At 39.4% G+C, this 57,671-nt stretch carries 52 protein-coding genes, 1 tRNA gene, 1 pseudogene and 1 riboswitch (1 of these 55 running past the window's edge); of the genes and pseudogenes, 20 read left to right on the forward strand and 34 right to left on the reverse strand.

What is annotated here, in order from left to right:
- Nucleotides 1-82 precede the first annotated feature (82 nt).
- Nucleotides 83-1,786: a DUF3685 domain-containing protein gene (locus tag PN450_RS20930; RefSeq protein ID WP_271837441.1), complete on the reverse strand. Its 1,704-nt coding sequence runs from the start codon at nt 1,784-1,786 to the stop codon at nt 83-85.
- A gap of 53 nt (nt 1,787-1,839) precedes the next feature.
- The gene (locus PN450_RS20935; RefSeq protein WP_271837442.1) at nt 1,840-2,286 is read right to left on the reverse strand and encodes a Fur family transcriptional regulator; all 447 of its coding nucleotides are present in this window, start codon (nt 2,284-2,286) and stop codon (nt 1,840-1,842) included.
- A 236-nt stretch (nt 2,287-2,522) separates the two neighbouring features.
- Here PN450_RS20935 and PN450_RS20940 point away from each other — a divergent pair, with 236 nt between their 5' ends.
- A complete protein-coding gene (locus tag PN450_RS20940; RefSeq protein WP_271837443.1) occupies nt 2,523-3,011 on the forward strand; it encodes a CRR6 family NdhI maturation factor in 489 nt (162 codons plus the stop codon).
- 69 nt (nt 3,012-3,080) lie between these two features.
- Here the strand turns inward: PN450_RS20940 and PN450_RS20945 are convergent, their stop codons facing one another.
- Nucleotides 3,081-4,022: a glycosyltransferase family 9 protein gene (locus PN450_RS20945; RefSeq protein WP_271837444.1), complete on the reverse strand. Its 942-nt coding sequence runs from the start codon at nt 4,020-4,022 to the stop codon at nt 3,081-3,083.
- A 123-nt stretch (nt 4,023-4,145) separates the two neighbouring features.
- Between PN450_RS20945 and ispD the strand changes: the two genes are divergently transcribed.
- Complete coding sequence (ispD, locus tag PN450_RS20950) at nt 4,146-4,826, forward strand: 2-C-methyl-D-erythritol 4-phosphate cytidylyltransferase (RefSeq protein ID WP_271837445.1); 681 nt, start codon at nt 4,146-4,148, stop codon at nt 4,824-4,826.
- On the opposite strand, the gene PN450_RS20955 is transcribed toward ispD, so the two are convergent.
- Nucleotides 4,788-4,931: a hypothetical protein gene (locus PN450_RS20955; RefSeq protein ID WP_168204459.1), complete on the reverse strand. Its 144-nt coding sequence runs from the start codon at nt 4,929-4,931 to the stop codon at nt 4,788-4,790. The genes ispD and PN450_RS20955 overlap by 39 nt on opposite strands.
- Nucleotides 4,932-4,945: 14 nt before the next feature.
- Between PN450_RS20955 and scpB the strand changes: the two genes are divergently transcribed.
- Nucleotides 4,946-5,488: an SMC-Scp complex subunit ScpB gene (scpB, locus tag PN450_RS20960; protein WP_148764761.1), complete on the forward strand. Its 543-nt coding sequence runs from the start codon at nt 4,946-4,948 to the stop codon at nt 5,486-5,488.
- Between the two features lie 188 nt (nt 5,489-5,676).
- On the opposite strand, the gene PN450_RS20965 is transcribed toward scpB, so the two are convergent.
- Nucleotides 5,677-5,753, reverse strand: a tRNA-Met gene (locus PN450_RS20965).
- Between the two features lie 60 nt (nt 5,754-5,813).
- Nucleotides 5,814-6,767, reverse strand: a complete 954-nt coding sequence (locus tag PN450_RS20970) for an asparaginase (protein ID WP_015080638.1) — start codon at nt 6,765-6,767, stop codon at nt 5,814-5,816.
- Between the two features lie 100 nt (nt 6,768-6,867).
- Here PN450_RS20970 and PN450_RS20975 point away from each other — a divergent pair, with 100 nt between their 5' ends.
- A complete protein-coding gene (locus PN450_RS20975; protein WP_271837446.1) occupies nt 6,868-7,005 on the forward strand; it encodes a hypothetical protein in 138 nt (45 codons plus the stop codon).
- Between the two features lie 21 nt (nt 7,006-7,026).
- On the opposite strand, the gene PN450_RS20980 is transcribed toward PN450_RS20975, so the two are convergent.
- The 5 genes from PN450_RS20980 to PN450_RS21000 all read right to left on the reverse strand — a co-directional run bounded on the left by PN450_RS20980 (nt 7,027) and on the right by PN450_RS21000 (nt 11,733).
- A complete protein-coding gene (locus PN450_RS20980; RefSeq protein ID WP_148764759.1) occupies nt 7,027-7,527 on the reverse strand; it encodes a CGLD27 family protein in 501 nt (166 codons plus the stop codon).
- 5 nt (nt 7,528-7,532) lie between these two features.
- The gene (gene rsfS / locus PN450_RS20985; RefSeq protein ID WP_148764757.1) at nt 7,533-7,970 is read right to left on the reverse strand and encodes a ribosome silencing factor; all 438 of its coding nucleotides are present in this window, start codon (nt 7,968-7,970) and stop codon (nt 7,533-7,535) included.
- Nucleotides 7,971-8,328: 358 nt separating this feature from the next.
- Nucleotides 8,329-9,378: a sugar transferase gene (locus tag PN450_RS20990; RefSeq protein ID WP_148764755.1), complete on the reverse strand. Its 1,050-nt coding sequence runs from the start codon at nt 9,376-9,378 to the stop codon at nt 8,329-8,331.
- Between the two features lie 1,077 nt (nt 9,379-10,455).
- Nucleotides 10,456-11,097 carry a DUF3318 domain-containing protein gene (locus tag PN450_RS20995; protein ID WP_015080643.1) on the reverse strand — a complete coding sequence of 214 codons (642 nt, stop codon included), beginning with the start codon at nt 11,095-11,097 and terminating at the stop codon, nt 10,456-10,458.
- Between the two features lie 78 nt (nt 11,098-11,175).
- Nucleotides 11,176-11,733, reverse strand: a complete 558-nt coding sequence (locus tag PN450_RS21000; RefSeq protein ID WP_015080644.1) for a type III secretion system chaperone family protein — start codon at nt 11,731-11,733, stop codon at nt 11,176-11,178.
- A 265-nt stretch (nt 11,734-11,998) separates the two neighbouring features.
- Here PN450_RS21000 and glpX point away from each other — a divergent pair, with 265 nt between their 5' ends.
- The gene (gene glpX, locus PN450_RS21005) at nt 11,999-13,036 is read left to right on the forward strand and encodes a class II fructose-bisphosphatase (protein WP_271837447.1); all 1,038 of its coding nucleotides are present in this window, start codon (nt 11,999-12,001) and stop codon (nt 13,034-13,036) included.
- A gap of 227 nt (nt 13,037-13,263) precedes the next feature.
- On the opposite strand, the gene PN450_RS21010 is transcribed toward glpX, so the two are convergent.
- Nucleotides 13,264-13,407 carry a hypothetical protein gene (locus PN450_RS21010; protein ID WP_271837448.1) on the reverse strand — a complete coding sequence of 48 codons (144 nt, stop codon included), beginning with the start codon at nt 13,405-13,407 and terminating at the stop codon, nt 13,264-13,266.
- A 101-nt stretch (nt 13,408-13,508) separates the two neighbouring features.
- Here PN450_RS21010 and PN450_RS21015 point away from each other — a divergent pair, with 101 nt between their 5' ends.
- The 4 genes from PN450_RS21015 (at nt 13,509) to PN450_RS21030 (ending at nt 19,664) form a co-directional block, all read left to right on the forward strand.
- Nucleotides 13,509-14,795: a glutamyl-tRNA reductase gene (locus tag PN450_RS21015; protein ID WP_271837449.1), complete on the forward strand. Its 1,287-nt coding sequence runs from the start codon at nt 13,509-13,511 to the stop codon at nt 14,793-14,795.
- 523 nt (nt 14,796-15,318) lie between these two features.
- Nucleotides 15,319-17,340 carry a magnesium chelatase ATPase subunit D gene (bchD, locus tag PN450_RS21020; protein ID WP_271837450.1) on the forward strand — a complete coding sequence of 674 codons (2,022 nt, stop codon included), beginning with the start codon at nt 15,319-15,321 and terminating at the stop codon, nt 17,338-17,340.
- Between the two features lie 111 nt (nt 17,341-17,451).
- Nucleotides 17,452-18,624 carry a DUF262 domain-containing protein gene (locus tag PN450_RS21025; RefSeq protein ID WP_271821446.1) on the forward strand — a complete coding sequence of 391 codons (1,173 nt, stop codon included), beginning with the start codon at nt 17,452-17,454 and terminating at the stop codon, nt 18,622-18,624.
- 5 nt (nt 18,625-18,629) lie between these two features.
- Nucleotides 18,630-19,664: an MAE_28990/MAE_18760 family HEPN-like nuclease gene (locus PN450_RS21030; protein ID WP_271821445.1), complete on the forward strand. Its 1,035-nt coding sequence runs from the start codon at nt 18,630-18,632 to the stop codon at nt 19,662-19,664.
- A 387-nt stretch (nt 19,665-20,051) separates the two neighbouring features.
- Here the strand turns inward: PN450_RS21030 and PN450_RS21035 are convergent, their stop codons facing one another.
- The 10 genes from PN450_RS21035 to hetZ form a co-directional block, all read right to left on the reverse strand.
- Nucleotides 20,052-21,053 carry a transaldolase gene (locus PN450_RS21035; RefSeq protein ID WP_271837452.1) on the reverse strand — a complete coding sequence of 334 codons (1,002 nt, stop codon included), beginning with the start codon at nt 21,051-21,053 and terminating at the stop codon, nt 20,052-20,054.
- Between the two features lie 156 nt (nt 21,054-21,209).
- Nucleotides 21,210-22,640 (reverse strand): pyruvate kinase, encoded by a 1,431-nt coding sequence (pyk, locus tag PN450_RS21040; protein ID WP_168650818.1) that lies wholly within the window; start codon nt 22,638-22,640, stop codon nt 21,210-21,212.
- Nucleotides 22,641-22,770: 130 nt separating this feature from the next.
- Nucleotides 22,771-23,796, reverse strand: coding sequence for a type I glyceraldehyde-3-phosphate dehydrogenase (gene gap, locus PN450_RS21045; protein WP_015080659.1), 1,026 nt, complete (start codon nt 23,794-23,796; stop codon nt 22,771-22,773).
- A 189-nt stretch (nt 23,797-23,985) separates the two neighbouring features.
- Nucleotides 23,986-25,161 carry an RNA-guided endonuclease InsQ/TnpB family protein gene (locus PN450_RS21050; RefSeq protein ID WP_271837453.1) on the reverse strand — a complete coding sequence of 392 codons (1,176 nt, stop codon included), beginning with the start codon at nt 25,159-25,161 and terminating at the stop codon, nt 23,986-23,988.
- Between the two features lie 19 nt (nt 25,162-25,180).
- Nucleotides 25,181-25,792 (reverse strand): IS607 family transposase, encoded by a 612-nt coding sequence (locus PN450_RS21055; RefSeq protein WP_271837454.1) that lies wholly within the window; start codon nt 25,790-25,792, stop codon nt 25,181-25,183.
- A 63-nt stretch (nt 25,793-25,855) separates the two neighbouring features.
- A complete protein-coding gene (gene gmk / locus PN450_RS21060; RefSeq protein ID WP_271837479.1) occupies nt 25,856-26,464 on the reverse strand; it encodes a guanylate kinase in 609 nt (202 codons plus the stop codon).
- Between the two features lie 263 nt (nt 26,465-26,727).
- Nucleotides 26,728-26,994 (reverse strand): extracellular matrix/biofilm regulator RemA, encoded by a 267-nt coding sequence (gene remA / locus PN450_RS21065; RefSeq protein ID WP_015080662.1) that lies wholly within the window; start codon nt 26,992-26,994, stop codon nt 26,728-26,730.
- 439 nt (nt 26,995-27,433) lie between these two features.
- On the reverse strand, nt 27,434-29,770 hold the full coding sequence (locus tag PN450_RS21070; protein WP_271837455.1) for a transglutaminase TgpA family protein: 2,337 nt from the start codon (nt 29,768-29,770) through the stop codon (nt 27,434-27,436).
- A 261-nt stretch (nt 29,771-30,031) separates the two neighbouring features.
- Complete coding sequence (locus PN450_RS21075) at nt 30,032-30,808, reverse strand: PatU (protein ID WP_271837456.1); 777 nt, start codon at nt 30,806-30,808, stop codon at nt 30,032-30,034.
- Nucleotides 30,809-31,002: 194 nt separating this feature from the next.
- Entirely contained in the window at nt 31,003-32,190 is a 1,188-nt protein-coding gene (gene hetZ, locus PN450_RS21080) for a heterocyst differentiation protein HetZ (RefSeq protein WP_271837457.1), read from the reverse strand.
- A gap of 211 nt (nt 32,191-32,401) precedes the next feature.
- Here hetZ and PN450_RS21085 point away from each other — a divergent pair, with 211 nt between their 5' ends.
- Complete coding sequence (locus PN450_RS21085; RefSeq protein WP_041458069.1) at nt 32,402-32,875, forward strand: hypothetical protein; 474 nt, start codon at nt 32,402-32,404, stop codon at nt 32,873-32,875.
- 129 nt (nt 32,876-33,004) lie between these two features.
- Here PN450_RS21085 and sds read toward each other — a convergent pair whose 3' ends face one another.
- On the reverse strand, nt 33,005-33,976 hold the full coding sequence (gene sds, locus PN450_RS21090; protein ID WP_015080667.1) for a solanesyl diphosphate synthase: 972 nt from the start codon (nt 33,974-33,976) through the stop codon (nt 33,005-33,007).
- A gap of 827 nt (nt 33,977-34,803) precedes the next feature.
- On the opposite strand from sds, the gene PN450_RS21095 reads away from it, so the two are divergent.
- The gene (locus PN450_RS21095; RefSeq protein ID WP_015080668.1) at nt 34,804-35,001 is read left to right on the forward strand and encodes a hypothetical protein; all 198 of its coding nucleotides are present in this window, start codon (nt 34,804-34,806) and stop codon (nt 34,999-35,001) included.
- A 37-nt stretch (nt 35,002-35,038) separates the two neighbouring features.
- Here the strand turns inward: PN450_RS21095 and murI are convergent, their stop codons facing one another.
- A complete protein-coding gene (murI, locus tag PN450_RS21100) occupies nt 35,039-35,893 on the reverse strand; it encodes a glutamate racemase (protein ID WP_271837458.1) in 855 nt (284 codons plus the stop codon).
- 49 nt (nt 35,894-35,942) lie between these two features.
- Here murI and PN450_RS21105 point away from each other — a divergent pair, with 49 nt between their 5' ends.
- Nucleotides 35,943-36,092 carry a hypothetical protein gene (locus PN450_RS21105; RefSeq protein WP_271837459.1) on the forward strand — a complete coding sequence of 50 codons (150 nt, stop codon included), beginning with the start codon at nt 35,943-35,945 and terminating at the stop codon, nt 36,090-36,092.
- On the opposite strand, the gene PN450_RS21110 is transcribed toward PN450_RS21105, so the two are convergent.
- The 5 genes from PN450_RS21110 to PN450_RS21130 all read right to left on the reverse strand — a co-directional run bounded on the left by PN450_RS21110 (nt 36,058) and on the right by PN450_RS21130 (nt 44,880).
- A complete protein-coding gene (locus PN450_RS21110) occupies nt 36,058-37,926 on the reverse strand; it encodes an N-acetylmuramoyl-L-alanine amidase (RefSeq protein WP_271837460.1) in 1,869 nt (622 codons plus the stop codon). The genes PN450_RS21105 and PN450_RS21110 overlap by 35 nt on opposite strands.
- Nucleotides 37,927-38,167: 241 nt before the next feature.
- Nucleotides 38,168-40,021 (reverse strand): N-acetylmuramoyl-L-alanine amidase, encoded by a 1,854-nt coding sequence (locus PN450_RS21115; RefSeq protein WP_271837461.1) that lies wholly within the window; start codon nt 40,019-40,021, stop codon nt 38,168-38,170.
- A gap of 422 nt (nt 40,022-40,443) precedes the next feature.
- Nucleotides 40,444-41,856 (reverse strand): cation:proton antiporter, encoded by a 1,413-nt coding sequence (locus PN450_RS21120; protein ID WP_168652357.1) that lies wholly within the window; start codon nt 41,854-41,856, stop codon nt 40,444-40,446.
- A gap of 509 nt (nt 41,857-42,365) precedes the next feature.
- Nucleotides 42,366-42,923, reverse strand: a complete 558-nt coding sequence (locus PN450_RS21125; protein ID WP_271837462.1) for a hypothetical protein — start codon at nt 42,921-42,923, stop codon at nt 42,366-42,368.
- A complete protein-coding gene (locus tag PN450_RS21130) occupies nt 42,904-44,880 on the reverse strand; it encodes a DEAD/DEAH box helicase (protein WP_271837463.1) in 1,977 nt (658 codons plus the stop codon). The genes PN450_RS21125 and PN450_RS21130 overlap by 20 nt, the downstream gene beginning before the upstream one ends.
- Nucleotides 44,881-45,062: 182 nt before the next feature.
- Between PN450_RS21130 and PN450_RS21135 the strand changes: the two genes are divergently transcribed.
- On the forward strand, nt 45,063-45,383 hold the full coding sequence (locus tag PN450_RS21135; protein ID WP_148764726.1) for a hypothetical protein: 321 nt from the start codon (nt 45,063-45,065) through the stop codon (nt 45,381-45,383).
- Nucleotides 45,376-45,843 carry a type II toxin-antitoxin system YhaV family toxin gene (locus tag PN450_RS21140; RefSeq protein ID WP_168653518.1) on the forward strand — a complete coding sequence of 156 codons (468 nt, stop codon included), beginning with the start codon at nt 45,376-45,378 and terminating at the stop codon, nt 45,841-45,843. The genes PN450_RS21135 and PN450_RS21140 overlap by 8 nt, the downstream gene beginning before the upstream one ends.
- An 85-nt stretch (nt 45,844-45,928) precedes the next feature.
- Here PN450_RS21140 and pruA read toward each other — a convergent pair whose 3' ends face one another.
- From pruA to PN450_RS21155, 4 genes and pseudogenes are all read right to left on the reverse strand, one after another.
- The gene (gene pruA, locus PN450_RS21145; protein WP_271837464.1) at nt 45,929-48,913 is read right to left on the reverse strand and encodes an L-glutamate gamma-semialdehyde dehydrogenase; all 2,985 of its coding nucleotides are present in this window, start codon (nt 48,911-48,913) and stop codon (nt 45,929-45,931) included.
- Between the two features lie 288 nt (nt 48,914-49,201).
- Nucleotides 49,202-49,624: pseudogene (locus PN450_RS24160) on the reverse strand (chromate transporter); the annotation flags it as partial.
- 90 nt (nt 49,625-49,714) lie between these two features.
- Entirely contained in the window at nt 49,715-50,518 is an 804-nt protein-coding gene (gene chrA / locus PN450_RS24165) for a chromate efflux transporter (protein WP_417033764.1), read from the reverse strand.
- Entirely contained in the window at nt 50,511-51,488 is a 978-nt protein-coding gene (locus tag PN450_RS21155; RefSeq protein ID WP_271837465.1) for a glycerophosphodiester phosphodiesterase, read from the reverse strand. The genes chrA and PN450_RS21155 overlap by 8 nt, the downstream gene beginning before the upstream one ends.
- 62 nt (nt 51,489-51,550) lie before the next feature.
- On the opposite strand from PN450_RS21155, the gene ligA reads away from it, so the two are divergent.
- A complete protein-coding gene (gene ligA / locus PN450_RS21160; RefSeq protein ID WP_271837466.1) occupies nt 51,551-53,596 on the forward strand; it encodes an NAD-dependent DNA ligase LigA in 2,046 nt (681 codons plus the stop codon).
- A gap of 101 nt (nt 53,597-53,697) precedes the next feature.
- Nucleotides 53,698-54,246, forward strand: a complete 549-nt coding sequence (locus tag PN450_RS21165) for a fasciclin domain-containing protein (RefSeq protein ID WP_271837467.1) — start codon at nt 53,698-53,700, stop codon at nt 54,244-54,246.
- A gap of 275 nt (nt 54,247-54,521) precedes the next feature.
- Here the strand turns inward: PN450_RS21165 and PN450_RS21170 are convergent, their stop codons facing one another.
- Nucleotides 54,522-54,899 carry a hypothetical protein gene (locus PN450_RS21170; protein ID WP_271837468.1) on the reverse strand — a complete coding sequence of 126 codons (378 nt, stop codon included), beginning with the start codon at nt 54,897-54,899 and terminating at the stop codon, nt 54,522-54,524.
- Nucleotides 54,900-55,086: 187 nt separating this feature from the next.
- Nucleotides 55,087-55,226: riboswitch (cobalamin riboswitch) on the forward strand.
- A 67-nt stretch (nt 55,227-55,293) separates the two neighbouring features.
- On the opposite strand from PN450_RS21170, the gene PN450_RS21175 reads away from it, so the two are divergent.
- The 4 genes in view from PN450_RS21175 to PN450_RS21190 are tightly spaced (each overlapping or abutting the next) and all read left to right on the forward strand, a layout consistent with a single transcriptional unit that may run on beyond the window.
- A complete protein-coding gene (locus tag PN450_RS21175; protein ID WP_271837469.1) occupies nt 55,294-56,034 on the forward strand; it encodes an energy-coupling factor ABC transporter permease in 741 nt (246 codons plus the stop codon).
- Nucleotides 56,021-56,323 (forward strand): energy-coupling factor ABC transporter substrate-binding protein, encoded by a 303-nt coding sequence (locus PN450_RS21180; protein WP_148764710.1) that lies wholly within the window; start codon nt 56,021-56,023, stop codon nt 56,321-56,323. Before PN450_RS21175 ends, PN450_RS21180 begins: the two co-directional genes overlap by 14 nt.
- Entirely contained in the window at nt 56,320-57,132 is an 813-nt protein-coding gene (gene cbiQ / locus PN450_RS21185; protein WP_271837470.1) for a cobalt ECF transporter T component CbiQ, read from the forward strand. The genes PN450_RS21180 and cbiQ overlap by 4 nt, the downstream gene beginning before the upstream one ends.
- Nucleotides 57,107-57,671, forward strand: partial view of an energy-coupling factor ABC transporter ATP-binding protein gene (locus PN450_RS21190; protein WP_271837471.1) — the 5' portion only. 266 nt of this gene lie beyond the right edge of the window; the window shows 565 of its 831 coding nt (coding positions 1-565); the start codon lies at nt 57,107-57,109; the stop codon falls past the right edge of the window. Before cbiQ ends, PN450_RS21190 begins: the two co-directional genes overlap by 26 nt.

Below are 57,671 nucleotides of genomic sequence, written 5' to 3' on the forward strand. Positions count from 1 at the left end.
ACCAATTACCAATTACCAATTACCAATTACCAATTACCAATTACCAATTACCAATTACCAATTACCAATTACCAATTACCAATTACTTATTCTTCCGTTGTCCCTTTTCCGTTAAAGAAACACTACCAATTCCCTGTAAAATTCCCCTCCCAACTAAACCTAAACCTCGGCCAATTACTTGAGTGAGAACAAAAACAATTCCAGTTCCTAAAAAGCCTACTAATGATTGTATGCGGGGAGAAATAGCATCCCGAAATTCTAGTATTAATGTTACCCCTAAAGGAATTCCAGAAAGTTGAGCTAATTCTTGATTTCGAGGAGCATAAATTGATATTTTAGAAATTCCCCGAGGGGCAAAAATAAATAATTCATAGCGACTTTCAAAAATTGTTTGCGCTTCAGTTATATATTGATGTAATTGATATTTCCAAGATAAGTTATTTCTAAATTTCTCAATTTCTCTGGTGGAAATCATGTGCCAATGATAAAAATTTTGTTTAATACTTTCTTCGTCTGCTAAATTATTTAGTAATGGTTGAATTACAGCATTAGCTATGTGAATCAATAAATTTTCTAAAATTGATAATGCTTGAGATTGAGATTCTTGCGTTCCTGCTGGATAAGAAACGTTATCAATACATAAATCTGTTAATAATAGTAGATAAGTCAATAATTCAAATAGAAATGGAACTTTATTGATAATTTCTGTTTGCGAATCTGTGGTTTTATCTAATAAAAATTTAACCAAACTTATTTCTTGTTTATCTAAAATAATTCGGGAATAATTTCCAAAAAACTCCGTAATAGTAAATTGCCATAAGTCTAGTAAAATCTGGCTTTGTAAATTAAATAGCTGATTCTTATCAAAATTAAAAGCCCGGACTTCTTCCAACTGCTTAAAAAATTGCTGAAGAATAATATAAAGTAACTCTCGCTTTTTATTTTCTCGAAGAATATCAATTTCTAAAGGTGTATTAGTAAGATTATCTAAAGAAAATTTGAGTTTATTTAAACCTAAAGTCAATAATTCAGATTGCAGTTGTTGAGAACTAACTATCGGTGGTACGTTCATAAATGGTCGTGGATCTGATTTAATAATAGTCTGATTGGGAAAAATATCTAAGGACGGTAATTGGTTTTCTTGTGATAGTCTTTGTCTTTCCTTCTCTGCTGTCAATAAGTGATTAACAACCCACCGAGCCGCTAAAAGTTCGCGTCGTTGTCCTGCTAAAATTGCTTTATTTAATAGAGTTATTCCCGGCAATTTTAATTGTTCTGTAACTTTATCAAGGGCTTGATCAATATTATTAATTCCCGAATTTTGTAAGTTATTTCGCAACTTAGCAAATGGGAAAGGAGAATTAACAATTACTGAATCTGCAAACCAGTAATCACCACCATTAGCTACTTCTTGAATAATGGGGACTAATTGAGAAATTGATATCCCTTTAGGACAATAGCCATTTATCCCGATTTCTTTGGCAGCAATGAGCATTTCTGGTTGAGATTTTGAACTTAAAAGTAATATAGGTATATGGGGATATAAAGCTTTGAGTTGTTTACAGAATTTTAACCCTATTTGCTCATTATCTAATTCTAAAATAATTAATTTAATTTGCCGAGAATTTCCAGTTAGTATTTCCGCTAAAACCTGCAAAGCGGCAGTATCTGTGGCAACATCTGCTACTACTTGTAAATTAGGAATAGCTTCCAGTGTTATCTTGAGTCCTAAACGGAAAATTGGATCTGGGTCAATTAATAAAAATTGTACAAGGCGATCGCTCATTTTTACAAGAAAGTTGATTCCTGATTTTTTAGGCTAGTTTAAATTTTTAATTCCTAATCACTTACTTTGTCACGATAACCATAAAAGTTAATAGTATATTCAGAAATCTTCATCCCTGTTTGTGCTTCCACTTGACGTAACAAATCTTCAGGTAATTCTATATGCACATCTAAAATTTGATTTGTATCTATACAGTTAACATGACTATGGGAATTACTATTATTGCCATATAATCGTCCTTCCCCATGTTCAATACACTCTATAATATTTTGGCTAGATAAAGCTTCTAGATTTTGATATACCGAAGTATGTCCAATTTCCTTACCTTCTTGATTCAGTCGATCATAAATCTCCCTAGCAGAAAGGTGTTCCTTCGCTTGCCAAAGCAATTCCAAAACAAAGCGCCGTTGACGACTGATACGCATCCCTAACATTTTACACCTATCCAAAGCATCTTGTAAAGAACAAATAGGTTTAGGATAAATCCCTTGCTTGTACATATTTCAGGTTGTGAATTCTAGGAATTGGGGATAAATCAATTCAAAATATCCTCACGATAGAACTTGCTTGGGCAAAATTCGAGGAAAATTTTGGCTGTTTGCTAACTTATCATTTTCTTAATCTAAAACAAACTCATAACAACTTTATCTTAAAATTCGGCTAAATGTCTACCTAAAGAGGTAAAAAAGCTGCTACTGTAGATTCTCAACACTGTTGAGTAAGTAGCTATCAGTTCATGACAATCACAATCACCCTCAACAACAACTCTATTTATAGTTTAGATGTGTCACCTGCCTTAACGGTGATTGAACCATTGCTGCAACAGGGAAGCATTTCTGCCCATGAACAGCAACTGCGTCTGGAAATTCAGTTTGAGCGGGAAGCAAATGATCCACGGGAACTATCGGAAATTCCCGAAGTCAGACTGTGGTTTGTGCGTTTTGATGCCAAGTATCCTTGGTTGCCATTTTTACTAGACTGGAAAGCAGGAGAATTAGCTCGGTATGCAGCTATGTTAGTACCTCATCAGTTTAGTTCTAAGGAAGGTATCCAGTATAACCCCGAAGCTTTAGAAATATTTCTGATGCACAAAATCTTTATTTTAAGTGATTGGTTGCACAAACAAGATATTGCTAGTCCATCTCGACTCAAATCTTTAGCGCAAATTCTGGGTTATGAATTAGATGATGCTTTCTTTGAAATGATTGAAAAAACTAATTCCTAAACAATGGAATTTATGATTTTAGATTGGATATTTTTTTTCAATCTAAAATCCAAAATCTAAAATTAATACTCAGCCTCCCCAAATTTTTTCTAACACTATTTGGGGTGAGATATCTGCTATTTTCCCAGTTGATGAAGTAATAGCTAATACTTTCTCGCTTATAGGTAATAATTTTTCTGAATCTATAGAATCTAACAAAGTAATTGTATATGTTTCTACTGCTATACTTAATTGCAAGAAGCTATTTTCTACAGATACCATTAAACTAGCACCGGCAATTATGGCAGTTAACTTACCAATATCATCGGGAGAAGTAACTTTAATATTCTGACAATGTTCTAAAAGCGATCTGACTAAAGGCTCATTATTTGCTTCTCTAATGACAACAACAGGTAAATCTGGCTGTTTTTGTTGACAATCTGCAATAATTTGTTGCCAATTTTCTACGGGATAAGTTGTATCTAGGCTACCTTCACCAGCATTGATGAGAATAAAACCTGTTTCATTCACTCCTAAGCGTTTTTGTTCTGCTTGCGCCCATTCAATATCTACTTTAGGCACATTTACTGATAATGCTGGACAAGGAGTATTAATTTTCAAAGGTTTGAGTAAATTATGGTACATTTTTGCCACATACTCGGATAAATTGGGCGGAATAGGGTTAGTGAGAAAAACCGCACCTTCTCCTTGGTAGCCAATGCGTGTGGGAATTCCCGTCAACCACATTAACAAACCTACCCACCAACTTTGTCCGACAATAATAGCGACATCATACTCACGATCACGGATCATACCAACTAAGTTACCCCAATCAGCTAAACTATTACGATCTTTGTAATCAAAGGTTAATACATCATGAACTGACTTGCTGACTCGATAAGCAGCCTTTGACTGGGGTTCTACAATCACATCTATCTGCGCGTCGGGATAATAACGCTTCAGATCATCAAGAGTGGCAAAAAAAAGAATTTGGTTATCAATTGAACCAGGGACTAGGGCTACTACACGCATAATATTTATTAACGGTTATTGTTTTATATTTTAGGAGAATATAGGTATTGAGAATTTTGCTGGTGAAGTTATTTTCAACAATGGGTATTTTGAATTTATTTAATTAAAGATTAAGGAAAAGTTGTGCATTTACTAATTCCCGCAGCCGGAAGTGGCAAAAGAATGGGTGCTGATCGTAATAAACTTTTATTACAGGTACGTTCAAAACCCTTGATTGCTTGGACGTTGTTAGCCGCAGAAGCTGCAAGTTCTATTAGTTGGATCGGAATTGTTTCTCAACCTCCAGATTGGGATGACTTCAAGTCTATTATCGCTGACTTAAAGCTGAAAAAAACAATAGTATTCATTCCTGGTGGTTCTACCCGTCAAGAGTCAGTTTATAATGGTTTACAGGCATTGCCAACTAATGCAGGACAAGTTTTAATTCATGATGGCGCTCGTTGTTTGGCAACACCAGAGTTATTTAATGCTTGTTCTGAGGCAATTTTGCATTGTTCTGGTTTAATTGCGGCTGTACCTGTTAAAGATACGATTAAAGTCGTTGACGACAATGATATAATTAAAAACACACCAGAGCGTAAACAGCTTTGGGCTGCCCAAACTCCCCAAGGGTTCGATGTCAAATTGTTAAAACAGTGCCATGCTGAAGGTGTCCGTCAAGGTTGGGAAGTGACTGATGATGCGGCTTTGTTTGAAAAATGCGGTATTGAAGTGAGAATAGTTCCTGGGGAAGAGACTAATTTGAAAATTACGACTCCTCAAGATTTAGCGATCGCTGAATTTATACTTAGTTATATAAAATAGGTGAAAATTTTCAGCCACTGACCACTGTACGGGCGAAGCATTTGGAGAACTATTTTTGGCAATGATCGATAATTTATCTTCCAAATGCTTCGCCCCTACTGACAACTAACAACTGATTAATGCCCAAGAATATACCTGTAGCCGGCAAAATAGAAGCAATTCTTTATTTAAAGGGTAAACCCTTATCTCTAAGTGAAATTGCTGAATATGCGAAGTGTGATCGCTTCACAGCAGAAGAAGGAATTATCGAACTAATTGAGAATTATTCCCGTCGAGATACAGCTTTAGAAGTCGTAGAAACTGAACATGGTTATAGTTTACAACTGCGTTCGGAATTCCATGATTTAGTGCAAGCTATAATACCAGTAGAATTTGGTGTGGGGGCTTTACGGACATTAGCAGCGATCGCCCTCCATAATCCCATATTACAAAGCGAATTGATTAATTTACGGGGTTCAGGAGCTTATCAGCACGTTCAAGAATTAGTAGAATCTGGTTTTGTTCGCAAACGCCGAGAGAGTGATTCTCGCTCCTTTGCTCTGCAAATAACCCCAAAATTTCATCAGTATTTTCAAATCGAACAACTGCCCCAAATTTTGGCAATTCCAGAGAAAGAACAACAACTAGAACTGGAGTTGGCAGGATTGGAGGCAGAGGAGTAAACAAGATGAACTACCCCATCTTACTTCGTTGAAGATGGGGTTTCTACGTCCCCTTAAACAAATACAGGTTTGATTGAGCAACTCCTAGCCCAACATGATCAAGGATTTTTTTGGCTTTCCCTGGGTCAACCCAACACATAAAACAAGTCCCCGTAATCTTTAAAAATTACAGGGACTTATTTTTTATTTGGTGGCGGGAAGTGGATTTGAACCACTGACCTTCGGGTTATGAGCCCGACGAGCTACCAGGCTGCTCTATCCCGCGTCGCTTTCGTCGCTTTTCTCTCGACTCCTTTAATATAGCGCGAAGTCAAAAGTTTGTCAACTACAAAAGCGATAATTCTCCAATTACTTCCAAACGCTTGTATTTCCCCAGGTTCATAAACTTTTCAGAGAGGCTTTGGGCAATACTGGGACTAATCCAACCCATTTGTTGGAGGATGTGAATAGCTACGGCATATTTAGCGCGTGTTGAGCCATCCATGACTTTGATAGCTAATCCCATGCCTTCACCAAGTCGGCCAATGCACTGTACCCCTTCTGCTCCAGATTTACTCACCAGTTCACCAGGAGTTAAGCGCATCAATTCTGTATCGAATTCTCCAACACCCGCCACCATTGTGGGATGATGATTCATGGCTCGGACAATTCGCTCCATATCCACGCTATTGCTGGAAGCTAATACAGCATATAAAGAGGCCATTTGACTGAGTTGCATCAGATATGTGGGTGCGCCACAGTCATCATGGGCGGTCAGAAATTCTGCTGCTGGCATTCGCAGCAATTCTGCTACTTTGGTGATAATTAACTGTTGGACTGGGTGTTTACGATCCAAATAGTTAGTTAACGGCCAATGGCGTTGCTGACAAACAGCTAACATTCCGGCGTGTTTACCAGAACAGTTGTATTCTAAAGCACTACTCTTACCTTGAGGAATTGGGCAGTGCAGGGCATTGATGTCAATATCTGCTCGCCACAGGATGTTAAATACCTGTCTCACCTGTTCCATACTGCCTTTGTGGGAACTGGTGATAATTGCTAAGTCTTTATCGCTCAAACCATAACGTTCTAATGTGCCTGTGCTGGTGATAGCCAGTGCTTGAAATGGTTTGAGGGCAGAACGGACAAATGCGGCGGTTTCAGCGTTACCAGCAACGGAAAGTACCCGTCCCCGGTCATCACTAACTACAGCCTGAACTATATGCCGAGATTCGATAATGCCTTCACGCAGCAACCGGACTTCTAGTGCTGCGGCTTGAGTTCGTTTTCCCATTGTCATGGGTTTATATCTATTTTGTGAATTGTCAGTGGTCAGTGGTCAGTAGGGGCGAAGCATTTGGAAGATAAATTATCGGTCATTGCCAAAAATAGTTCTCCAAATGCTTCGCCCGTACAGTGGTCAGTGGTCAGTAGGGGCGAAGCATTTGGAAGATAAATTATCGATCATTGCCAAAAATAGTTCTCCAAATGCTTCGCCCGTACAGTTGTCAGTTGTCAGTTGTCAGTTGTTTTACTAATGACTAATGACCACTGACTATTTACAAGAAATGCCAAACTATAGTACCAATAAGATACGTAAGAGCCAAGGCGGCAAAGGTAATTTGCAAGCGTTGGAAGATGGGTTTGATTTCGTAGGTAACAATTAAGCGATCACGGCTGATGACTTCTTGGGGTTTTGTCCAAGTGTGTCCGTCGTACCAACCAGATTCTTCGTAGAATACGGTGGGACTATAAAGGCGATCGCGCACATAGAACCAACCTAAATATAACCGGACTAATACTAGCACTATACTTATACTAGCAGCACCAGATCCACAAAGGAGAAAATTAAAAATCTGCTTTTGGGGAGAAAAACTGGCTGCTGCCACAGGTCCGGCTACTAACCAAGACCAAGCCCAGATCCAAAAAATTTTCTTGGTGAAGTTAGCCCAGCTTAAGATACTATCTCGAAATAGCCAGGCATTTTTTAATTCTTCGTACTCATTCAGTGGTTGTTGTTCTGTAGGAACTGGGCAATTCTCAAGGGAGGATCGCATCATATCGGTTAACTCCCAACATTCTCGGCGTTTGGTAGGGAAATACGTTCCGCGTGTCCCCAGAACGCTTCTAAATTATAAAACTCCCGTTCTCTTGGCATCATGATATGGACGATGACATCACCATAATCTTGTAGTACCCAAGTTCCTTCGGCTTTGCCTTCTGTTCTGATGGGTCGTCGTTGCCAGTCAATTTCAACTTGTCCTTGAATTGCGTCAGCGATCGCCCTAACTTGCACCTTAGAATAACCAGTCATCATCACAAAGTAATCCGCGAGGGAAGAAATCTCTGCCACATTGAGCAAGATAATTTCTACTGCTTTGCGGTCTAAAGCTGCCTCAGCAATAGTTAAAGCTAAATTTTTACTCGTAGCTTCTGTGTCAGTTTTAGGTCTGCTCACAGGGTTTATTGTCAATGGTAAATTTCGGGGGAAAGATTCAGTCATTCAACCTCATGTGCGTTTTTTCTGTTGCCACTACTTATTCAACTTGCTTACAAATATCTCAAAATAGCTGAACTGCAATTGTGTGAATAGGTTTTTTTGAATAGTAACATATTCTACAGTTGATCACTTTATCAACCAAGGGAATAGGGAATGGGGAATGGGGAACAGACGCGAAAAATTAGCCCCCAAGCCAGGTTTTCAGCCTCACCCCTGGTAGATAGCTTAGTTTCCCTGTTCCTTTCATAAAAATAAACCCAAGCCGATTTGTAACTTGGGTAAATTGAATGTTTTAACCTGGTGAATTTAGTTTAGTAGCTCAGTCGTCAGGTATTAGCTGAATGCTGACGTTTAGCAGTGGCTAAACAGCCCCACTGTTTTTATTAAACAAAATAGTGATGGTTTTGAAAATTAACTTTAAATCGTAAACTAAAGTCCAATTTTGCTGATACTGTAAATCTAACCGAATCACATCTTCAAAACTCCGAACTTTAGAGCGGCCGTTAACTTGCCATTCACCAGTCATACCAGGTTTAACGTCTAAACGTTGCCATTCGGGGACTTCGTAGCGTTCTACTTCATCAGGTGTGGGTGGTCGAGTCCCGACTAAACTCATTTCCCCTTTGAGAACGTTCCAAAATTGAGGTAGTTCATCCAAACTGGTACGGCGTAAAAAGTTACCTACTTTAGTAATTCTGGGATCATTATCATTTTTAAAGAAAGCGCCTTCGACTTGATTTTTGATTTGGGATTTTCTAGCTTCTGCATCTACACACATAGACCGAAATTTCCAAATTGCAAACCGCTTACCCATCCAACCACAACGAGTTTGCCTAAAGAAAATTGGACCAGGATCGTCAATTTGAATGGCGATTACTATGGGAATAAACAAAATAAATGTAATTACTAAACCAACTAATGATCCCACAATATCAATCAGCCGTTTCATCCAAGATGCCACGGAATTATGAGTTTGAGGAAGTGGATCTACTTTGCGAGAAGTATTTTTTCCTGAGTTTGTAAAGTTATCTGTGGCTATTAGTGTGAGGTTGTGAAGAGACTCAATGGGAAACACCTGATCTAGCCCTGTCAGATTTAAAACTGCCATGACTTGGGGTGTAACATGACGCAGTGTTACTTTGATTCCCTTTTCTTGAGAATTTTTAAAGTTGCTGACTAGAGAACCTAAACCACTACTATCCATAAAAGTAGTATTTTGGAAATCAATAAAAATTTGCCCTGGTGGTAAATCCGCTGCAATTAAGTTTTGGCAAGTTTGCTTAAAACTGACGGCCTCAAGCACAGTTAACCTCACTGGAACTTGCAAGATTACTGCGCTTTCTAAGTAAGTAACTGGAAAGTCTACTGGTGTGGTTTGACTACTCATAAAACTCTGGACTTTAATTGCCATATATAATCTAATTTGTTAACCGTAATTTTCTTCTGGAAAAACAATTAACCTGATTTTTAATCTGGATGATGAAGCACAAGCTGGGAGATTTTTAAAGATTAGAGAAAATATTCCCAATCCAGCTTCACAATAGCAGCAATTGTCAAAATTTTTGCTGTTGTAAATAGGTGAATCAACTTGTTATTTCTCATGATCATCTGATTACTAAAAATAAAGTTAATGTTACTGATACCTGATTTAAGTCTTTTTATGCAATTCAAGGGGAATATCTCAACGTCGGGATACGTCAGATTTTTATTTGTTTTGCTTTTTGTGATTTGCATTGTTACTTTTGTGACAGTTTTAACAATTACAATGCCCTTTTTAACTGCCAAATTGACTGTTTTCCTGAATTACGGGACTTTGCAGCTCATGCAAATTCTGGGCGATTATCTATATGACTAGAATGGGTTGCCAGAAAAAACTTACCTTTGTCAACAATAGCATTAGCTTAACTCAAGGATATCCTCTGCTTCATGCACAATTTTTAGCAAAATTTCAGCCAGCAATAATATCACTAATTAACCTGCTAATTTATTGATAACCTGACGGATATTGGCCAAAACAGTTGGAAATAACTATCTCCTACTTAGACTCAGTAGGTCTAAATTTAAAATTTCTCAATGTGAGCAATAAAACTCATTATGAAGAAGATAAAAAATTCCTTTAACCAGCCTCTAACACTAAGTTAGAGCTATTTAAAAAAATAATTGTCTTCCAAAGTACAGTTGTTAAAAAGTTAAAATCGGCGGTTGATTAGTTGCAGATGTAAGTAAGGAGATTTCGCTATTTTTGCGACCTGTGACTTCCTAAACTTATAAAATATTCAACAAAGACGCGAATTTAAAAAGTTTTTATGAGCAAAATAAGAAGGTTTGATAAAGTTTTAATATTTTGTTAAATAGATGAATTTCTCGGAAATTTTTCTGAATATAAAAGTCTAATAGATAGATATTACTGATGTTCAAGGCTTTTAGTCTTGACTCTGACTGTATCTTTGTGGGTTGGGTATCTCCCACCCCACTAATTGTCAAAATTTCACAATCCAGAGTCCTCATTCCGGGATTTAGCTTTGGCTTTGTTGGCGCTGCGTTTAAGAGCAGAAAGTCTCGCTTCATATCGAGAACGCTGATTTTTGCTAGGAGTGTTTTCCACTAAGGTTTTTAAGGCACTACCAAGACTTTTATAGGCGTTGGGTAAACTATAACCAAAGCGGGTTGCCAGAGCGATCGCTTTTTCGTCAGCATCTAGCAATTCTTTAACTTGTTTACCACCATTATTTTTTTGATATAATCGCCAACCAGAAACGCCACAGAGCGCCATAGCTAATACTAGCAATAATCCATCTTGTACCCATAATTCACCAACAGCACCACCTAAACCAATGGCCAGTGCGGCCATTTCCCAACCATCTTTGGGAATAGTGTCGTTTTGCACGCGAGCAACTTCGTGCCAAAACAGCAAATTCCGCTGGTCCATTGCCAGAGCATCCCATTTTACCAAGTCAATTTGAATTTCCACTTGGTCTTTGCCAATTTCTTCGCAACGAATCAGGGATGGATTAACCTCTGTTGTGCCTTCAACTGTTACCCAACTTTGTAATTCTGGGGGTAATAAGCTTTTTAACCGCCGGAGTTCACTCATTTCTGCTTTAGCAGAGGAGGTTGCATAGGATGTCATAAAAATCCAGCCTTACAAGATTTCAGTATATAATCAGGTTATCACTTTGCAGTTTAGTGATTTCAGTAGTGATCCGCTTTATTCATCAGACAAACTACCCCGCTTTTTCCGCGCTTCCATGGCTTTTTCCAGGAGTTCTAATAATCCAGGAGCTTGTTCTTGAATACTCAATAATAATCTTTCTCCTAAGTCCAGATTTCCCGGATCTTCTCCTGTTTCCATCACCTCTTGCAACCGCGGCAGGGCAACGGTATCCACGATTTGGATTAATCCGCTCAGGCAACGGTTAAATTGTCTTTCCGTGAGCAGGGAGTCTTCCAGGGGAAATTCGATGATAGCGCGGATTTCACCATCGGATGGATCATATTCCCATTGCAGCATTTTAGTTTCCCAGGAAATAGCCAGCATCGTCTGGAGGATAGCGTCTTTGTAGGGATGGTCTTTTACTTCTGCCAAAACTTGGGGTGCAAATAGCCGGAAAAATTTCCCTTCCTCGTCCAGTTGGACAACTATCAGAAAATCTTCGATGTTTTCCGCTTCCACACCCGTAATAATCCGGTCTTCTTCTTCATCAAAACGGTAGTCCCAACCAAGATTATCTAGATACTTGGCTATTTGTTTGAGATTTGCTGCCATAAAAGCCTCGTAAGGAACAGTGGAGAGGCTGTCACCACGACTATTCTAACTTGCTAGGCGCATTTACTCAATTACTGTCAGCAATTTCTACTTTAACTTAACTAATATGAATGTACTGTAAAAACTCGCAATACTGCCTTAGTTGCAAAACTTAACATAGTTGCTAGTCAAGACTTTTTTCCATAAGTATCCTTGTTTTGGTAAACTTGAAAACTGAAATAGCTAATTAAACGACGCTAAGACAAGTAATTTAGAGGGGATACTCGTGGAAAATACTCTTGGGTTAGAGATTATAGAAGTAGTTGAGCAAGCAGCGATCGCTTCTTCTAAGTGGATGGGTAAGGGCGAAAAGAACATTGCTGACCAAGTAGCAGTGGAAGCGATGCGCGAACGGATGAACAAAATCCATATGCGTGGTCGCATCGTCATCGGTGAAGGCGAACGGGACGAAGCTCCCATGCTTTACATTGGAGAAGAAGTTGGTATCTGTACTCAGCCAAATGCTGCAAGTCTCTGTAATGTTAATGAACTTGTAGAAATTGACATTGCTGTTGACCCTTGCGAAGGGACAAACCTGGTTGCTTACGGTCAAAATGGCTCCATGGCAGTTTTGGCAATTTCTGAAAAGGGCGGTTTATTTGCTGCTCCTGACTTCTACATGAAGAAACTCGCAGCACCAGCAGCCGCTAGAGGTCATGTTGATATCAATAAGTCTGCTACAGAAAACCTAAAAATCCTTTCTGAGTGCTTAAACCGTTCCGTTGAGGAATTAGTAGTAGTAGTGATGGATCGTCCCCGTCACAAAGACCTCATTCAAGAAATTCGCACCGCTGGAGCTAGAGTAAGACTAATCAGCGATGGTGACGTTTCTGCTGCTATCTGTTGCGCTTTCTCTGGTACTAATATCCATGCTTTAATGGGTATCGGTGCTGCTCCCGAAGGTGTAATTTCTGCTGCTGCTTTACGCTGCTTGGGTGGACACTTCCAAGGACAACTAATATACGATCCAGAAGTAGTACAAACTGGTTTAATTGGTGAAAGCAGAGAAGGTAATCTAGCTCGTTTAAACGAAATGGGTATTACTGACGGAGACCGAGTTTATAACGCTAATGAATTAGCTTCTGGTGAAACAGTGCTATTTGCTGGTTGCGGTATTACTCCTGGAACTTTGATGGATGGTGTGCGCTTCTTCCACGGTGGTGCTAGAACCCAAAGCTTGGTTATTTCTAGTCAATCCAAAACCGCTCGGTTTGTGGATACAGTTCACTTGTGGGACGAACCTAAGAATATCCAACTGCGGTAGTAATTAGTCGGTAGTAATTAGTCGGTAGTCAGTGGTCAGTGGTCAGTAGTCCATTGTTATTAGTAGTCTGTCAAAGTAAATTCGACAGGTTGTGAACATCTAAAAACTTTGTATTTTATAGTTTTTGGTCAATTTATATCCGTCAATCAGTTTTTGATAGTCTACTAACAACTGACAACTGTACGGGCGAAGCATTTGGAGAACTATTTTTGGCAATGACCGATAATTTATCTTCCAAATGCTTCGCCCCTACTGACAACTAACAACTGTACGGGCGAAGCATTTGGAGAACTATTTTTGGCAATGATCGATAATTTATCTTCCAAATGCTTCGCCCCTACTGACAACTGACAACTGTACGGGCGAAGCATTTGGAGAACTATTTTTGGCAATGACCGATAATTTATCTTCCAAATGCTTCGCCCCTACTAACAACTAACAACTGACACCAAACCAATTACCTATTTAAAAAATGAATATTGCCGTGGTGGGGTTAAGCCATAAAACAGCCCCTGTAGAAGTTAGAGAAAAATTAAGTATTCCTGAACCTCAAATTGAAAGTGCGATCGCTCAACTTCTGAGTTATCCTCATGTTGATGAAGTTGCTATTCTCAGCACTTGTAACCGCTTAGAAATTTATATCGTTAGTAACGAAACTACCCAAGGAATTCACGAAGTTACCCAGTTCCTTTCTGAACATAGCAAATTGCCGATTATATCTTTAAGACATCATTTGTTTATGTTGCTGCATACTGATGCTATCACCCATATTTTACGGGTTGCGGGTGGGTTGGATAGTCTGGTTTTGGGTGAAGGTCAAATTCTCGCTCAAGTTAAGAATACCCACAAACTCGGACAACAATTTAATGGCATCAAAACCATTTTAAATCGCTTATTTAAACAAGCTTTAACGGCGGGTAAACGGGTTCGCACCGAAACCAGTATTGGGACTGGTGCGGTTTCTATCAGTTCGGCCGCTGTGGAATTGGCACAGATGAAAGTAGAAAATTTATCTCCTTATCGGGTGTCTATTCTCGGTGCTGGGAAAATGTCCCGGTTACTTGTACAACACCTGATTTCTAAAGGTGCAACTCAAATTAGTATTGTTAATCGTTCCCGCACAAGGGCTGAAGAATTGGCGAAGTTGTTCCCAGAACAACCGATCCAAATTCATTTGCTGCCAGAAATGATGTCAGTTATTGCCGCTAGTGATATAGTTTTTACTAGCACTTCTTCCACTGAACCGATTTTAGATCGGGCGAAGTTGGAAACGGTGTTAGAACCCAATCAACAATTGATGATATTTGATATTTCTGTCCCCCGAAATGTGGATGCAGATGTCAATGATTTGGCCAATGTCAAGGCTTTTAATGTTGATGATTTGAAGGCGGTTGTCGCCCAAAATTATGAAAGTCGCCGGCAAATGGCGCAAGAAGCTGAGAAGATTTTAGATGAGGAAGTTGAAGCTTTTGATATTTGGTGGCGGAGTTTAGAAACTGTATCTACAATTAGTTCTCTGCGGAATAAAATCGAAACTATCCGCGAACAAGAATTAGAAAAGGCTTTATCTCGTTTGGGTTCGGAATTTGGCGAAAAGCATCAAGAGGTAATTGAGGCTTTGACAAGGGGAATAGTGAATAAGATTCTCCATGATCCGATGGTGCAATTACGCGCCCAGCAAGATGTGGAAGCTAGAAGACGATGTATGCAAACTCTGCAAATGTTATTTAATTTGGACGCTGAGGAACAGTTTAGCTGAAACAGTAGAAGCCTCTCACCTAACCGATAGGGAGGTGATGGGATGAATACAATACGCGCGAGTGACTTTCTTGACCAACGAGCAAAATTGAGCGTAAGCGAAATTAGCAATATTGGTCGGTGTTAGCGAAGCGGCACGAAGTGCGGAATGAACACTTTCTTTATTTTTTTCCAAATAGTTTGATATAATTTTCAATAGTAGGTGTAACTCAATTAAATGCACCAAAAGCAGCCTATCAAAAAGGTTAAAAATTATCTCAAAAAGTCCCTAGGGCATAGGGCTTTAAAGCTCGGTTAATGTCTTCATAAAAGAGTCGCCGAGAAGCCCACACTCACCTGAAATGGAGTGTGTGGAGTATGTCACCTGAAATCATCAAGAGACAGGGGTTTTTCCTGGTTTAGATCCCCGACTTCTTTGAAAAGTCGGGGATCTGGTGATTTTCAATCGCCTGACGTTTTAAGAACATATTCTAAAATGTGCCAGGAATTGCTATGCTAAAACTATAATAACTATTAAGGAAAAAATGCCTGCGCCTACTCTTACCCCGACAATGACTGCTTTTCCCTTGGCTGCTGTAGTTGGTCAAGAAGCAATTAAGATAGCCTTGCTATTAATAGCAGTAGATCCCGCTTTGGGGGGTGTGGTAATTGCAGGTCGTCGCGGTACGGCTAAATCTGTGATGGCGCGGGCTATTCACGCTTTATTACCACCTATTGAAGTTGTCAAAGGTTCTGTTAGCAACTGTGACCCCAACCACCCCGAAGAATGGGATGATAAACTTTTAGCGGAACAAAGACAGGAGATAGAAACGGAAATTATCCCTGCACCTTTTTTGCAGATTCCCCTCGGTGTCACAGAAGACCGACTTTTAGGTTCTGTGGACGTGGAACAGTCGGTTAAACAAGGTGATACGATTTTTCAACCGGGATTACTCGCTACAGCCAATCGTGGTGTGCTGTATGTGGATGAAATCAATTTATTAGATGACCAAATTAGTAATCAACTTTTATCCGTATTATCGGACGGACGTAACCAAATTGAACGGGAAGGAATCAGTTTTCAACATCCTTGCAAAACTTTGTTTATTGCCACTTATAATCCAGAAGAAGGAGCGCTCAGAGAGCATTTACTTGATAGAATAGCGATCGCCCTATCAGCAGACGGAGTTCTAGGGATAGATCAAAGAGTACAGGCAGTTGAACAAGCGATCGCCTATTCCCAGTCTCCCACAGAATTTCTGCAACAATACAGCGAAGATATAGACTCACTCAAAACCCAAATCATCCTGGCACGGGAATGGTTAAAAGAAGTCACCATTACCCAAGAACAAATTACCTACCTCGTCAATGAAGCCATTCGCGGGGGTGTAGAAGGACATCGGGCAGAATTATTTGCAGTGCGCGTAGCCAAAGCCGCAGCAGCCTTAGAAGGACGCAGTACCGTCACCGCTGAAGATTTACGTCGCGCAGTGGAATTGGTGATAGTTCCCCGAACCACAATTATTCAAACTCCACCAGACGAACAGCAACCACCACCACCTCCCCCACCACAAGAAAATCAAGACGAGTCGGAATCAGAAGAAGAACAAGAGGAAGAACAGGAAGAAGAGAAAGAAGAAGACCAAGAACAGCAAGAACCCCCAGACATTCCCGAAGAATTTATCTTTGATCCAGAAGGGGTAATTCTCGACCCAGAGGTGCTTTATTTTACCCAAATGGCACAAAAGCAAGGTAAATCTGGAAGTCGCAGTATTATCTTCTCAGACGATAGGGGACGGTACATTAAGCCGATGATTCCCAAAGGTAAAGCTAGAAGAATAGCCGTAGATGCCACACTGCGAGCCGCAGCCCCATATCAAAAAGCACGCCGGGCTAGACAACCTGATAAAAAGGTGATTGTCGAACAGGGAGATATCCGTTCTAAGCGGTTAGTGAGAAAAGCAGGTGCGTTGGTGGTGTTTGTTGTAGATGCTTCTGGTTCAATGGCTTTAAATCGGATGCAATCCGCTAAAGGTGCGGTGATGCAGCTTTTGACAGAAGCGTATCAAAATCGTGATCAAGTATCTTTGATCCCCTTCCGAGGAGAACAAGCGGAAGTTTTATTACCTCCTACCCGTTCCATTGCTTTAGCTAAGAATAGGTTAGAAAGATTACCCTGCGGTGGTGGTTCACCTCTCGCACATGGTTTAACTCAAGCGGTACGGGTGGGGATAAATGCCCAAATGGGTGGGGATATCGGGCAGGTTGTGATAGTGGCAATTACTGATGGACGTGGTAATATTCCTTTAGCTCGTTCTTTAGGTGAACCCATGGAACCAGGAGAAAAGCCGGATATCAAAGCCGAATTATTAGATATTGCCGGCAGAATTCGAGCTTCAGGGATGCAGTTGTTGGTAATTGATACGGAAAGTAAGTTTGTATCCACTGGCTTTGCGAAGGAATTATCAAAAACAGCCGGAGGTAAATATTATCACTTACCAAAAGCCACTGATAAAGCTATTGCGGCTATGACGAGAGGTGCTATAGCAGACATGAAATCAAAATAGTAATTAGACCTATCTATAAATTCTGTTTTAATCCTTAACTGAGTCAGGTTTATAAGCTAATTTGTAGATAGGTCAATTTATTTTCATCACCATTGAAGGAGAACGTACTCAATGCAACTTCTAACTCCAACGGAAGAAAAGATGTGGGAAAAAACACCCTCTCTCAACCACATCACTATGTCTGATCAAGAAATAAATGATAAATATGAAAAAGGTGAACAAAGAATATTAACCGAAATGAACCGGGAAAAGCTACCAGCTTTCGTAGATGCGTTAAAAAAACCCGGTTATATGGACATTCAACCTTTTTATCAACGAAGAAAAAGGTGGGATCAAGGAAAAAAATCTCGACTTATAGAATCTTTTTTGAGTAATATTCCTGTACCACCAATTATTCTTTACGAAAGAGATTTTAATGTTTATGAAGTCATGGATGGTCAACAGAGAATTACGGCTCTTGAGGAATTCTATGACAACAATCTTAAATTGAAGGGATTAGAACTTTGGCCAGAACTAAATGGACGTACTTACAAAGAACTACCAGCAAAAATTAAAGCAGGAATTGATCGTCGTTCCATATCTACTATAGTTTTAATTACAGAATCAACATCTAGTCCAGAAGATGCACTGTTTTTAAAACAGCTTGCTTTTGCACGTATCAATACTGGAGGAGTAGAACTGAGTCGTCAGGAAATACGAAATTGTTCATTTTATAGTCAGTTTAATCAGTTATTGCTAGAATTAGCAGTTAATCCAATTTTTGCGGCTGCTTGGAATATTCCTATTCATGATGATGAAGAACTTCAGAATAATAACCTCTACAAAAAAATGGAAGATGCAGAATTAGTTCTGCGGTTTTTTGCATTACGTAACACTGATAAATTTAGTAGGGGTATGCAAGGATTTCTCGACTTATATATGATGAAAAGTTTATCATTTTCTGATGAAGATATAGAATTCCTGAAAAACATTTTTCTCCAAACTATAAATCTAGCTCACCAAATTTATGGAGAGAAATTATTCAAGCCTTTTGATTCTCAGTCTGATACTTGGACAAATGAAGCACGTAAAGCTTATTATGATGCGGTAATGGTTGGGTTTAGCAGACACTTAGCAAATGTAGATATTTTACGCGAACGGAAGCCAAGAGTTATTGAGAAAACTAAAATTTTGTTTAGGGAAGATAACTTGAAGCTATTTACTGGCGGTGGAAAAACTAAGGCTGACATCCAAAATGGAATCAGTTTGTTCGATAATATGTTGTCTCAGGTCATAGCAGAGTAAAAGCCATGTTTCAGAATCTGCTTATGGCTGTAAAGGGTAATATCTCTACTATTCGTTCCATTATTAGAACTAATGAGAAAATTCGGGAGATTGCTTTTGGAAATTTTTCTGTATATACAGAAGAAACAAAAATAGTCCTAATGAATGTGTTTCAAGATATCCCTGAATTAACTGATGGGCGTGTTTATGATCACTGTGCTGTCGTAACTCGTTTATATGCTATTTATGAAACCTTTGTAGAAGACTTAATTCGAGATTGGTTAATATTATTACCAGAATTATATCCAAATTATTTAAACTTAGAAGAAAGTATACGCAATACCCACCAAATAGGAGTGGGAAGATTGCTAATTGAACTTAAAAAAAATAGATATTCGCACTTAAATCCTGAAACAGTAATGCGAGGGTTATTCTATGGAAACACTGGTCAGGAGAAATATGAACTAGTATCAGACGCTTTTCTATTTCATGAAGACAATTTACGCAAAGATACTCTAGAAAGATTGTTAACAAATGCTGGAGTAGCAAATACATGGTCTTGGATTTTAAAAAATAGATATGTAATACATTTTATTAAGGAAATCAGAGCAAATGAAAACTCAGTTGACAAGGAACTTGATACATTTATTAGTTATCGTAACGATGCAGCACATGAAACAAATATAGATAATTGGTTATCGGCTAAGGAACTTTTAGAATTATGTGATTTTGTGGAAAGTTTGTGTCAAGCATTAACTGAATTAGTAACTTATCAAGTTATTGAAAATAAAAAATTAATTGGTCAATCTCAAGTAATTGGTAAAATTACAGAGTGGTTTAAAAAACCTCAAGCTGCAATTTTAACCGCAGATGTAGAATATTTATTGTCAGTCGGAGATAGTTTATTTTTAGTAGGTGATTCATACTGTCAAATAGCTACAATAGAGAGTATTAATAGTGAGTCAATTCCTGAGATTAAAACAACCCCAGGAATGGAGATCGGGTTAAAATTTGATGTTGATGCCAGAAAAGGGTTAAAGCTATATCAATTGATAACTTGAATTTGTACTCAAAATTAACTTTAAAACATCCTTAAATTCTGTAAATTCTAATCCTGGTAATAAAAAGCAGCCGGAGGTAAATATTATCACTTACCGACAGGGACTGATCAAGCGATCGCGGCTATGACAAGAGGTGCTATAGCAGACATGAAATCAAATTAAGTTGACGGAAAATTAATTATTCATAGTTGTGCTTTTAGCAAAGATTGCATAACCACAAAATTATCAATTTAGGGCTTATAGCAAAACACTAAAATATTAAAAATAGAGGCTCAAAATATGAATTAGCTAATCCGAAAACAACCCGTGAAAAGTAGATAGAGCAGGTAATAGGTAATAGAGAATAGGTAAGGATTTTACCAATTACCTATTACCCATCACCAATTATTAAGCAGTTACCTTTTCACTTTCTAAACCAGCCAATCTTTCGGCCAATAGTTTTTCCAAAGAAATCAAAGCCTTGGTAAAACCATCAATACCTTCTGCAAGTTTATCAGAAGCCATGCGATCGCCATTGTGCATTTGCTCAAAGGTGGCTTGATCAATAGAAATTTTGGCAATTGATAGATTTGCTACCTTAGCAGGATCAAGTTTGCGGGGTAATTCTGTGACAGTATTTTGCAATTCTGTCAACAACCCTGGAGAAATAGTCAGCAAATCGCAACCAGCTAATTCAGTAATTTCGCCAATATTGCGGAAACTAGCGCCCATTACCTCGGTTTTATAACCAAACTTTTTATAGTAGTTATAAATGCTAGTTACAGACAATACACCTGGATCTTCCGCTGCGGGATAGCTATCCCGGCCAGTATCTTTCTTGTACCAGTCAAGAATCCGACCAACGAAAGGAGAAATTAAAGTGATACCAGCTTCCGCACAGGCGATCGCTTGGTGCAGACCAAATAGTAAAGTTAAGTTACAGTGAATACCTTCTTTTTCCAAAATTTCTCCAGCTTTGATACCTTGCCAAGTAGAAGCAATTTTAATCAAAACCCTCTCCTTGGAAACACCAGCAGCTTTATACTGAGCGATTAAATCCCGTGCCTTAGCTACAGTAGCATCCGTATCATAAGATAACCGAGCATCTACTTCTGTAGATACACGACCAGGGATAATTTGCAAAATTTTCAATCCAAAAGATACCGCCAAACGGTCAAAAGCTAGAGATACCACCTGTGCTTGACTAGCACCAGCGCCAGCATCTTTTTTAGCTTTCAGTAAAGTCTGATCAACAATATCCTGATATTCCGGCATTTGTGCCGCAGCAGTAATCAGTGAGGGATTGGTAGTAGCATCTTGAGGTTTAAACTGTTCAATTGATTGGATATCTCCGGTATCCGCTACCACAACGGTCACCGCCCGTAGTGCTTCTAGTAAGTTCTTAGGCATAACATACTCCAATGTCAGTGGTCAGTTGTCAGTTGTCAGTGGTCAGTTGTCAGTTGTCAGTGGTTAGTTGTCAGTGGTGATAGAAATTGTTACCAATCACCAATTACCAATTACCAATTACCAATTACCAATTACCAACTACCCATTTTAGATGCGTCATGCTGTAATTGGCTGTCCAATAGAATGCACTTTAATTAAACTTGTTGTTCCAGATTGACCAATTGGGACACCAGAGGTAATCACCACCTTGTCTCCTTCCTGAACTAAACCACTATCTACAACGGTGTCTACCACATTCACAAACATTTCTTCAGCATTGTGAACAGGTTGAATCAGTAGCGGTTCTACACCCCAAGATAAAGCCAATTGACGGTAGGCGGTACAGTCGGAAGTAAGAGCGATAATTGGTGTGCTGGGACGATATTTAGAAACGAGTTTGGCTGTGCTTCCTGATGTAGTATTACAGAGAATCGCTTTTGCACCAGTTTCATAGGCAATGCGACAAACCGATTGAGATACTGATTCTGTCACCGTCAAACTACCCGCTTTCGGACTCCAAGAATGTCTATTTCCCTCTTGAAGTACGGTTTCTGTTCTTAATGCAATATTGTGCATAGTTTGGACAGCAGCTAGGGGATATTCACCCATTGCGGTTTCTCCAGATAACATTACCGCATCTGTGCCATCTAATATTGAGTTAGCCACGTCCGTAGCTTCAGCGCGAGTAGGGTCGGGCGCGCTAATCATGGACTCTAACATTTGAGTAGCTGTAATCACGGGTTTACCAGCTTGATTACAACGACGAGCAATGTCTTTTTGAATCAGGGGGACTTCATAAATCGGTACTTCCACCCCTAAATCCCCACGAGCAATCATAATACCGTCAGCGGCTGCAATGATAGCATCTAGCTGTTCCACTGCTTCCGCCCGTTCAATTTTGGCAATGAGACGAATTTTTGAGCCAGCGCCTTCAATCATCCGGCGTGCAGGTTCGAGGTCTTGGGGCGATCGCACAAAGGAAACCGCTACCCAGTCTACTCCTAATTGTATCCCAAAACGTAAATCCATTAAATCCTTTTCTGTAATTGAACTTACAGGTAAAGGAGTTGCAGGTAAATTTACACCTTTATGAGAAGAAATCAAACCACCAATATTCACATGAGCGCGAATTCTATCAGCGTCTCGACTGGTAACAGTTAATTTCACCCGCCCATCATTAATTAAAATCGTTTCCCCACATCGCATCATAGCAAAGAGAGTAGGTAGAGGTAAGGGTAACTCATCAATAGTTTCACCCTTCTCTTGTAAAACAAAAGTTACCTCAGTCCCAGCTTCTAACATCAGTCCTTCCGGTGGTAATTTTCCCAACCGAATTTTTGGACCACACAAATCCTGCATAATCGCAATTGGCTTGTGTAAATCCTTGCTAATTTGCCGCAAATGATGAAAAACCTGAGCATGAGCCTCATAAGCGCCATGAGAAAAATTCAACCGCGCCATATTCATTCCTGCTCTTACCAAAGCTTCTAACTTCTCAGGTGAAGATGTAGCAGGTCCAATAGTACAAACAATTTTAGTGCGACGCATAAGTATGTAAGGAGTAACGTTAAGGTAGCACACTCCGTTAAGCCCTGGTTTGGTCATTGGTAATTGGTGATTGGTCATTGGGAAGAATGTTTTACCAATTACCAATTACCAATTACCAATTACCCATTACCTAAATCAATCCTTCTTTCTTGGCCATTGACAACATTAAATCAATGACGCGGTTGGAGTAACCCCATTCGTTGTCATACCAGGAGACAATTTTGAAGAAATTAGCATTGAGTTCAATTCCTGCACCCGCGTCGAAGATGCTGGAGTGGGAATCACCTTGAAAATCTGTAGATACTACTTCTTCATCTGTGTAACCTAATACACCTGACAAATTACCTTCCGCAGCTTTTTTCATCGCTGCACAGATTTCTTTGTAAGAAGTGGCTTTGGTGGTTTTGAAAGTTAAATCAACTACGGAGACATCAGGAGTGGGAACTCTCAAAGCCATTCCAGTTAATTTACCTTTCAATTCTGGTAATACCAAAGCCACCGCTTTAGCTGCCCCTGTAGCGGAGGGAATAATATTTTGACCCGCACCCCGTCCACCGCGCCAATCTTTACGACTGGGACCATCTACCGTGGGCTGAGTGGCTGTTGTGGCGTGAACTGTGGTCATTAACCCTTCGGCTAAACCGAAGTTATCATTAATGACTTTAGCAATAGGGGCTAAACAATTTGTAGTACAACTAGCATTAGAAACAATTAAGTCCTTGGCTGGGTCAAATAGGTGATGATTTACACCCATGACCATTGTTTTTACTTTCTCTGGTTCTTTTGTCGGTGCAGAAATCACAACCCGCTTTGCACCTGCTTTGAGGTGGTTTTCCGCCCCAGGGTAGTCCGTGAAGAGTCCTGTGGATTCGACAACATAATCTACACCCAATTTACCCCAAGGTAATTCGGCGGGATTTCGCATGGATACGCAGGGGATAAAATAACCGTCAATAACTATCCCGTCTTCTCTGGCTGCAACTTTGCTTTTCAATCTTCCGTGTGTGGAGTCGTACTTGAGAAGATAAGCCAGGTTATCGGGGGGAACTAAATCATTAATTCCTACAAATTCAATATTGGGATTGGTAAGACCAGCACGTAACACAAGTCTACCAATTCGACCGAATCCATTAATACCAATTTTCAACTTCGTCAAAATTAAACCTCCTGTGTTGGGAATTTCAGCAAAGGTTAACTGGCCCGGTTAATTCTAGTCTGACTTAGCTGATTCTTACAGTCACAAAAGGCATAAAGTTAATTTAACTGGCATATTTTAAGGTTTAGTTCTTGTTCATTGATTACTTGCATTAAAATCTTCGTGTCTTCATAGAGGAGACTGATACTTTTAACCGAGACATTCCCTGACATCTGAGATATCGTGAATGTCCAGTACAACATCACCAACTGAGTTGGTAAAGGTGGTATCCCACATTGCCTTGAGGAAAATCCCCACGGCTCCATTAAAATCTCGCGGTATTTCATAACCGCAATTAGGGCAAACAAAGTTCTTAGAACTACCAAGATTTCTATGAACGTGACCACATTTAGTACAGGTCTTCGATGTATATTCTTCAGTTATTCTCACTAATTTAGAACCGTAACGGTTACACAAATGTTCAAGAGTTTGAGAGAACTGATAGAATGCCCAAGTCATCATTGCCCTAGCTGTTTTGCTCCTTAGCTTCCGTTTCTTTTTAACAACCATTTGGGAAGTCTCAAAGGTAGGAAGTACAATCACATCATAGTTTTTGGCTAGATATGAACCGACTTGTTTATGGCACTCAGAGCGAAGATTTTTAATCCTAGTTCTGAGTCTTTCCATCGCCAGTCTAAGTTTGGATCTAAGACGTTTGAATTTGTGTCCAACGCTTAGATCATGTTTTGATTTAAGCTTATCAAGGTGTGAGCAAAGTTTAGCTATTTTGTTGAAATCTCCATTCCCAAACTCTAAGAAGTCGCTGCCATCAAAACCAGTCATAAAAGTTCTGATGCCGGGGTCAAGTGAAATTATTTTATTTGTAACACTTGCGGTCTGCTGCAATTCTACAGGGAAGTGAGCAAACCAGCGACCCTTGTTGTAGGTGAGTTCTGAAGACCCGTCAGTTAAAACACAAAAATCTTGTCCTCTAAATTCAGGACGCGGTAGATGTTTAGTTGTTGATACCATCCATCTACCATTTTTATATGCTGACGGGTCAAATTGAATAGTTAGTTTTTGGTCACGGATACTTCGGAACTTAGCAATCCTTAGTCCTGCTTGATGATGCGGTTTTTTGTCTTTACCTTTATTAATTGTTTTGGGGTTTTTGGCTGTTTCTGACCAGGCTTTATATGCTGCCATTGAAGCGTTGTCTAGTATTTTAGAAACATTCAAATCTAAACACCATTGAGGGATTAAACCGGAGGCTTTAAGCATGGTTCTAAACCCCATTTTTCCACCTTTTTTACCAACCTTACTAAAGCCTTGATTTTCGTTTAAGTAGGCAATGGAAATGTTGTAAACCTTGCGAACGGCAGCCACCCATTTTTTCCAAATAAACTCAAGTTCCTTTACTGGATACACTCGGTAACTCACTGTCTTCAGCGACTTGTTTTTTGTACTTTCTGAGTCCGTACAATCGCCAACTGAAGACATGGATAATGGCAAGAATATCTTCAACCATTTCGCGTTCTGGACTGAGGTTCGCTTGGTTGAGAACCAATACTTGAGTTTGCTGCCTAGCACAGAGCCATGAGATAAGATCGAATCCAAAGCGACAAAGCCGATCTTTGTGGGCAATGACAACAAGCTTGCAAGTGTTGCCGAGAACTCTGTCCAGTAAGGTTTGAAGACCTTTTCGCTTGAAGTTGAGTCCGCTGCCGATGTCAGTGATGATTTCTGCGTCAGGGTAACGAGACTGGAGAAACTGAACCTGTTGCTCAAGGTCGTTTTTCTGACTGCGGCTTGAAACTCTGGCATATAAAAGGGTGGCTCGTTCGTCTGGCGGATTGCCATGTCGAACAGGGATAATTGAATCGAGGTTATATCTTCTTTGTCCACCTTGGGTAAAGATGCCTTCGATTTTCCCGTTTTCAAGCCACCTTTCAAGCGTTTTGGTGCTGACTCCCAATCTGGTAGCAGCGACTCTTGGAGGTACATAATTTACTGTCATCTGATAGAACTAAGTTTGTTGCTTGTCCTATCATACCACGAATGTCCGGCTATGTCTAGTATGTCATGGTAAATTACGTCCTATCTCTATCTCTATTTCCTTTAAAGCTTGCTCAAAATCATCATTGATAATTTTTATATCAAATTCGTTAGCAGCGGCAATCTCCTCTTCAGCACGTTGCAAACGACGAGAAATAGCCTCTTCCGAATCTTGTCCCCGTCCACGAATGCGGTTTTCTAGTTCTGCAAATGAAGGTGGCAAAATAAAAATACTCAGGGCGCTAGGGAATGTACGACGGATTTGTCTTGCTCCTGCTAGTTCAATTTCTAGCAACACCAACTTACCCAACTGAATATAGTTCAAAACAGCTTCACGGGGCGTACCATAACAGTTACCAGCAAATTCTGCCCATTCTAAAAATTCGCCTTGAGTAACTAACTGTTCAAACTGACTCCGACTAATAAAGTTATAGTTTTTACCATTGATTTCTCCCGGACGAGGTGAACGAGTCGTTGCAGATACTGAATAATGCAATTCTGGATAACGCCGGAGAATTTCATTCATTAACGTACCTTTGCCGACTCCACTCGGACCGGTTAAAACAATTAGTTTGCCCAGAGGCGGACATTCTTTCGTATTTGCACCATTATGGGTAGGTAAAACTTGCATTATCCGTGAAAAAAGTGAATTAATAAATACAAATGATTCCTTAGTCTTGTTTTAGCGACTAAAATAACTAATACTATTTTGAATTTAGGATTTGAGATGGTTAAATACCTACGGTATCAGCCTCTGCGGCAGTATTTCTTATCCTCACTCTTCAAAATAGCATCAAGACTAAAGAATTTGTAGCACTGGTGACAGAAAACCAGTCTAATTCACATAGTACAGCCGATATGGTACAAATAGAGTTGGGTTGATAATTATGCCAATGATTAATTATCTACAACATGATGATCACGAGAAATCACAAACCGATTGGCTACGGTTTCTGGTTGAATCGCAGAGAGAATAACATGACTAGAATCAGTAATAATCACTGCCCTAGTCCGTCGTCCATAGGTAGCATCAACCAGTTGACCTCTATCCCTAGCATCGGTGATAATGCGTTTAATGGGAGCAGATTCTGGACTAACGATGGCAACGACTCTGTTGGCAGAGACGATATTACCAAACCCGATATTGATTAATTGAATTTCCATAAAAAAAATTTCAGCTAAACGAGAAATGAAAAGCTTGTAGCAAACTTATTTCCATGTTATCGCTAAAGAATGGGAGTTACAACGATTTAACCCCCGTTAATCTGAGTTTTTTCATAACTTATGCTTTTTTTAGCTGTGTTATCGGCCAAATCTCCTAAAAATACCCCCTATGATATATGCAAGATTATATCCATCTAAGCTAGTAAATGTTTCTTGTGAATTGAAAATAATATAGGCAAGATGAGCTTTTTCAAGCTGGAAATGGGCATTTATCCGGCAGATTTCGCTCTAATGAGGTACAAACTTGAATTATGAAACTCTTGTAGTGCGGGCATACTATGGCTAACGCCACGCTGCGCTATCGACAAGCTCAGTACAAGTCTTGCCCGCTACATAAGTACCTCATAACACCGGAAAGTGCTGTAAATGCGCCGAATGATCAAGAAACGCGATTTTTATCAACTTTCTTCAATGCTTGCCATCTTTGTTGTAACTGCTGCCAGTTGGGAGTATGTCCACCATAACGCCAACTCACATAAGCATGACAGATTTCATCTATCACCTCCGCTATTTCTGGAGAATGGTGTTGGTATGAAAACTGGGCATATTCTAGAGGTGTTTGACTGGGATGCTTACCTAAACCCTTGTTAGCAGTCCATTGCAGCATTTGCTGGTAAAGTCTTTCCATTGGCGGTAATTTCTTTAACCACCGGATATTTAGCCACTTACGCCATTGTCCCCAACCCAGCCAACCTAAAAAGGCTGCGATTGTCCCCACAATTAAACCAGTTAATACCCCCAACCAACCTTTAGTAAATAAAGCCAAAAACCAAGCTATTCCTGGGAATAACCAGCTAAATATCGTCCCAAATACAGTATTTAAAATAGCTGTAATTGGTGAAGGTAGCCAACCAGCCACCCAATTCCAAAATTGCCGCAGCACACTAAAAGTCTGATCTTCTTCTATCGAAGGGGGAATTAAAGGATGTCCAGGAATTGGATCAAAGGTAAACCAGCCATACTTAGGAAAATAAACTTCCGTCATCGCATAGGCATCAGTATTGCGGACAACATACATTCCTGTAAACGGATTAAACTCTCCTGGGGCAAATCCCGCCACTAGCCGTGATGGAATACCTACAGAACGCAGCATCACCGTTAATACAGTGGAAAAATGGTCGGGATAACCACCTTTATTTTTGAATAAAAAGGTTTCTACCAAGTCATCCTTTTCATTCAAATAAGGCAAATCTAAAGGATTTGTCGGTAGGGTGTAATTTTGTTTAACATACTGGGCTAAGTAAAGAGCTTTTTCATAAGCTGAATCTAGGCTTTTCGTCCCTGGAGAACGGGAAACCCTTTGTTGATCATAACTAGCCAGTATTTCTTCAGTTCGTTTGCGGACTTTATCGGCAATTTTTGGCGGGATTTGCAGGTAATAGTTTTTAATATTGGCTGGATATTTAGTTGATGCTTTACCTAATAAAGAGCGATCGCGGTAAGGAACATCTGAAACTACGGTATATGTTAGCCCTTCTGATAACTGTACTGGCGCACGTAAACCATCTTCTTGATCAACCGCTATCATTGGTGTGGGAAAGTACAAAGCTTTGGGATAGGACATTGCCGGAACCAGATTAGGCAACTCTGTCACCAAATTATAGGTTTGCACTACCTCTTTGGTGAGAGTAGCCAAGGGTGGAAAATCAATAGAAATGCGGGAAGTCCAGGATGATTGTCTGAGGGTAGTAACTTGATCATTACGGGAAATCTTCCAACCCTTACCCGTATAATTGTCAAAAGCCAGGACGCGCCAAAAACCTGCTGCTTGCGATCGCACACGCATCACCACCTTGGGTTTCATTTCCCCCCGCAGGTTTTGGTTAATCTCGCTATTGAAACCGTAATAAAAATTACTGTTTATTTTTCCTGGTTCACCAGCTTTTCCTGAGCCACTATCACTATAATTGCCATTACCTTGACCATTACCCTTGCCTTCACGGACATAACCGGGGTTAATAATACTCCGCCCCGTGAAATTTTCGGGAATTTTCAGGGGCGCACTCACAGGAAAAGACTGAATCTGATAACCAGGAACTCTGGGTAAAATTGCAAAAATCCCCAGTCCTAAAGCCACAATCAACAAAAAATTTAAAATTAGAAATTTAAAATTGAAACTAGAATTATTCTTTTTGGCAGATTTTTCCGAAGTAGATTGCTTGAACCCTAGACGAGAACGGTAATCAAGCACTAAAGTGGGGAGAGATATTCCTAAAAATAATAGTAACACAGGTGCAAACGTCATAGTTTGACTCAACGTCGCCGCCACACCCAGCAATATCAACCCAATCACAATCGAATAGCCCAAATCTTTGCGTCGGGGCGTATCAAAACTATGTAATACCTGCAATTGAATCAATAACTCCGCCAAACTTAGCCGAGTATCATTCCAATTACCAATAAACCGCCCAAAAAAAGCCCCCAAAGCCAATAACATTCCTATCGCAATACAGAACTGCACAGGAATATTAGAACTACGGCGACGGTAGTAACTCCACCCCGTTCCTACCATAGTTAATGGTACTGTCCACAGACTAAATTGAGTTTCACCAGCAATATCCGTGGCCACAATCCCCAAAATTACCAAAGCCATCACCAGCACTCGTAAAGGAATTGAATCTTCCACTTCCCTTGTTGGAGATTTTCCTCTAGTTTGTTGCCACTGATTACCTACCGGTAAACGCCAAAACCGATTCATCCTGGATAAATTAAACATTTTCAAACAACCAAAGCTATGATGTAGACGCTGCGGACACAATGCTAGGTATGAAAACTATCATCTTGTCTTCACCCCCTTATCCTAGCCGTATACTCCCTAAGAGTACAAGTATCCTGCTCATAGCTAGGGTTCTAGATACACCTTTAATTAATATTGTTGATTTCCAAGAGAATTAAGTTTTAAAGCCAGAAAATTAATCAAGATTATTATACATCAGTTGCCATTGCTCCCATCTAATTCCTAGATATGGCATTTGCCTTAGATTTTCACCTGAATAGCCAACAATAAAGGCTGTTGATCCAATTCGGGAAACTCCACTGCCAAAGTATAAGTTGGCTGATTTCTATCAATTTGTAACTCTATCATCGGTATTTCTGAAGTCTCAGACCTCACAAATTCTTGAGTAGGATTACCCTGGAGTTGTAAAATCCCCAATGTAGGTAATTCACCCTGAACCGTCAACCTCGTAAATTTACCTAAATTCCGTAATTCTACTCGAATACTCAAAGTCCCCACCGTAGTGAGCCATTGTCTTTCTAGCAGTGGCTGATTAAATGAAATCGGCAAAGTTAGATTTTCTAACAGTTGCTTGGCTGCCATTAACGACAATGCCATTTGTTGACGTGGTAATAAATCAAAATAATCGCTCTCAACATCAGCCGTAGCTGTCAAAGTATCAGCAGAACGATAAGAGCTTCTCAACACTAACCCAGCCAAATCATTGATGACTTGAGTATCGGTGGGAAACATACTTTCTACCACCTGAACTAATTTAGCTCCCAGAGGTAGGGGAGATGTCAATAAAACCTGACATTTGGCCAACAATTGCCAAAAAACTTTTTCGGGCAAAGGAATCGGTAAATTTAACTTAGATTGGTGGACCGTCCACCCCCAAACAGGAACTAATCCCAGATATTGTTCTTCTACACAGTCAGGATACTCCACTGATTGTGTTTCCCAGGGGAACAACGGCGGATTTTTTTCTACTTGGTCTTGTAAACGACGCTTAAGAATAGCTTGAAAACGTTCTTGCACAGTAGGAATTTCTCCCAATTGAAAGGTTTGGGGCTTTTCTTGTCAATCTGAGTTCACCAATCATTTGGCTACCATCTGGAAATGAATGTCTACCCCGTCAATTTCCTCACATTATAACAAGCTGTACAAGTAGGTGCTGAATCTGTAATTTTTCAATACCCAAGCAAGTTGATGATTTTGTGAAGATTCACAAGTCACCATTCATGGGTAGATGCACTAGATCCGGACACTAAGGAATTCCGAATTTCCCAAGCCTGTTCCAAAATCTTAAACCAACGTTTCTGTAATTGTGCCATTGACAAGCCTACAGTCTTAGATATTTCCTCATCAGGTTTTCCTTCTTGCTTCAAATCTAAGATGGACTTTTCTTTATTATCTAACTGGGCTGTATAAGTTTCCCATTGAATTGGAGTTAAACCCAAATTAGTTGGTAAAGAAACTTCTAACCACTCATGTACCAATTCCCAGCGATGTAAAAGAGCAAACCGAATTAAATGATATTTAAACCGTTGCTGCAAGTAATCACGCTGCCGAGATGTTAAACCCAAAATTGACTCAATTTCTGGTGCTGATAAATCCTGAAGACGAAGAGCAAAGTAATCAGCACAGTCAGATTGTTCTTTTTCTGCTAAATAGTCTATTAATTCAGTAATCACAACCGAGCGCAGGGTATCTTCTTCTGGTTCGGGCTGCATTGCCATAGCCGAGCGCAATTGGTGGATAGCTGGCTCTTCCCAAGAACCGTCAGACTCACCACCCCCACCAGATGATGCCTGTTCTATATCTACACTTGTTTCTAAAGGCTGCTGTTTAGAAAAAGTTTGCGCTCGCAGAATAATTAACTGTTGCTGCCTACCGGGGAGGGGAATCCGCCGTTTACCATATCGTTCGGTAAATGCCATGTATTCTCCCAATTCCAAGAGAGTATGGGGACGATAGGTAAGACCTAATTGGTTCTCCCTTCTAAAAGCATTTAAAGCCTCCAGATAAAAACTCTGGAGAAAATCTTCAATAATCGTCAACCGCCCTTGATAGCTTAATTGCTTGTGAGGGGGATTAATATAACGGTAAACAATGGCACTCAATGTGCTATGTAATTCTACCCTGCCACGACTTGAACCTAACTGATAGTATCGGATACACTGTTGTAACCGATGTTTAGCTAGGCTCATGGCTGAACTTTCTACAGATCCGGAAGTTTGAATGCGTTTACTTTCATTACAAATCCGCAAAACTTCGTTAGTAATTCTCACAGATACATCGTGACAATTTTGCTCCGAAGCCTTAGTTGACTGTTGAAGTTCCTTAAATAGGAATTGAAAGATGACCTCCACGCTGATAGAAATTTTCCCCTGATTAGTTGCGATTGCTGTTGAATTCATAGTCCCAGTTCTCAAAAAGACCCTAACATACTTTGGACACGACTTGTCAGACCTTAGATAATAGCTGCATGGTTTTTGTGTACAAGTCAAACGCAAACCAATCTACAGTGAGGATATGTGGCGTAAGAAGATTGAACTTGTGAACCCCCATTTTGTGGGATATTTTGCGCTCATGTTTTAGCCATTATCCAAAAGTCATTTACAACTCATGATGGATTTAGAAGCACAAATTCAATTGCTGATAGACAATGCACCCCAGGATGGCGTGACACCACAGATTATGGTATCAATCGCTCCTGTATTAATCGCTATTGCCCAAAAGTTAAACCACTACCAATACTTTATTCTCCAAAATTCTGAGCAGGATTGGGTTTTAACTACATTGAGCAATCGCGCAAATCCAGGAATAGAAAAGCAAGTTATTTACGCTTTCCCTACCATACAAGATGTTTCCCTAATCTCAGATGATGGGCGTGACCCTCACTTGCTGCCAACCCTCATGGATGTTACTCAAATTTTATTCCAATTGGTAGCCCTGAAACCAGTACACAGCATAGTTTTTATCGAAACACCAGGAAATATAACAAATACTGTAGAAGTGCGGCGTTCTCAACTAGAAAGGCTGATTCAGCAACGATTACAGGAATTTAAAGGCAAAAAAATAATTCCTCCCAATATTGCATAACTAGGAGTCAGGAGTCAGGAGTCAGGAGTCAGGAGGAAGAATTAGAAGGAGGAAGAATCCATAACTAAATTTGGGATTTTGGATATTAAATCTCCTCAATCCCAAACCTTAAATCGCCCTAAATTTTGCTTAGTAGAGCCGACTTAGGACATAGTCGGTCAAATTCATCAGGGCTTCGCGGGATGCTGATGGTTCTAAAATACCAATATGCTCGGTGGCTAATTTGCCATGGTGAGCAGCTAACTCTCTAGCTCGCTGGATACCTCGACTATCATGAATTAGTGCCAATGCCTTTTCTAAATCCCCTTCTTGGGCAAACTCTCGGTTAATCAAGGCTGCCAAGTCAGGTTTTTCTTCCAAGGCAAATAAAGCTGGTGCTGTCAGGTTGCCACTTTTGAGGTCAGAACCCGCTGGTTTACCCAGGGTGTCTGTGGAACTGGTGAAATCAAGAATATCATCTACTATTTGGAAGGAAAGACCTAAATGGCGACCGTAACTGTACAAGTGTTCGGCAGTTTCTAGGGATGTTTCACTAATTAAGCCAGCGGCTTTAGAACTGTTGGCAATTAATGAGGCTGTTTTGTAATAACTCTTTTGCAGGTAGGTTTCTGTAGAAAGATCAGCATCAAAACGATTTAACCCTTGTTGGATTTCTCCAGCGGCTAAATCCATAATTACTTCCGAAAGCAGTTTAACAACATCCAAATTATTGAGATTTGCTAAATACCAAGAGGATTGAGCAAAGAGGAAATCCCCGGCAAGTACAGCAATGCGATTACCAAACAAACTATGTACTGTCGGTACACCACGGCGGACATCTGACTCATCTACTACATCATCATGGACTAAGCTGGCTGTGTGGATCATTTCTGTAATTTCTGCCAGTCGTCGGTGACGCGGTGTAATATCTTCTTGTAGCATGGTTGCCCGCGATATCAGCAGCACTATCGCAGGTCTGATTCGCTTACCCCCAGCACCGAATAAGTGTTCGGCTGCGGCATAGAGAATGGGGTGGCGATTTCCAACTAGCTGTTTAAGGTTATCTGCTAGTATTTGCAGGTCTGCTTCCACAGGGGTAAACAGGGAGGTGGCTGGGGTCATGGATAGGCGGACTCTGGCTTAGGTTACGAAAGTTTACATATTCTTTAATTTTAAGATAACCCAGTGTCAGCGCAAAGTTTTCCTCTGGGAATCTGATTTTTAATACCTATTAAGTTATTCGGAGCTTGAATTAAAAATATGTTATCATAAATGCTCTTTTAATGTCGCTTCATTTCTTGTCACCCCAATTCTACGTAGTTATCAAAGGTAAAATGTTAATAAAATAACGCGCATTACCAACAACCGCAAATTCGCTGTCAGCAACGAAAATTTTTTAAATTTAGTGAAAAAATTAGCTTCAAATTCAGGCTGGCTGTGTTAGGCTAATACCTAGAGATATTAAATTTTTCAGCTTATTCACTTCCTAAGTAAAACCATTATTGAGTGATTTTACGCACTAGTGTTGTGGGTCTAAAATAACTTGTCGCCAAAGAAAAAATGGGAATAATTCCTAGATTCTCGGCGATAATCATGCCTTTTGAGTTGAATTATGCTTTTCCAGTTATGGAAGTAACTCAACGTATTCAGCGCACGTTGGGTATTGGCGTATATCTATTTAAATGGGCGTGAAGTCAATAACACAGGCTAGGTAGACTGCTGATGAGCGCAGTTAAGTTTTGCTATTTAGCAACTTTACTGCTGTCGGATGTATGGCCTGGGAAAGTTGATATTAAAGAAAATAAATTAATGGACCAGAGAAAATGTATTTTCTACTGGAAAGTTTAGTATAGCTAACTACAGTTATCAAGGGTGTGCTTGGATTAACTAAAGTTTCGCTAGTTTTGTGTGCAATTTTACCTTCCTTAGTAATTAAAGATGGGGGAACAATGATTTACGGAAATATGCCCATGATGATATTTATTTTAGCTGCTGGATACTTATTTAGTGTGTATTTATTATTAGCATTAGCCAAGCGAACGGGCAAAAAAGGTCTTTCTCAAAGCGATTCTGATGCTGTCCAAGATAAGTACAAGCAGCAAAGAGGATTAACGACAAATGTGACTGAAGCTATGAATAGTCACTGAGAGGGGAGAGGGAGAAATTTTCTTCTTTCTCCCCTTATTATACGACAGCATCAGCAAAACAGACTTGTTCTACCATTGGGGTATAGCCTAACCACTGCAAAGCAGACTGGGTAAATTGCTGAGGACAACCGCTGACAGCGAAGCGGGTGGGCATTGGTGGATGAATATTCTTAATTCCTAGTATATCTAATTCTTGAGAGCAAGCAGCTACTACATGAACTGCTGGATCAATTAGTTTGACTTGGGTAGGGAGGAGCGATCGCAAAACTGGTGACAAATGGGGATAATGGGTACAACCATAAACTAAAGTATCTATTTCCTGCTTCAGCAAAGGTTCTAGATAAGTTTTAGCGATTTCAGTAGTATAAGGATCATGAATGCGATTTTGTTCAATTAGTGGCACAAATTCGGGACAACTGACTTGCCAAACTTGGACATGGGGTTGAATTTCTAAAATAGCCTGACGGTAGGCATTGCTTTGAGCCGTAGCTGGAGTAGCAATGACACCAATGCGCTGTCCTTGTTGGACTGCTGCCTTTGCCCCTGGTAGAATCACTCCTAAAATGGGGAAATTAAATTCTTGACGGACTATATCTAATGCCAGAGCCGAACTGGTGTTACAAGCCATAATTGCCATTTTCACCCGTTGCTCCTGCATCCAATGGAGGATTTCTCGGACAAATTGCAGAATTTCTGGTTGGGAACGAATACCATAGGGAAGGCGGGCTGTGTCCCCCACATAAATAATTGATTCGTTGGGGAGTTGTTGATAAATTTGTCGCAGTACGGTTAACCCACCGATACCACTGTCAAATACCCCAATCGGAGCGCGTTGAGGTTCTTGAGGGGAGAAAGTATCAAAATGACTATCAAAAATAGAAGATGAATACACAGCAAGTATTAATTTGGATTGTGGTTAGTGGTCAGTAGGGGCGAAGCATTTGGAAGATAAATTATCGGTCATTGCCAAAAATAGTTCTCCAAATGCTTCGCCCGTACAGTGGTTAGTGGTAAAGAAAAAACAACGAACAACTGACAACGAACAACAGACGATCATTATCTTTGTTTTAAATAATTCAGAATACCACTAGCTATGCCCTCAGCCATACGACTTTGGTACTCTGGTGATCCTAAACGGGGATTATCTTCTCGACCGGTCATATAACCTGTTTCTACTAAAATAGCAGGCATAGTATTTTTTCTCAGCACATAAAATCTAGCTTTCCGAGTGCCTCGATTATTCAGGGTACTAATATTTTGGAGAATAGTTTGCCGAACAGTTTCTGCTAAAGCATAACCACTGTCGTAATAATAGACTTCTAAACCATTAACATCAGACCGATTATCCACAGAATTGGCGTGAATGCTGACAAATAAAGTAGCATTAACCCGCTTGGCTATATCCACTCGTCCTTGCAGTTCCACAAAAAAGTCAGCATCTCGCGTGAGGACAACTTGGATACCGTTTTGTTCTAAAATTCTCGCCAGTTTTGTACTAATAGGTAGAACGACATCCTTTTCTAGCAACCCACCCAGTCCAGGAGCGCCAGAATCTTTACCGCCATGTCCAGGATCAATAACTACTAAAACTTTGCCATTAGGAACTGGTAGACGGGGCTGGGGTCTTGTTTGCGGTGGGTCTGTGCTAAAACTTGGAGGATCTAGTCGTGGGATAGAAGGGATAGGTGGTGTAATTAAAGGGCGTTGAGAGCGGAGGTTAGTTTGTAATTGTAGTGCTAATAATTGAGATGGGACTTGATTAAGTACCCCAAAGCTAACACCAGATGCAGGTTGAACAAGAACAACTACAGTATTGTCAGATTGGGGTTGGAGACGGACTTTCAGAATAGGGCTATTACTACTAAAAACCGGACCTTTGACCTGATTAGCTAACTTAGCATTGGGAATGGTGATGCGAAATAGACCGGAACTTCTATCCCAACCAGTGGTAGCAGATATGGCTTGATCTGCCCGAATTAGTAATTGTGTGCCATTACCACCGATTTCTACAGATTGAATAATTGCGGGGGAGTCACTCAGTGATGGTGCGGAGGATTGGTTATTATCAGGTAATTTGGCCAAACGATCTGGGATGACGACAAAACCGCTGTTACCACTAAGTAGGGCTTGCCAATTGCGACTATTGCTATCTAACTGCAAGGTCATGCGAACAGTAGATGGATTACTGGATGATTGGCTAAATTGGATACGACGGACTCCATAGCGATTAATCACTAGATCCCGTTGTCCCATATTTTGTGATAAGGCTGCGCCAATGATATCAATATTAACAGAGCGATTGTCTTGACTGCGATTAACTTGCAGTTGAGGACTTCCACCACTGGTACTAATAAAAAACCCATCCCCTGTAACTCGGAATTGATCAATTTGCACTACCCCTGGGGGGATTTCTCGATTAGATGGGGTAATCCGATTTGCTGTAACTACGTTGTAAATACTTCTGGGGTCTAGTGTTGGTTCAGATGATTGATCTGATGTTGGGGGTAGTGATGGTTCTCCAGTTTGCCCAGAAGCAACTTCTGGCTGTGGTAATTCTACTATCCAGCGTTTGCCATTGGTGGGAATAAATTTGACTTGCTTGGGGTTGAAGGTGTAACCAGGGGCTAGTTCGATAACTAAGCGTGTTGTCTGGTCATCAAATTGACCGATACGAATAGTGCGAATTTTGCCACCAATCTGTTGGGTTACGGACGGACGACCAAGTTCGGTTCCTGGTAAGTCAATTACCAAACGGGTGGGGTTAAAAATAAGTTGGGCTTGGGGTTGGACAGCGCTAGATGTGTTAATTTCTAAGTGATTTTGATTGGTATCAAACCGCCAAGATTCTAATTTCGCGGCAAAAGCGGGCGAAGATAGCATGAAGACCGTTCCAAAAGTGCTAGGTATTAACCAATGTAGTTTCACAATCCTTTCTCCTGATTCCTGTTGATGGGATTTGTCAATATCTCGACTTATGGGCTAATCTTCAGACCATCACCGCTGCCAATTTAACTTTGTGCAAGTAAAAGATTTTGGTGTTGGTAGTAAGACACGGCTAATGGCGTAGAATTATAGCATATAATTGGTTTACTGTTGCCATTTGGTCAGCAAATTTATTTTTCTAGGGTTGGTGATGAATCAGATGACAGGTGATAAAAGTTACTTTTCATCTGGATTTTAAATACTGAAGTATGCCTTGGGCGATCGCATCGGCCATTTGATTTTGATAAGCTGAAGTTCTCAGTTTGGCAACATCGTCTCTACCGGTCAAGTAACCTGTTTCTACTAAAATTGCGGGCATAGAGTTTTTACGGAGAACATAAAACCGAGCTTTCCGCACGTTTCTGTCTCTGACATTGAGACTTTGCAGAATTTTCTTATGGACAACGCGAGCCAGTGTTAAACCACTGTCGTAATAATAGGTTTCTAAACCACTCACTTCTGGACGATTTGCACCTGCTGAATTAGCGTGGATACTGACAAATACATCAGCATTAGCCCGTTCTGCCATAGTCACTCGTCCCGGTAAAGTCACAAAGTAGTCAGAATCTCTAGTCATAATTACTTGGATACCATTTCGTTCCAAAATTTCGGCAATCCTTTTCCCAATTGGTAAAATAACATCCTTTTCCAGCACTCCACCGATACCAATTGCCCCTGAGTCTTTACCACCATGTCCGGGGTCAATTATCACTACTATTTTGCCTTTACGAAGGTCGCGCCTTGGGGTAATTTGTGGTTGTCTGGGTTTAAGGTCAGGTAGTTGTTGTTTGGGTGGTAATAGGGGAGGTAAATTCATGGGTGGTCTAATCTGACGATATTGTTGCAGTTTTAGAGCCAGGAATTTGTCTCCTGCTTGATTGAGTACACCTAGTGTAACACCTGATGCAGGTTGAATCAAGATAACTACAGTATTTGGCGGTTGCGGTTGCAGACGAAGTTTGATAATAGGACTATTAGCATCAAAAGTAGGGCCTTTGACTTCATTGGCTAATTTAGCATTAGGAATGGTGATCCGGAACAAACCAGAACTTTTATCCCAACCTGTAGTAGCGGATATAACTTGGTCGGCTTTAATTAATAATTGTGTGCCATTGTCCGCAAGTTCTATAGATTCAATTGTCGCAATTGAGTCGTTATTGTTTCTGGTGGGGGGAAAATTATCAGTTTCAGGGGCATTAACCATTCCCCTGGTGGGAAGGATAATTAAACCGCTGCTACTAGCGGTTACTCGCCAATCAGGGCTATTTGTGGCGATTTTTAAGGTCATGCGGACAGATGTTGGGGTTGTTTGCAATTGAGTAAATCCAATGCTGTCCACACCGTGTTTATTAACGGCTAAATTTCCTTGTGTTAAATTTGCTGATAAAGTTGCATCAAGAATGTCAATAAATACCGTAGTTTGATCTCGACTTCTGATGATTCTAGTTTGAGGATTACCGCCATTTGTCCGCATAAAAAACCCATCACCAGTAATTTGGAAACTCTCAATTTGAGTTGTTCCCCTCCTGCTGTTAGCAGTTTTAGAAATGGGTGAAAATTCAGGTTTTGCCTGGGAGTCTATGCCGACTAAATTGTAATTATTATTATTATTGTTAGTGTTATTATTGGTGGCAGATGAGTTGGAATCAGATTCTAATTTTGGTAGTTGTACTGTCCAGCGATTAGCACTTTTACCAACAAATTTCACTTGTTTTGGATCTAGGGTATAACCAGGACTTAATTCTAAAACTATCCTGGTTGTTTGTTCATCAAATTGACCAATGCGAATTTCCCGAATTCCTCCACCTATTTGTTGAGTTAACTGGGAACGTCCGAATTTCACACCCGGTAAATCAATTACTAACCGAGTGGGGGTAAAAACTAATTGTGCTTCTGGTTTTACAGCACTATTTGTATTAATTTCTAAGAGATTTTGATTTCGATCAAATCGCCAAGATTCCAATTTTGCGGCTAAAGTTGGCGACGATAGCATGAGTACAGTACCAAAGGTAGCAGGTAGTAACCATTGTAGTTTCACGGCTTTTTCTCCTTAGCTAAATTAAATAATTAATAATGATATGGACACATACAAAAAACACCCACCACTGTCAATTAATGACATAGATTGGCGGGTTATCCTCCATAATTACTAAAAACATCTTCAAACTGTAAAAACTGTCCTGAAAAAAAATAGGAATACAAAACATTATCAAGGCTACTAAAATGGGGGGAAAGGAAAGTTTTATAAAACCAAAAGAAAACCAAAAAGTAAATTTAATTAAAGGTAGAAATAATAACCATTTTTAAAATTAGAGGGTTTCCAGATTACAGGAGACGGAGATTGGATGAGAGAAGTTTCTTCCAACCTCCTGATATAGTAAATGTAAAAACTACAGCAGAGAAAATTTTCAACTATCTTCTGTGATATCTACAGCAGAATTTGAGGTGAAATTCAAATTACTAATCATCTTTTGTAGTTACGAGAGATTGTGGTATTTCTACTGCTAATGTTTTGCCAGAGTTGCTGTCTAAATTTGTGGCGGTATTTGATTCTGGAAATACAAATCTCAACAGGGGAGGAGCGATGAATGTGGTAATAATAACCATCATAATAATTGCTGCTCCTAATGGTTTTGAGAGGACACCACTAGCTGCACCGACACCAGCAAATACTAAGCCAACTTCACCTCTGGGAATCATCCCCACACCAATGGCCAAGCGGTTAATGCCGGGTTGACCAAATACTGTTAAGCCTGTCACTACTTTACCAATGATGGCGACTGTGATCAGGAAAGTTGCCATGATTAAGGCTTCCTGATTGGTAGGAATGGCTGGGTTTAAGACTCCCAAATCGGTTTTTGCCCCGACTGTGACGAAGAAAACTGGAACTAGCATATCAGCAATGGGGATAACTTGCTTTTGGAGTTCTTTGCGTTTGTCGGTTTCTTCGAGAACTAACCCGGCGGCAAAAGCCCCAAGAATGGCTTCTAAATGGATGACTGAGGCGAGGTAAGCCATGATTATGGCAAAAATGAAGGCAGGGATGACTAATTCACCTCTGGTTTTGAGTTGATCTGCGATCGCTACAAATGATTTATTAAAGACATTACCAAAAACTATCGCCCCAATGAGAAAAGCACTGGCACTAATAATCAGATAAATGACGTTACCCACATCAACTACACCATCTTTGGCTAAACTGGCAACTACCGCGAGAACGATAATTCCCAAAACATCATCAATAACGGCTGCACCGAGAATAATTTGCCCTTCTTTAGAATTCAAGCGTCCTAATTCGGAAAGAACTTTGGAGGTGATACCAATACTGGTTGCTGTCAAAGCTGCACCTGCAAAAATCGCGGGAATGGCACTAATCCCAAATATGGTCATTAATCCCACTGTACCTGCTGCAAAGGGGACTATTACCCCCACTGTGGCCACTACGAAGGCTTGAACACCAACAGCCATGAGGTCTTTGAGGTTGGATTCTAAGCCAATTTCAAACAGGAGGATAATTACACCCAATTCTGATAAAACTGAAACCACCTCAGACTGCGCTGCAAATACCTGTGGTGTGGCTTCTGGGGTTAATCCAGCGGTGAGTTGCAAGAAGGTCATGATTAAGGAATTAGAAGCGTCTGTACCACCTTCTGGGAAGACTAACAAATGGAGTACGGAAACACCGATAATTACACCACCGAGAAGTTCACCTAAAACTGCTGGTAAGCCGATTTTGTTGCATAATTCTCCACCAACTTTGCTGGCAAAGTAAATTACGACTAAGCTTAAGAGGACAGCGGCTAATACCATGGAACTGTCTGCGGTGGCTGTGGCTGTGGCCAATAAGGGAATGGTTGCACTGATAAGCTGCATTGGTTATCTGAATAACAATTTCTTTATTTTTACTCTTTTTTTGACGGGAATTTATTCAGGTATATATACACCGCTAATAACAGCTATAAGTTGTGATATACAATTAGACCGGCGGTTATAAATCGCGTTTACATGGAAAAAAAAATACGCACTTGCATTATGCTGAAAGTTTAAGCGATACTATAGATTTGGAGTCTTTGAATCTAGTAGAAAAGCGTTAATTCATTTTGATTGTAATTACGCTGATAAAAGCTTACCAGAGTGTCCTAAAAATAGATAATTAGTTTCATATCCCCGACTTCTTCAATAAGTCGGGGATATATTAAAATGGATAGTCAGAATCAGGATATCCAGGATTTAAGGATTGACATGATGTTGATACAGCACTTCCCGGTGTTATGAGGTACATATCTAGCGGGCAAGATGCCCGCACTACAAGAGTTTCATGATTCAACTTTGTACCTCATAAGAGCGGAAACCGCTGTATTGTCAGAATTAGGATGTCTAGACTAATAACGTTCATGAATTGATTTACATTCCCAAAACATTCCCGGACTAACGGTTAAAATTTGCTCATTTGGCATCATTAATTCCCAATAAGCAAGCCCAGAATCATCTTCTAAATCTGGTTCTAAAATTAGTTCGTAATGATCCTCAAATGATAAAGTGAGTTTCATATCATTACTATTAGCAGGAATGACAAAATTAGTCAGTTTTTTATTTTCCAAATACTGTAACGGTATTTTAGCAAGTTCGGCAGCGTTTTCATAATTTGCGTACAGAGATGAATAACTGAAAAGATTATCTCCTATCATTAAATACCAAGGTGTAGCCCTAGTGTTAAGTCGCCAGCTTCCTTTGCATAAATGTGCTAATTTAGGATGATTATAGGCAGTCATTTTACCAAAATGTAACCGTAATTCATCCCCATAACTAAATGTAATTTGATGGCAAATTTCGCCGATAATTGGTTGAATAATTTGATTTATATCTAGTATTGAATTAGCAAGAGATGTTTTAGGAGTCATCATTAAGGAGAATAAAAACCTATATAAGTTGTCGCTCAAGATTCTGCACTGCTCTAAGTGCATCTTGCATTATAGGAGAATTTTTTTCAGGTATGGAACTATAAACAGCTAAAAATTGCTTTGCGCGGGTAGCAGCTACATAAAACAGGGAACGTTTTTTTATAGGGTTTTGATCTCCTCCATCTGGATTAATAACATACACAATATTAGCATCATATCCTTTAGTATCCCAAACCAATGCAACATTGATGGTTTGCGGCTCAACTGCTAATTTCATGCGTTTTTCTTGACTGCTAATATCCTCTCCACTACGACGGTTTACCCTATTACCAAACTTTGCATACAATACATTAGATATCTCTTGTACCATATTTTTGCTAAAACACTGGATTAATACACCTCCTTTCAGGACATTCTCTAAACCCTGAGCAGAAAAAAGTTGATCGAGGTCTTCAACAACAGCATTACAGCATTCTTGATTAGAATTAAACTGACGCACTTCTGGTGTTGTTTCTCCAGGGAAAACACAGAAATTACAACTAATCCAATTCCGACCATTTTCCATATACTTTTCTGTAATTAGGGATCTTTCTTTAAGTTTATTAAGGCTCATTAAACGCTCCATTTCAACCCTACTGGTATCATCAATGGAATCTCCCAAACAGGTATTAAAAGTAAAGTCAACTAATTTTTTAGAAGTTCTGACACAACTTGATAAAAAATGCTCAATCGGTCTTTGGCTATTGACTCTTTTTAAAACAAGGTCTTTGATTCCGAATATGTTTTGAAGATCATCATAGAAAATGTATATACTTTTAGAGTTAGTCCTTGAACCACTACGACATAGATTGATAATTAAGTTATATTCTTCCTGACTAATATCTTGTCCCTCATCAACAAATATAATATCGAATATTCCTGTATGATTGTTAAGATAATCAAATATTTTTTTAGCCCGCTCATTACTTTCCTTAATTCCCTGAAGTGAAAGACCTTTATTCATCATCTTTCGATCATAAAGTTCATCTTTCAATGTTGAAAGATTGTGAATACATACATACTTTTTATAAAATGATTTGTCTAAAGGTGCAATATTAATAGGTGCATTTACAGCAGATTGAATTTCATCAGCCAGAAGTTTATTTATATAATTATTGTGGTGATAAACTAATATAGATGGATAGTAACCATGTCTAACTCGAAATGTTTCTGCTAAATGTGGTACTAATTGACCAAGAATAACTGTTTTTCCACTACCTGCTACACCACGAAAAATATGTGTCCTTCCTAGTGTAAGAGCAGATTCATTATTAGCTTCTTGAACCAATTCATGAAATACTAATTCTTGAGCAGGAAAGAGAACTTTTCCACCTTGATTAATTCGCTCAAGTAACTTGTTCGCCTCTTGTACTACTTCAGATTTTTGAGTATTATTAGTTGCTTTAGGTTCTGAATTAGTTTGTTTTGAATTTGCTGCTTGAGATGCTTGTGTGCTATTTTGAGTCTTAACCTTTTGTTTATTTAAAAATTCTTGACGAAAATAATTATGCACTTTGTTTAGTAAGTTCTTTGTCAAAGTTTGCATATACGGAATCACAGCTATTCCTACTATGGGTGGGGCTAAAATAGGCCCTAAAATTTGAAGCAATTGTGACCAGATTAACTCCCCAGCCTGTCCAAAAATCATTACTGCTGCAACATCCAGAATACATTGAGGAGTTACTACATATTTTGGGTCATAAATACGTGCTATTGCCAACGCTCCTGTAATCTGACATGGTATGTATATAAAACCAGGAACGCCATAATATACATTTAACTGTCCAGCAGCAGGAATAAGGTCACGAATAACACGCTGTTTGACCTCTTCTACAGCTTCTTCCATTTCTTCAATAGTTCTCTCTGACCAATTAGTGTTGAAAATTGTTTTGAATAACCGTGAGTTTTCTTCTACTTTTGCAGGTAAGTTAAAAGCTACATCACGTGCATCTTGCATGGATTGGATGACTCGGTTGTAAAGGCCAGCAATCTTGTTGAAAAATCCCATAAAGAGGTTATTTGTGTAATTTTGTCTATAGCATAATATCATTTTTTACAAATCTTATATAGTCAATAACTATTGATAAATCCCTATAGATTATTGTTATAATGTAATTACATCATGTACATACACCACAAATGAGTAACTCCTACAATATTCGTAGTACCAAAATTGGTAACAGTTCAGGGTTTCGACTTCCTGCTGATTTTTATCGTGAACATCCTCAATTTGCGAATGCAGATGGTTGGATTGAGGTTTTATCACCCGATACAGCAATTGTGCGAATTGTTCCTCAATTGCAGGATGATGAAGATGCAGAAGACTCTCTATTAATGCAGTTGTTTCTTGATTTTGCCACCACAGAAGCATTGAAAAATAATACATTACAACCTTATACAACAGAAATGTCTAAAAATGCTCATCAACTAATTGAAGGTGTGCAATTAGAAGATGAGTAAATTTGTTAGTAATAATTGGGAAATTTATTTCCATCCTCAATTATTTGGTAATCAATATCAAGCGTTATCAAATCGCGTTACTAATTTGCGAGAACAATTACCAGAAGCAGAGTTTAAAACTCATGCAACAGTGAAACTTTTTGCAGCAATTACGATAGCAATTGAAACCAAAATTACTTCTGATCCTTTTGCTAGTCATTTTGTCTTAACGGGTGCATTAAAACGCTATAGTCGAGTCAAAAAAATGGGTTTACCAGAACGGTATCGGCTATTTTTTCGCGTGTTTGATACTCCAGAATTAAAAGCAATTGTGATTTTATGGTTAGGGTTTCCGCGTAAAGAAGGTGCTAAGGATGACTGTTATGATGTGTTTACTAAAATGGTAACAAGAAGGACGTTTCCAGATAGTTTGGATGAGTTATTAGGAGATTGTGGGGTAAATGTGGATGAACTTGAGTAGTAACAGTAACTTGGGTTGAGAAACTGACAGGATTTAAAGATCCCCGACTTCTTAAAGAAGTCGGGGATCTGGTGATATCATCTAATTATTCAGCACCCTCAATTGGGGCAAAACCTTGACGTTGGATGTTTTCTGTGATATTGCGTGGTTCTAAGAATTGCAGCAAATAATCTGGTCCTCCTGCTTTTGAACCGACTCCAGAAAGTTTAAACCCGCCAAATGGTTGACGGGAAACTAACGCCCCGGTAATATTCCGATTAATGTATAAATTCCCAACTTCAAATTCTGCTTGCGCTTGTTCAATGTGGGAAGGTGTGCGAGAATAAAGACCACCAGTTAAAGCGTAATTTGTGCCGTTGGCAACATCTATTGCTTCTTGAAAATCTTTAACTCGAATTACCGCTAAGACAGGTCCAAATATTTCCTGTTGGGCTATGACTCCATTTGCGGGTACTTCCGAAAAAATCACCGGACCGATAAAATAACCTTGACTGGGTGCGGGTAATTCTAACGCGACTTTTGCTTCTTGTTTGCCTTTTTGAATATACTCCAAAATGCGATCGCGCGAAATAGCATCAATTACCGGACCAACTTGGGTACTGGGTAACTCCGTCTCCCCAATATTCAAGGATTTTGTGGCTTCTACCAACCTTTCCACAAAAGCATCATAAATGGGTTCAAGCACAATCACTCGTGAACAAGCAGAACACTTTTGACCACTATAACCAAAAGCAGATTGGACAACGCCGACAACAGCCTGGTCTAAATCAGCACTTTCATCAACAATGATGCCATTTTTGCCACCCATTTCCGCAATCACTTTCTTGAGATGCTTTTGACCAGGTTTGAGAATTGCGGCTTCTGCGTAAATTCTACAACCTACTTCTTGAGAACCAGTAAAAGCAATGACATGAGTATCAGGATGATTTACCAAATAAGCGCCGACTTGGGAACCCTTACCAGGAACGTATTGAAAAACACCCTTTGGTATTCCGGCTTCAATTAATATTTCTGTAAACTTCGCAGTAATAACAGAAGAAGTTTCCGCCGGTTTGAGTAAAGTACAATTTCCCGAAACCAAAGCAGCGACAGTCATACCGCAAGCAATAGCCAAAGGAAAATTCCAGGGAGAAATCACAATAGCGATTCCTTTGGGTTGGTAAATATAACGATTGGTTTCCCCAACCACATCATAAATTACACCCTTATCCAACCGTTCCATTTCCTCAGCATAATAAAGACAAAAATCAATAGCTTCCGAAACTTCCCCGTCAGCTTCCTTAACAGGTTTCCCCACCTCCAAAACTATCCAAGCGGAAAGTTCAGCGCGTCGTTCCTCCATTAACTTCCCAGCTTGACGCAAAATATCCGCACGTTGCTTAACTGGAGTTTTCTTCCAAGCGGGAAAAGCCGCTTTTGCAAATTGCATAGCTTCCTCAGCTTGGTCAACACTAAGTAAACCCACCTTACCAACAACTTGACTAGAATTAGAAGGATTAAGAGAATCAACAAAAGTAGTTGTATTCACATATTCCCCATTCAGCAAAGGTAAATAAGTCTTCCCCAACTGCTGACGCACATTTTCAAAAGCCAAACTTGATTTTTTCCTTTTTTCTCCTTGAGCAAAATCCGTATCCGCAACACCAACAAAACCTTCCTTCTCTTCTTTGCTCCTTTGCGCCTTTGCGCGAAACATATCTATAATTGGAGGTGCTAACAACTCCTCAACGGGACGATTTTCTAAATTTTGCCGTAAAAACGAACTATTCGCCGTATTTTCCAACAACCGCCGAATTAAATAAGCCATTCCCGGTAACAAATCACCGTAGGGACAATAAACCCGTACGCGATAACCCTTATCTACCAAAGCTTTAGCTATTTTATCACCCATGCCGTACAGAACTTGCATTTCAAAGCGACGACGGGGAACATTGAGACTTTCCGCTATGGCTATGGCGCGAGATTGCGATCGCACATTATGACTTCCTATGGCAGAATAGACATACTCATGATTTTCGAGTAATAGTTGCGTAATCGTCTCAAAATTGGCATCGGTGGCAACTTTATCATTATAAACTGGTTGTGGCCAATGCTTTTGAGCAGCTTTAATAGTTTCCTGATCCCAATACGCACCTTTAACCAAGCGAATACTGAGAGGATAACCGCGTTGTTTTAACCAAGCAATGATATCTCTAGCGTCTTGTTCACTATCACGCAGATATGCTTGAATTGTCATGCCAATATCTGTGCGTTGACGAAATTCCTCTTCCAGTAACAGTTTTTTGAGAATGGTAAAAGTAATATCCTTGTAGGCATATTGTTCCATATCAAAATGGACTGCTGCGCCCAATTCTTGAGCGCGACGGAGTAAAGTCCGAATATGATTGCTGACTCTTGCTTCACTACCTTGAGCATCTAAAGGGTCAAATTGGGAATAAAACGCCGTTAATTTGACAGAAACCTGAACTTTCGGGATATTTTCGCCGTCAGCTTCATCAATAGCGGGAATTTTCGCCCAATTTTTTGATGCTTCTACCAATTGCTGCATCAATTCCAGGTATCTTTCTAAATAAGATTGCGCTTCTACTTCCGTAATTACCGCTTCACCGAGTAAATCAATGGTGAAAGCCATTTTCTCTTTTCGCAGTCTCTCAACGGTTTTGATGACTTGCTTAATATTTTCGCCGGAAATATACTTGTGTGCTAAAGTTTCTACAGCAGTTCCCACTGTTGTCGCTGCTACCTGTGCGGGCATAGAATCGGGGTTAGCAAAATTTAAGATTGCTTTTAAAGCTGCGGGTAGTTCTACCGATTCATCTCCCAAATATTCTTGCATATGGGAGGCGATTTCTGATTTACTATGTATTGCGGGCAAAGTATCAATGAACCGAAATAATTGTACTCTTAAACCCGGATTACTCATAGCCCAATCGAGTAGTTTATCATCCCAGCGCATTTGGTCGCGTAAAGCTGATAAAAATGAGCGATTTTCCTGACTAGCAGCTAAAACTTGTTTAGCAATTTCTTGGGTTTTCGCTTCGTATCCGCTGTTTTCTACTGATAATACCATAAGTTTGTTAGTTTCCAAACAATATTTTTTTGAAGTAATGTTGAATGATTGTCCAAAAATGGATTACGGTGTTATTTCTAACTTAGTTAACGCCATTTTGTAAACTTTCCTAGTAGTTTTGAATGTGGTTGTATTGAATATCTGGAAAAACTGGGCTTTAGTATCTTTGGGGATAGGGATAGTTTACCTGGTAGGTTGTACAAAAAAGCCGACGAATGCACAATTGCAAGTATGACGCAAAGAAGCAAGTAATCGCAATGCGGAAATTCTAACAGATAATTTATCTTCTTAATCAAGATAACCGGACATTAACGCACTCCAACCAATAATACCACCTCCTAAAATCAAGTAAGCAGCATTAATGCGGTAGCGAATTGCTAAAATTGCCGAAATAATAGAAATTCCTAAACCTAAAAAATCCACATAAGGAGTTTTTGGTAATATTAAAGTAGCCATTCCTAATTGAATTGTAGTTAAAACCATTAAAGCTACAGCACTCACATTGACAGCATCTAAAAAAGGTCTTGTCCAAGATGAATTACGAATACGATTCATGAAAGGATTTAAAGCAGCAACAAGTAAAAATGAGGGGAGAAAAATTCCCAAAGTTGCCACAATTGCCCCCGGAAATCCAGCAATTATATAACCAATAAATGTCGCAGTAGAAAGTACAGGACCAGGAGTAAATTGCCCAATAGCAATAGCATCTAAGTAAGTCGGCACGATAAAATCAATATACATTTTTTTCGTAAAAACCCTTAAATAACCTATCTATAAGGTATTTGTCGAATTTACATTTCGTTACATATGTTGATTGTTTAACGCCAACTTACTTAATAATTGTTGTTGTGTTAACCAACCGAATTCTTCTACTAATCCTCCTTGTAAAAATGCTATTAATAAATAACCACCACCAAACAGCACACTACCAACTTTGAGAAAAAATAAACCCAATTGCCACAAAGGTACAGATACATGATTATTTATAGCTGTATTCACAGTTGCAGTAGTTTGCAAAAATGTACTTGTAGTTAAACCAATTATCATTAAATTAATTTGATTACCACTGCGTAACCAAATCATTCCTAATATTCCTCCCAGCAATAAAGCCATAACTTCATTAACTTTAGCAAACCAAGTGATTAAGCCAACTGCTATGGCAATTATCAGTAATTGTCGGGTTTTTACCGCTTTTTTCCCTAAACCCCAAATAGCATTCATAATAATTGCTAAAACAACAGGTTTAATTCCATAAAGTAAAGGTGAAACTTGGGGTAAAGTCCCATAATTGACATATAAATAAGCAAATAAACCTGTAATTAAAACCGCAGGGAAAATAAAACAAACTCCCGCAACAATTAAGCCTAACCACCCTGCATAAATGTATCCTATATGAATAGCTATTTCTGTGGAATTGGGTCCAGGAATTAAGTTAGTTACCCCTAATAAGTCTAGAAAATGTTCTTGTGTCAACCATTGACGACGTTTAACTACTTCATCTTCTATCATAGCAATATGGGCAACTGGTCCACCAAAACCAATAATGCCTAATTTGAAAAAAAGTTTAGCAACTTGAGTTAAGCGATTGAATGATAAATTATTCATTTAGTTTAACAGTTAAAGCTATATTTGGATAATCACTAAATACACCATCTATACCTAAACTAAAAAATATTTCATATTCTTTTTGCGGATTTCCTTGCAAGTCTAAAGGTAAGAAAAAATCCTCATTTCTAAAAGTCCAAGCGTGAATTTGTAAATTAGCTGCATGAGCATCTATAATTAAAGAGGTCGGTGATAATAATTTACCATAATTATCTCTGGGAATCAATAAGTTTTTATGTACACCTATTGCTTGGGCATATTCCGCAATTTCTTTCAACCTTTTTTGACTTAATAAATCTGCATAAGTCCGAGGATCATTATCAATCACAAAATCATAAGGTTTACCAATATCATTAATTAATTGCACTAAAGGTAAATCAGTTTTCTGAGATAATTCTTTCAAGTTACTAACTTCAAAAGATTGAATAAATATCGGTAAATTAATTCCCTGCAAATTCAATAATAAAGTGTCTTCTAATGGTAAACCAATAGCTTGAAAATAGCTGGGATGTTTTGTTTCTGGATAAATGCCAACATTGCGGCCAATTAATTGATTTTTATGCTTTGCTAAATCAATGATTTCTTGAAAAGTGGGAATAGTAAATATTCCGTTATAAGCTGTATTTTGGGGACGAAGTTTGGGAATGCGTTCTTGTGCTGTTAAAGTTTTGATTTCTGCTATGGTAAGGTCTTCTGTAAACCAACCAGTTTTAATTTCATCATCAATAATTTTCGTAGTTTTTAAATGAGCAAATTCTGGATGATTAGCAATATCGGTAGTTTCTGATATTTCATTTTCATGACGGGCAATCAAAATACCATCTTTAGTAATCACTAAATCGGGTTCAATATAATCAGCACCTAAATCAATTGCTAACTCATAACTTGCTAAAGTATGTTCAGGACGGTAGCCACTTGCGCCGCGATGAGCGATAATGATAGGGGGTTGATATGTAAAAGTTTGAGTCATGATTGCTTACTACTTTCCTTATAATTAAAGTCCCACTGTTATTATTTTTTGTTATGAAACTCATGATGTCAACTCAACCTGAAACCAAACGTATAGAAGAACTACGATGTTTGCTACAAAAAGCAGGCTACGCTTATTATGTTCTAGATGCGCCAATTATGGAAGATACGGTTTATGATCGGCTGTATCGAGAGTTGCAAGAATTAGAAACTAACAATCCCGAATTAATTACTGCTGATAGTCCGACTCAGCGCGTCGGTGAAAGACCTGCTACCCATTTTACCTCAGTCCGTCATAATATCCCCCTGTACAGCCTGGAAAATGCGTTTAATATTGAAGAATTGCAAAATTGGGATCAGCGGTGGCGGAGACACTCAATAACTCAGTATAATGACGGAGATATAGAATATGTATCTGAGTTAAAAATTGATGGTGCTGCTTTAGCATTAACTTACGAAAATGGAGTTTTAGTCAGGGGGACAACGAGAGGAGATGGGGTAATGGGTGAAGAGATTACCCAAAATGTGAGAACTATTCGCTCAATTCCCCTGCGTTTGAATTTTGACGGCTTAGAAAACATTGCTAAAGTGGAAGTACGGGGAGAAGTGTTTCTACCTTTACAGGTGTTTAAAGAAATTAATCAGAAAAGACAAAAAGCTGGTGAACAAATATTTGCTAACCCGCGCAATGCTGTAGCAGGTACGCTCAGACAATTAGATTCTCGCATTGTCGCACAACGACAGTTAGATTTCTTTGCTTATACTTTGCATATTACGGGGTTGGATGATTCCAGTATTGCCAATACCCAATGGGAAGCTTTGGAATTATTGCAAAGACTTGGTTTTCGAGTTGATACCAACCATAAACTCTGCCATTCTATTGCTGAAGTTGTTGAATATTACCAATATTGGGATACAGAACGGCTGAATTCTCCCTATATGACAGATGGTGTTGTCGTCAAATTAAATACTTTTAGACTGCAAGAACAATTGGGGTTTACACAGAAGTTTCCCCGCTGGGCTATAGCCTTAAAATATCCAGCCGAAGAAGCCCCAACCCGTGTAGAAAAAATCACTGTTAACGTTGGCAGAACCGGGGCATTAACTCCCTTGGCGGAAATGTTGCCCGTACAATTAGCGGGGACAACAGTTTCCCGTGCTACCTTACATAATAGCGATCGCATTGAACAATTAGACATCCGTATTGGCGACACCGTGATTGTTCGCAAAGCCGGGGAAATCATCCCCGAAGTCGTCCGGGTAATCAAAGAACTGCGTCCCGCTGATACCCAACCTTTCATTATGCCTTCCCATTGTCCAGCCTGTGGACAGCTAGTAGTCAGGGAAACTGGAGAAGCAGTTACTAGATGTATAAATGCTTCCTGTCCCGCCATTCTCAAGGGTGAAATTGAACATTGGGTCAGTCGTGACGCGTTAGATATTAAAGGTGTAGGCGAAAAGTTGGTGTATCAACTTGTAGATAAAGGCTTAGTCCATTCCGTTGCTGATTTATATGACTTGCAAATAGAAGACTTGTGTGCATTAGAACGCATGGGAAAAAAATCGGCGGAAAAATTGATCAATGCGATCGCCCAATCAAAAACGCAACCCTGGGCTAGAGTATTATATGGTTTAGGCATCCGTCACGTTGGCAGCGTCAACGCCCAATTATTAACAGAGAAGTTTACCACCGTCGAAGACTTAACAGCCGCCAGACAATCGGATATTGCAGGTGTTTATGGTATCGGTGCAGAAATCGCCCAATCAGTCTATCAATGGTTTCGCACCCCAGCGAATCAAACCTTAATTTCCCGTATCCAGGCTATTGGTTTAGAATTAGCAAACAGCACAGCAGCCCAGTCTGTGGGCGAAATTAATCAAAAATTTGCTGGTAAAACCTTTGTCGTTACTGGCACATTACCAACTTTAAAACGCGATGAAGCCAAAGCTTTAATTCAAAAATCAGGCGGTAAAATTACTGATTCAATTAGCAGAAAAACAGACTTTTTAGTTGTAGGTGCAGATGCCGGTTCTAAGTTAGAGAAAGCGCGGAAGTTGGAAATTAGCCAATTGACTGAGGCGCAATTATTGGCAATGCTGACAGAATAGTTATCAACAGACATAAATTGTTAAATTCTGTTACAGTTTCTATTGTGAAGATAAATTAACAAGAATTTTCACATCTTAAACACTTTTAACCGTGAAAAACTATGAATTCCCTATTTACCAAAACAGTTAGTATTGCCATTGCAGCCACAACTCTTTTCGTCAGTGTTCCCGCTTTCGCTGGAACTAAGCCTGCGGCAAAACCTGCTACACCCCAGACCAGTACAAAGACTGTTGGGACAATTGTAGAAGTAGCCAGTGGTAACAGTTCTTTTACAACCTTAGTAGCAGCTATCAAAGCGGCTGGTCTAGTCGAAACATTATCAGATAAAGGACCATTCACCGTATTTGCACCTACAGATGCCGCATTCAAAGCTTTACGAAAAGGAACTTTAGAAAAACTGTTGCAGCCAGAAAACAAAGCCACCTTAGTCAAGATTTTGACCTATCATGTAGTTCCTGGGGAAATTACTGCTAAAAGCATCAAGGCTGGTGATGTCAAAACAGTTGAAGGTGCTTCAGTGAAGATTCAAGTTAAGAAAGGTCGAGTCACTATAGGTAATGCTAAAGTTACCAAAGCAGATGTCAAAGCTAGTAACGGCGTAATTCATGTAATTGACAAAGTGCTGCTTCCCCCTGACGTGAAGTTGTAGAATTTTTTTTCAAGCCAATAATTTGTGGGATGATTTGCAGAATAGTCTTGAGTTCTGGGGTGAATAAATCAAACTCCAGAACCCATTATTTCTACTGACGTGGTAAATTTTCAAAACGGTATTCAGTCCCCACTTTCAGCTTGTTACCATTATAGCGGGGAGACATTAAGGGACTTCCAATTAAAAAAATACCCAAAAATTTCTTGTGGTGCGGGACGAATTGCCCGCTAATCATCAAGGACGGGCATCCTGCCAGTCCCACAAAATTGGGGATTTTATTTTTTGGTGTTCCCTAATAGAGAAGAGTTGTAGGGACTTGGTAAGTCAGGTGTCCTAAGATACGGATCATTTGTTGCTTGTTGACTCAGAACATCATGATAAAGTGTATTCACTAACTCAGCATCTTTAGCGATTTCATTATCAGCAAAGGTAGTACCAAATTTTTTCCCAAGTCCGATAAAAGCATCTACTTGACGTTTCAAACTGCCATTGTCATAAAAATTGGAATCGTGGCGAAAATAGGCTCGTTCAAACGTATCCCTGGTTGTTTGCTGCTGAGGTATTTCGGTTTCAGCTTTAGCAACGGGCAAAAAGGCGGAACTAGTAGCTAGAAGTACCAATAACCCACTCAAAGCTGGAAATTTTATCCCCATATTGTCAACTCCTCAATTATTGGGTGAATCTTTATTTATGCTTAATCTGAGAACTCTGTTGAGTTTCAACTTCGGTGTAACACAACTTTTAATGATTTGTAAGTAGTTAGGTAAATTGACACTAGATTTATTTTGCCACCTTGCAGATTAACAACGTGATATTGTGATTTATTTCTGATTCTAATGTGATATAGTTACCAAAATCGGTTCTGATGGGGAACAGCCATTGGACGTGAGGGGGAAAGTCTGGTGCAAATCCGGCGCTGTCCCGCAACTGTGAGCCATAATATGGTGAGTCAGGATGCCCGCCGATAAAAAAGAAAAGACGTTTATATAAATCTGCGAGGTACAGATGATATCTAGGAAAAAACCGGGGTTAGTTAATCTCATCTTCATGGCTGTTATTAGTTTTTACCTGGTAGTTAATTTTCCCAAACCTGCCTACGCAATGCACATTATGGAAGGGTTTTTACCTGTGCAATGGGCGATATTTTGGTGGGTTGTGTCATTACCATTTTTTATTTTAGGATTGGGGAGTTTGACTCGCATTACCCAAGCTAACCCAGAATTGAAACTTTTGTTAGGTTTGGCTGGTGCTTTTACCTTTGTGCTGTCAGCGTTGAAAATCCCTTCTGTCACAGGTAGCTGTTCTCACCCCACAGGAACAGGGTTAGGTGCGGTGCTGTTTGGACCCCTGACCATGACAGTTTTGGGTAGCTTAGTCTTGTTATTTCAGGCTTTGTTACTGGCACATGGTGGATTAACTACCTTGGGTGCAAATGCTTTTTCAATGGCGATCGCTGGCCCATTCGCAGCTTATTGGATCTATAATCTCACAATGCGCCTGAGTGGTAAACAAAAAATCGCCATATTTTTAGCCGCAGCTTTGGCAGATTTACTCACCTACATTATTACTTCTATCCAACTTGCCTTGGCTTTTCCTGCACCTGTGGGTGGATTTATCGCTTCATTTGCCAAGTTCGCGGGAATTTTTGCTATTACTCAAGTACCCTTAGCAATTAGTGAAGGATTATTAACTGTCTTGGTTTGGAACTGGTTACAATCTTATAATCCTCAAGAATTGGAACTTCTGCAATTAATTAAGGGAAAAAATCAAAGTCATGAACCAATCTAAAAAAAGTTTAAATAACTGGTTTTTAATATTAGGCGTTTTAGCTTTAGCAGTTGCACCATTAATATTTGTGCGTAATGGAAAATTTGGTGGTTCTGATGACAAAGCTAAAGCCGCTATTACAGAAATACAACCTGAATATAAACCTTGGTTTAAATCAATCTTTGAACCAGCTAGTGGGGAAATAGCAAGTTTATTATTTGCTTCTCAAGCAGCTTTAGGTGCGGGAGTAGTTGGTTATGCAATTGGTGTATATAAAGGACGTTCCGAACAAAAAAGACGTGAAGAATGACTCTACAATTAGATACCCTAGCTTACACTAATCAACTAAGAAGATTACCACCGGAACATAAACTAATTTTTGCATTTACGACATTGGCTATTTCTCTTTCTACCCATTCACTAGTACAAATTTTGATGGTGATATGGATGAGTATTTGGACAGTAATTTATGCAAAAATTCCGGCTGGTGTTTATTGGCGATTGTTAATGTTTACCATAGTCTTTTGTTTAACAAGTTTACCCGCACTCATGGTAAATGGAGTGGCAATTACTGATTTGCCAATCGTTCAATTAGACTCATGGTATGGAATGACTTTTGGACAATTCTATATTTATATCAGTCGTAGTGGTAGCATTCAAGCATGGGAAATTGTCACTAGATCATTAGCCTCTGTTTCTTGTTTATATTTTCTCATGTTAACTGTCCCGTTCACAGAAATTTTGCAAACTTTACGTTGGTTGAGATTTCCAGCACTTTTAACTGATTTGCTATTACTAATGTATCGGTTTATTTTCATTTTGCTCAAAACAGCTAATGAATTATTGACAGCACAAAATTCTCGTGGTGGCTATTCTAATTGGCAAACTAGCATGAAAAGTTTAGCACTATTAATTGGACAATTATTACAACGGACTTTACAACAATATAGTCAATTTTCTCTAGGATTGCAAGCACGAGGCTTTGCTGGTGAATTGCGATTTTGGCATCCCCAACGTTATCGTCCATCTCCACGATATATCATTGAAGCAATTTGTGGCTGTGTATTATTAATAGGATTAGAAATTTGCCAAAATGCAGGAATATTTACTCGAATTTGAGCAAGTACATTACACGTATCCAGGTTCACAAAGGCTACAAAAATCAGCTTTGAATGGTTTAACCATGAAGATTCCTTCTGGAAAAAAGTGTGCCTTAATTGGACAAAATGGTTGTGGAAAAACCACACTTTTCTTATTAGCTAATGGACTTTATAAACCAAATTCTGGTATTGTCAAATGGTGTGGTGAACCGTTAATTTATAATCGTCAATATCTCAGTAAAATTCGCCAAAAAGTTGGTTTAGTATTTCAAGATCCAGAACAACAATTAGTAGCTTCTACCGTTGAAGAAGATATTTCTTATGGTTTGTGTAATTTAGGTTTACCGGAACCAGAAATTAAGAATCGAGTCGAACAAGCTTTAATTGAGTTTGGGTTAACTGATTTAGCAGAAAAGCCAGTACATCATTTAAGTTTAGGACAAAAAAAACGAGTTTCTATAGCTGATGTAATGGTACTAAAACCACAACTTTTAGTATTAGATGAACCCACTGCATATTTAGATATTAAGCATACTCGAAACTTGATGAAAACTCTGA

Source organism: Dolichospermum lemmermannii CS-548 (assembly GCF_028330815.1).
Classification (GTDB): Bacteria; Cyanobacteriota; Cyanobacteriia; order Cyanobacteriales; family Nostocaceae; genus Dolichospermum; species Dolichospermum lemmermannii.

What these genes read in the sequence shown, in the direction of transcription:
- PN450_RS20975 (WP_271837446.1), top strand. Translation starts at nt 6,868, where the DNA reads ATGCTTCGCCCGTACAGTGGTCAGTGGTCAGTAGGGGCGAAGCATTTG.
- PN450_RS20980 (WP_148764759.1), bottom strand. Translation starts at nt 7,527, where the DNA reads ATGATGCGATCCTCCCTTGAGAATTGCCCAGTTCCTACAGAACAACAA.
- PN450_RS21140 (WP_168653518.1), top strand. Translation starts at nt 45,376, where the DNA reads ATGAGTAAATTTGTTAGTAATAATTGGGAAATTTATTTCCATCCTCAA.
- PN450_RS21030 (WP_271821445.1), top strand. Translation starts at nt 18,630, where the DNA reads ATGTTTCAGAATCTGCTTATGGCTGTAAAGGGTAATATCTCTACTATT.
- PN450_RS20995 (WP_015080643.1), bottom strand. Translation starts at nt 11,097, where the DNA reads ATGACATCCTATGCAACCTCCTCTGCTAAAGCAGAAATGAGTGAACTC.
- PN450_RS21135 (WP_148764726.1), top strand. Translation starts at nt 45,063, where the DNA reads ATGAGTAACTCCTACAATATTCGTAGTACCAAAATTGGTAACAGTTCA.
- PN450_RS21095 (WP_015080668.1), top strand. Translation starts at nt 34,804, where the DNA reads ATGATTTACGGAAATATGCCCATGATGATATTTATTTTAGCTGCTGGA.
- PN450_RS21165 (WP_271837467.1), top strand. Translation starts at nt 53,698, where the DNA reads ATGAATTCCCTATTTACCAAAACAGTTAGTATTGCCATTGCAGCCACA.
- pruA (WP_271837464.1), bottom strand. Translation starts at nt 48,913, where the DNA reads ATGGTATTATCAGTAGAAAACAGCGGATACGAAGCGAAAACCCAAGAA.
- PN450_RS21120 (WP_168652357.1), bottom strand. Translation starts at nt 41,856, where the DNA reads ATGCAGCTTATCAGTGCAACCATTCCCTTATTGGCCACAGCCACAGCC.
- PN450_RS20930 (WP_271837441.1), bottom strand. Translation starts at nt 1,786, where the DNA reads ATGAGCGATCGCCTTGTACAATTTTTATTAATTGACCCAGATCCAATT.
- PN450_RS21035 (WP_271837452.1), bottom strand. Translation starts at nt 21,053, where the DNA reads ATGCCTAAGAACTTACTAGAAGCACTACGGGCGGTGACCGTTGTGGTA.
- PN450_RS21170 (WP_271837468.1), bottom strand. Translation starts at nt 54,899, where the DNA reads ATGGGGATAAAATTTCCAGCTTTGAGTGGGTTATTGGTACTTCTAGCT.
- PN450_RS21070 (WP_271837455.1), bottom strand. Translation starts at nt 29,770, where the DNA reads ATGTTTAATTTATCCAGGATGAATCGGTTTTGGCGTTTACCGGTAGGT.
- PN450_RS20935 (WP_271837442.1), bottom strand. Translation starts at nt 2,286, where the DNA reads ATGTACAAGCAAGGGATTTATCCTAAACCTATTTGTTCTTTACAAGAT.
- hetZ (WP_271837457.1), bottom strand. Translation starts at nt 32,190, where the DNA reads ATGAATTCAACAGCAATCGCAACTAATCAGGGGAAAATTTCTATCAGC.
- chrA (WP_417033764.1), bottom strand. Translation starts at nt 50,518, where the DNA reads ATGAATAATTTATCATTCAATCGCTTAACTCAAGTTGCTAAACTTTTT.
- cbiQ (WP_271837470.1), top strand. Translation starts at nt 56,320, where the DNA reads ATGACTCTACAATTAGATACCCTAGCTTACACTAATCAACTAAGAAGA.
- PN450_RS21015 (WP_271837449.1), top strand. Translation starts at nt 13,509, where the DNA reads ATGAATATTGCCGTGGTGGGGTTAAGCCATAAAACAGCCCCTGTAGAA.
- ligA (WP_271837466.1), top strand. Translation starts at nt 51,551, where the DNA reads ATGATGTCAACTCAACCTGAAACCAAACGTATAGAAGAACTACGATGT.
- remA (WP_015080662.1), bottom strand. Translation starts at nt 26,994, where the DNA reads ATGGAAATTCAATTAATCAATATCGGGTTTGGTAATATCGTCTCTGCC.
- PN450_RS21025 (WP_271821446.1), top strand. Translation starts at nt 17,452, where the DNA reads ATGCAACTTCTAACTCCAACGGAAGAAAAGATGTGGGAAAAAACACCC.
- PN450_RS20945 (WP_271837444.1), bottom strand. Translation starts at nt 4,022, where the DNA reads ATGCGTGTAGTAGCCCTAGTCCCTGGTTCAATTGATAACCAAATTCTT.
- PN450_RS21130 (WP_271837463.1), bottom strand. Translation starts at nt 44,880, where the DNA reads ATGCAAGATGCACGTGATGTAGCTTTTAACTTACCTGCAAAAGTAGAA.
- PN450_RS20940 (WP_271837443.1), top strand. Translation starts at nt 2,523, where the DNA reads ATGACAATCACAATCACCCTCAACAACAACTCTATTTATAGTTTAGAT.
- PN450_RS21055 (WP_271837454.1), bottom strand. Translation starts at nt 25,792, where the DNA reads ATGACAGTAAATTATGTACCTCCAAGAGTCGCTGCTACCAGATTGGGA.
- bchD (WP_271837450.1), top strand. Translation starts at nt 15,319, where the DNA reads ATGCCTGCGCCTACTCTTACCCCGACAATGACTGCTTTTCCCTTGGCT.
- sds (WP_015080667.1), bottom strand. Translation starts at nt 33,976, where the DNA reads ATGACCCCAGCCACCTCCCTGTTTACCCCTGTGGAAGCAGACCTGCAA.
- scpB (WP_148764761.1), top strand. Translation starts at nt 4,946, where the DNA reads ATGCCCAAGAATATACCTGTAGCCGGCAAAATAGAAGCAATTCTTTAT.
- pyk (WP_168650818.1), bottom strand. Translation starts at nt 22,640, where the DNA reads ATGCGTCGCACTAAAATTGTTTGTACTATTGGACCTGCTACATCTTCA.
- PN450_RS21175 (WP_271837469.1), top strand. Translation starts at nt 55,294, where the DNA reads ATGGCTGTTATTAGTTTTTACCTGGTAGTTAATTTTCCCAAACCTGCC.
- PN450_RS21000 (WP_015080644.1), bottom strand. Translation starts at nt 11,733, where the DNA reads ATGGCAGCAAATCTCAAACAAATAGCCAAGTATCTAGATAATCTTGGT.
- PN450_RS21010 (WP_271837448.1), bottom strand. Translation starts at nt 13,407, where the DNA reads ATGCTTCGCCCGTACAGTTGTCAGTTGTCAGTAGGGGCGAAGCATTTG.
- PN450_RS21180 (WP_148764710.1), top strand. Translation starts at nt 56,021, where the DNA reads ATGAACCAATCTAAAAAAAGTTTAAATAACTGGTTTTTAATATTAGGC.
- rsfS (WP_148764757.1), bottom strand. Translation starts at nt 7,970, where the DNA reads ATGACTGAATCTTTCCCCCGAAATTTACCATTGACAATAAACCCTGTG.
- PN450_RS21085 (WP_041458069.1), top strand. Translation starts at nt 32,402, where the DNA reads ATGGATTTAGAAGCACAAATTCAATTGCTGATAGACAATGCACCCCAG.
- PN450_RS21155 (WP_271837465.1), bottom strand. Translation starts at nt 51,488, where the DNA reads ATGACTCAAACTTTTACATATCAACCCCCTATCATTATCGCTCATCGC.
- PN450_RS20970 (WP_015080638.1), bottom strand. Translation starts at nt 6,767, where the DNA reads ATGACAATGGGAAAACGAACTCAAGCCGCAGCACTAGAAGTCCGGTTG.
- PN450_RS20990 (WP_148764755.1), bottom strand. Translation starts at nt 9,378, where the DNA reads ATGGCAATTAAAGTCCAGAGTTTTATGAGTAGTCAAACCACACCAGTA.